This is a genomic window from Enterobacter sp. 50793107 (genome assembly GCF_001463365.1).
GTDB classification, from domain to species: Bacteria; Pseudomonadota; Gammaproteobacteria; order Enterobacterales; family Enterobacteriaceae; genus Enterobacter; species Enterobacter cloacae.
In genome coordinates this window covers 1-57,671 of record NZ_LNII01000080.1, presented here as the reverse complement: position 1 = coordinate 57,671, position 57,671 = coordinate 1, and the positions used below count along the sequence as shown (strand labels likewise).

The window sequence follows — 57,671 nt, the reverse complement described above, 5'->3', positions numbered from 1 at the left end:
AGCAGTCCGACATCGTCGAGTGGGATGATGCGCAGGGTACCCTGAAGGCATTTCGTCGTAGCCAGATAGGTAAACTGACCCTGGGGACGAAGCCGCTGGCAAAGCCATCGGAAGAGGAGCTGCACCAGGCAATGCTGAACGGTATCCGGGAAAAAGGTTTAGGTGTTCTGAACTGGACCCCGGAGGCCGAACAGTACCGTATTCGTCTGCACTGTGCCGCGCGCTGGTTGCCGGAGTATGCTTGGCCGGCGGTGGATGATGACTCGTTACTTGCGTCGCTGGAAACCTGGCTCCTGCCGCAAATGAGCGGTGTACACTCGCTGCGGGCACTAAAAGCGCTTGATGTTAAGGTCGCGTTACAGAATTTACTCGACTGGTCGTTACGTCAACGTCTGGATAGTGAACTGCCAGGGCATTACACTGTGCCGACCGGCAGCCGGATTGCCATTCGTTATCACGAGGATAATCCACCGGCGCTGGCGGTACGGATGCAGGAGATGTTTGGCGAGGCGACCACGCCATCCATTGCCGAAGGGCGCGTGGCCGTGGTGCTTGAGTTGTTGTCACCTGCGCATCGCCCGCTGCAGATTACCCGCGATCTGGGCGCATTCTGGGCGGGGAGCTACCGTGAAGTGCAAAAAGAGATGAAAGGGCGTTATCCCAAACATGTCTGGCCGGACGATCCGGCGAATACGGCACCGACACGGCGGACGAAGAAATATTCGTAAAGGGGAGTGCGGCCTGATGCCCTCACCCCGACCTCTCCCACAGGGAGAGGGAGAAAAGCAATTTTGAGAGATTTCTTCTTTCACAGGTCAGTGGAAGAAATGAGAATCGGGCCTTTGCGCCTGAACGTTGCGGAGAAAAAGCATGGCGGGGAATGACCGCGAGCCAATTGGGCGTAAGGGAAAACCAACGCGTCCGGCCAAAGAAAAGGTGAGCCGTCGTCGCCTCAGAGATGAGGATTATGACGATGACTATGAAGACGATTATGAGGATGAAGAACCGATGCCGCGTAAAGGAAAAGGCAAAGGGCGTAAGCCTCGGGGTAAACGCGGCTGGTTCTGGCTGCTGCTGAAGCTGTTCATTGTTTTTGTTGTACTGATGGCGATCTACGGCGTTTATCTGGATCAGAAGATCCGCAGCCGTATCGACGGAAAAGTCTGGCAATTGCCGGCGGCAGTGTATGGCCGCATGGTGAACCTTGAGCCTGACATGTCGATCAGTAAGAACGAGATGGTGAAACTGCTGGAGGCCACCCAGTATCGTCAGGTGTCGAAAATGACGCGTCCTGGCGAATTTACTGTGCAGGCGAAAAGCATTGAGATGATCCGTCGTCCGTTCGATTTCCCGGACAGCAAAGAGGGGCAGGTGCGTGCGCGTCTGACCTTTGACGGCGATCGTCTGGAAACCATCGAGAACATGGATAACAACCGCCAGTTCGGTTTCTTCCGTCTCGATCCGCGTCTTATCACCATGCTCTCTTCGGCGAATGGTGAACAGCGTCTGTTCGTCGCCCGTAACGGTTTCCCGGACCTGCTGGTGGACACGCTGCTGGCAACCGAAGACCGTCACTTCTATGAGCACGATGGTATCAGCCTCTACTCCATTGGTCGTGCGGTGCTGGCCAACCTGACGGCGGGCCGTACGGTACAGGGGGCAAGTACGCTTACCCAGCAGCTGGTGAAGAACCTGTTCCTCTCCAGCGAGCGCTCTTACTGGCGTAAAGCCAACGAAGCGTACATGGCCGTGCTGATGGATGCGCGTTACAGCAAGGATCGTATCCTTGAGCTGTATATGAACGAGGTCTATCTCGGTCAGAGCGGTGATAACGAAATCCGCGGTTTCCCGCTGGCGAGCCTGTACTACTTTGGCCGTCCGGTGGAAGAGCTGAGCCTGGACCAGCAGGCGCTGCTGGTGGGTATGGTGAAAGGGGCGTCCATCTATAACCCGTGGCGTAACCCGAAACTGGCGCTGGAGCGTCGTAACCTGGTGCTGCGTCTGCTGCAACAACAGCAGGTGATTGACCAGGAGTTGTACGACATGCTGAGCGCCCGTCCGCTTGGCGTGCAGCCGCGCGGCGGTGTGATTTCGCCTCAGCCTGCGTTTATGCAGCTGGTGCGTCAGGAGCTGCAGAGCAAGCTCGGTGATAAAGTGAAAGATCTCTCCGGCGTGAAGATCTTTACCACCTTTGACTCCGTGGCGCAGGATGCGGCAGAAAAAGCGGCCGTTGAGGGCATTCCAGCGCTGAAGAAACAGCGTAAGCTAAGCGACCTGGAAACCGCGATGGTGGTGGTTGACCGTAACACGGGTGAAGTCCGTGCGATGGTGGGCGGGGCTGAGCCGCAGTTTGCAGGTTACAACCGTGCTATGCAGGCGCGTCGTTCGATCGGTTCACTGGCGAAGCCAGCAACCTATCTCACTGCCCTTAGCCAGCCAAATCTGTATCGCCTGAATACCTGGATTGCCGACGCGCCGATCTCACTGCGTCAGCCTAACGGCCAGGTCTGGTCACCGCAGAACGATGATAAACAGTTCAGCGGCCAGGTAATGCTGGTGGATGCGTTGACCCGCTCCATGAACGTGCCGACGGTAAACCTGGGGATGGCACTGGGTCTGCCGGCGATTGTCGACACCTGGCAGAAACTGGGCGTCGCCAAAGATCAGCTGCACCCTGTACCAGCCATGATCCTGGGGGCGTTAAACCTGACGCCAATCGAAGTGGCACAGGCGTTCCAGACCATTGCCAGCGGTGGTAACCGTGCACCGCTGTCAGCCCTGCGCTCGGTGATTGCCGAAGATGGCTCCGTGCTGTATCAGAGCTTCCCGCAGGCGGAACGCGCCGTTCCGGCGCAGGCAGCCTACATGACGCTGTGGACGATGCAGCAGGTTGTGCAGCGTGGTACCGGCCGTCAGCTGGGGGCGAAGTATCCGGGCCTGCATCTGGCGGGCAAAACCGGGACGACCAACAACAACGTCGATACCTGGTTTGCCGGTATCGATGGTCGTGAAGTGGTGATCACCTGGGTGGGCCGCGACAACAACCAGCCAACCAAATTGTATGGTGCGAGCGGGGCGATGTCGATCTACCAGCGTTATCTGGCGAATCAGTCTCCGGTGCCGCTAAACCTGGTTGCGCCGGAGGATATCGTGGATATGGGTGTGGACAGTTCCGGAAACTTTGTCTGTGGCGGCGGTATGCGTACCTTGCCTGTCTGGACAACGAACCCGGATTCCCTGTGCCAGCAGAGCCAGCCAGAGCAGCCGACGGGCAACCCGTTCGACCAGTCTTCTCAGCCTCAGCAGCCGCAGCAACAACAACAGCCGCAGCAGCAGAACGAGAAGAAAGACAGCGACGGTGTCGCGGGCTGGATTAGAGATATGTTCGGCGGTAACTAACCGTTCAAGGTCCCCCCGAAAGGGGGGATTTTTTTACCCGTTCCCCCCATTTTATTAACCCTCGTTTTAATTCTGATTAACCCTTCGTTTTCTCCTGGTTATTTCTTAAACCCTTAATTCTCGTAGGGCCGCTTCCTGCTTGCTATGCAGCCAACGTTTCGCCTATTATGCTGCGGTCATAATAATAATTCTCGTTTACGTTATCATTCACTTTTCTATCAGAGATACACCATGGCGCTTTCCAATACTGCTCAGCCAATTAACACGTCGCTGCGTAAAATCGCAGTTGTCGTAGCCACAGCGGTTGCCGGCATGTCTGCTTATACCCATGCTGCCGAAACCCCGAAAAAAGAAGAAACCATCACTGTCACTGCCGCTCCGGCTGCACAGGAAAGTGCCTGGGGGCCAGCTGCTACCATCGCAGCAAGACAATCCGCGACCGGGACCAAAACGGACACCCCCATTCAAAAGGTACCGCAATCTATTTCAGTGGTAACAGCCGAAGAGATGGCACTGCATCAACCGCGCTCGGTTAAAGAAGCATTAAGTTACACCCCTGGCGTTGCGGTAGGCACCCGTGGTGCATCAAACACCTATGACTACTTGATTATTCGCGGTTTTGCGGCCGATGGTCAGTCTCAAAATAACTACCTCGATGGCATGAAAATGCAGGGGAATTTCTATAACGACGCCGTTATTGATCCTTATATGCTGGAGCGCGCCGAGATCATGCGCGGTCCGGTTTCCGTTCTGTACGGCAAAAGCAGCCCTGGCGGTTTGCTGAACATGGTCAGTAAGCGCCCAACAACCGATCCCCTGAAAGAGATCCAGTTCAAAGTGGGCACGGATAGCCTGTTCCAGACCGGGTTTGACTTTAGCGATGCGATTGATGACGACGGTGTTTATTCTTATCGCTTAACGGGGGTTGCGCGTTCAAATAACGCTCAGCAGGAGCGTGCGAAAGAGCAGCGTTATGCTATCGCGCCATCTTTCTCATGGCGTCCGGATGATAAAACCACATTTACCTTCCTCTCTTATTTCCAGAACGAGCCTGAAACGGGTTACTACGGCTGGTTGCCAAAAGAGGGGACAGTGGAGCCACTGCCAAACGGTGAGCGTTTGCCGACTAACTTCAATGAAGGGGCGAAGAATAATACCTATTCCCGTAACCAGAAAATGGTGGGGTATAGCTTCGACCACGAATTTAACGATACCTTCACCGTGCGTCAGAATCTGCGCTTTGCCGAGAACAAAACTTCGCAAAACAGCGTTTACGGCTATGGCGTCTGCACCGATCCGGCAAATGCTGGCAACAAACAGTGTGCGGCGCTTGCGCCTGCTGATAAAGGCCATTATCTGGCGCGTAAATATGTTGTCGATAATGAAAAATTGCAGAACTTCACCGTTGATACCCAGTTGCAAAGCAAATTCTCTACCGGCGAGGTGGACCACATACTGCTGACTGGCGTTGACTTCATGCGTATGCGGAATGACATCAATTCCTGGTTTGGTTATGACGATTCTGTTCCGCTGCTGGATCTCTATAATCCTGTGAACAGCGATTTTGATTTCGGTTCAAAAGATCCGGCTAATTCAGGTCCTTATCAAATCCTTAATCGCCAGAAACAGACGGGTCTGTATGTTCAGGATCAGGCGCAGTGGGATAAAGTGCTGGTAACCTTGGGCGGTCGTTATGACTGGGCCGATCAGGAGTCCTATAACCGTGTGACCAATACCACCTCCAAACGTGATGATACCCAGTTCACCTGGCGTGGCGGTGTTAACTACCTGTTTGATAACGGTGTAACTCCTTACTTTAGCTACAGCGAATCGTTTGAACCGGCTTCGCAGACTGATGCACAGGGTAAACTGTTCTCGCCATCTAAAGGCAAGCAATACGAAGCGGGCGTGAAATACGTACCGAGCGATCGTCCGATCGTTGTCACCGGTGCGTTGTACCAGCTGACCAAAACTAACAACCTGATGGCGGACCCGGCGGGTTCTTTCTTCTCGGTTGAAGGTGGTGAAATCCGTGCCCGTGGCGTAGAGCTGGAAGCGAAAGCAGCCCTCTCTGCGAGCGTTAACGTTGTTGGCTCCTATACCTACACCGATGCGGAATACACGACAGATACTAACTACAAAGGCAACACACCAGCCCAGGTGCCGAAACACATGGCATCTGTATGGGGTGATTACACAATGTATGATGGTCCGCTGTCTGGTCTGACGCTGGGCACCGGCGTGCGTTATACGGGCTCAAGCTATGGTGATCCGGCTAACTCCTTCAAAGTGGGCAGCTACACCGTCGTTGATGCGCTGGTCAGGTACGATCTGGCACGCGTTGGCATGGCGGGGTCAAACGTGGCGCTGCATGTGAACAATCTGTTCGATCGTGAGTACGTTGCCAGCTGCTTTAACACCTACGGTTGCTTCTGGGGTGCTGAGCGTCAGGTTGTGGCTACCGCGACCTTCCGCTTCTAATCTCTCTTCGGGCACGGTTCGCCGTGCCCTTTTTATTTAAGTTGGCTGATATGCAGGATAATAAAACGCAATCCGATACCACCTTTACGCTCAATCAACTCTCCTTTCGTGTTCCCGGGCGCACCTTGCTGCATCCGCTCTCGTTGACGTTCCCCGCAGGTAAAGTTACCGGCCTGATTGGTCACAATGGTTCCGGTAAATCGACGTTACTTAAAATGCTGGGCCGTCATCAGCCGCCTTCAGAAGGGGATATTTTGCTGGACGAACAGCCTCTGGAGAGCTGGAGCAGTAAAGCCTTTGCGCGCAAAGTCGCCTATCTGCCGCAGCAATTGCCCCAGGCAGAAGGGATGACGGTGCGTGAGCTGGTGGCAATCGGGCGTTATCCGTGGCATGGCGCACTCGGGCGCTTCGGTGTCGCCGACAGAGAGAAAGTGGAAGAAGCGATTGCGTTGGTAGGATTAAAGCCGCTGGCGCACCGTCTGGTCGACAGCCTTTCCGGGGGCGAACGTCAGCGCGCGTGGATTGCGATGCTGGTCGCGCAGGACAGCCGCTGCCTGCTGCTCGACGAACCCACTTCCGCACTGGATATTGCTCACCAGGTTGATGTTCTCGCGCTGGTTCATCGCCTGAGCCAGCAGCGTGGCCTGACGGTTATTGCGGTGCTGCACGATATCAACATGGCGGCGCGCTACTGTGATTATCTTGTCGCCCTTCGCGGCGGGGAGATGATTGCCGAGGGTTCGCCGTCTGAACTGATGCGGAGCGAAACGCTGGAACACATCTACGGTATTCCTATGGGGATCCTGCCTCATCCTGGCGGGGCTGCTCCGGTGAGCTTTGTTTACTGATGCTGAATTCTACCTTGTTGAGCCGCCGTCGCCTGCTGACGGCCATGGCACTTTCACCGCTGCTGTTAAAGATGAACCTCGCGCGGGCTGCTGCCGTCGATCCGCACCGTATTGTGGCGCTGGAGTGGCTGCCTGTTGAACTGATGATGGCGCTGGGCGTCACGCCGTATGGCGTGGCCGATATTCCCAACTACCGGCTGTGGGTGAACGAGCCGGCGCTACCCGATTCGGTCATTGATATTGGTCTGCGAACAGAGCCTAACCTTGAGCTGCTGACGCAGATGAAGCCGTCATTTCTGTTCTGGTCCGCGGGTTATGGCCCGTCAGAAGAGACAATGGCGCGTATTGCCCCTGGGCGGGGGTTCTCCTTCAGTGACGGTAAAAAACCGCTGACGATGGCGAAAAACTCCATCAACGAGATGGCGCATTTCCTCAACCGTGAGGCGGAAGCCAAACAACATTTCGCTGAGTTTGATGCTCTGATTGACGCCCTGAAGCCGCGTTTTGCCCATCGCGGAGACCGTCCGCTGCTGATGGTGACGCTGCTGGATGCGCGCCATATGCTGGTCTTCGGCAAAAACTGTCTGTTCCAGGAAGTGCTCGATAGCTTTGGCATTCCTAATGCCTGGGAAGGGGAGATGACCTTCTGGGGCAGCACCGCCGTCGGTATCGACCGTCTGGCGGCGTTCCGCGATGTGGACGTGCTGTGCTTCGATCACGGCAACGAGCGTGAAATGCAGGCGCTGATGGCGACACCGTTGTGGCAGGCGATGCCGTTCGTGCGTGAGCAACGCTTTACGCGTGCACCGGCGGTCTGGTTCTACGGCGCGACGCTGTCGGCCATGCACTTCGCCCGGGTGCTGGATAACGCGCTGGGGGGAAAAGCATGAGTACGCGTATTGCCCGTTTCCCGGCGCTGTTGCTGGCTCTGATTTTCCTGACCGCGCTGGCTTTGACCTGGTTTAACCTCTCGACCGCCTTACCGCGCGGGCAGTGGGGCGCGGCCCTGGCTGCGCCGGATATCGATAATATTCAGCAAATGCTGTTCCACTACAGCCTGCTGCCGCGTCTGGCGATTTCGCTGCTGGTCGGGGCCGGGTTAGGGCTGGTGGGCGTCCTGTTCCAGCAGGTTTTGCGTAACCCGCTGGCCGAGCCTACAACGCTTGGCGTCGCGACAGGTGCCCAGCTTGGGATCACGGTGACCACGCTGTGGGCACTGCCTGGGGCGTTAACCTCGCAGTTTGCCGCGCTTGCGGGCGCGTGCGTGGTAGGCGCGCTGGTCTTCGGCGTGGCGTGGGGGAAACGCCTCTCGCCAGTGACGCTGATCCTCGCAGGGCTGGTGGTGAGCCTCTACTGTGGGGCAATCAACCAGCTGCTGGTGCTGTTTCATCACGATCAGCTGCAAAGCATGTTCCTGTGGAGTACCGGCACGCTGACCCAGACCGACTGGAGTAGTGTGCAGCGCCTGTGGCCGCAGCTTGTTGGCGGCGCCATGTTGACGCTGCTGCTGTTACGTCCGCTGACGCTGATGGGGCTGGATGACGGCGTAGCCCGTAATCTGGGGCTGGCGCTCTCCCTGGCGCGTCTGGCGGCGCTGACGCTGGCGATTGTCCTCAGCGCATTGCTGGTTAATGCGGTTGGGATTATCGGCTTTATCGGACTGTTTGCCCCGCTGCTGGCAAAAATGCTCGGTGCGCGTCGCCTGCTGGCGCGACTGCTGCTGGCCCCGCTAATTGGAGCGCTGATCCTCTGGCTTTCCGATCAAATCATTCTCTGGCTGGCGCGCGTCTGGATGGAAGTCTCTACCGGGTCGGTAACGGCACTGGTTGGCGCGCCGCTGTTGCTGTGGCTGTTGCCACGTCTGCGCAGTATGAGCGCTCCCGCGATGGACGCGGGGGATAAAGTTTATGCCGAGCGTCAGTCGGTGCTGTGGTTCAGCCTCGCCGGGCTGGCGGTGCTGATTATCGTCTCGTTTGTGGCGCTTGCTTTCGGGCGCGATGCGACGGGCTGGCACTGGGCAACGGGCGATTTGCTCCAGGAACTGCTGCAGTGGCGCTGGCCGCGGATCCTCTCGGCGTTGATTGCCGGGGTGATGCTGGCGGTCGCGGGCTGTATTATCCAGCGCCTGACCGGCAATCCGATGGCCAGCCCGGAAGTGCTGGGGATCAGTTCGGGAGCCGCGTTTGGCGTGGTGCTGATGCTGTTCCTTGTGCCGGGAAATGCCTTTGGCTGGCTGATGCCTGCCGGAAGCATCGGGGCGGCGGTGACGCTGATGATCATTCTGATTGCGTCAGGCCGCGGCGGGTTTTCGCCTCACCGGATGCTGCTGGCCGGGATGGCGCTCAGCACCGCCTTTACCATGCTGCTGATGATGCTGCAGGCGAGCGGCGATCCGCGGATGGCGAAGATCCTGACCTGGATCTCCGGCTCAACGTACAACGCCACCGGTAGTCAGGTGGTGCATTCCGGGATCGTGATGATCGTGCTGCTGGCGATTGTGCCCCTGTGCCGCCGCTGGATGACGATCCTGCCGCTGGGGGGTGAAACCGCACGTGCGGTCGGCATGGCGTTAACGCCAACGCGCGTCGCGCTGTTACTGCTGGCGGCGTGCCTGACGGCCACGGCCACCATGACCATTGGTCCACTGAGTTTTGTTGGGTTGATGGCGCCGCATATCGCCAGAATGATGGGATTCCGTCGGACGATGCCGCATATCGTGATGTCTGCCCTGACGGGCGGGGTGATGCTGGTGGTGGCGGACTGGTGCGGAAGAATGGTGCTGTTCCCGTATCAGATCCCGGCGGGTTTGCTGTCGACCTTTATCGGCGCGCCGTATTTTATTTATCTGTTGAGAAAGCAGAGTCGGTAATAAAAGTAAACGTCAATCCTAAGATTGACGTTTTAGGGTTTGCTCCCTCTCCCGGTGGGAGAGGGCCGGGGTGAGGGCATCACGCCGCACGTGCTTACAACTTCGCAAACACCTTACGCGCCGCGTCGATGGTGTTATTGATATCCTCTTCGCTGTGCGCCACGGACATAAAGCCAGCTTCAAAAGCAGACGGCGCCAGGTAGACGCCTTCTTCCAGCATCAGGTGGAAGAAACGCTTGAAGCGTTCAACATCGCACTTCACCACGTCCTGATAGCTTGTCACGGTTTGGGCTTCCGTGAAGAAGATCCCGAACATCCCGCCCACGTGGTTTACCACCAGCGGAATACCCGCCTCTTCAGCCGCTTCCAGCAGACCGTTTGCCAGCTGCGTCGTGCGCTCAGTCAGGGTTTCGTGAATGCCCGGCTGGGAGACTTCTGTCAGGCAGGCGAAGCCCGCCGCCATAGCAATCGGGTTACCGGAGAGCGTACCCGCCTGGTAAACCGGCCCCGTTGGTGCCAGGGCTTCCATCACATCCTTGCGCCCCCCGAATGCGCCCACTGGCATACCGCCGCCGATGATTTTGCCGAGACAGGTCAGATCCGGCTCTACGCCGTAATAAGACTGGGCACCCGTGAGCGCGACGCGGAAACCGGTCATCACTTCGTCGATAATCAGCAGCGCGCCAAATTCATCGCACAGGGCGCGCAGGCCTGGCAGGAAATCGGGCTGCGGTGGAATGCAGTTCATGTTGCCTGCAACCGGCTCAACGATGATGCAGGCGATCTCCTGTGGATACTGCTCGAATGCCGCACGAACGGTGTTCAGATCGTTATAGGTGCAGGTGAGGGTGTGTTTCGCGAAATCAGCCGGTACGCCCGGGGAGTTTGGCTGGCCAAGGGTCAGTGCGCCGGAACCCGCTTTCACCAGCAGGCAGTCCGCATGGCCGTGGTAGCAGCCTTCAAACTTGATGATTTTGTCGCGACCGGTAAAGCCGCGCGCCAGACGAATAGCGCTCATGGTGGCTTCGGTACCGGAGTTCACCATACGCACCATGTCCATGGTTGGCACCAGCTCGGTCACCAGCTCCGCCATTTTGACTTCCATCTCGGTAGGCGCGCCGAAGCTCAGGCCGCGCTGGGCCGCTTCAATCACCGCATTGCGGATGGCAGGGTGGTTGTGACCCAGCACCATCGGGCCCCAGGAGCCGACGTAATCGATATAGGCCTTGCCGTCGACATCAAACAGGTACGCGCCATCAGCACGTTCAATAAACAGCGGCGTTCCGCCTACGCCGGTAAAGGCGCGAACAGGCGAGTTCACGCCGCCCGGGATAATCTCGCGGGCTGCACTGTAGAGGTTTTCAGACTTGCTCATGGCGTCGTTCCTGGTTCGTATAAAATGATTAAGCACACTATTCTAAGTGATCCTCGGAAGGTAATGAAATTTTTGCCCCCTTTCATTGCTAAACAATTTTTAAGTATTTTTCACGGGACGACCTGACGCACTCTGGTAAAATCCCTGCGGCGATTTGTATGACGAAAAGACATGGTAATGAAAGCAGACTCTCCCTCTTTTGAAGAACAACAGTTCCGACGCGCGCAACACCGGATCAGCATCCGGCGCTTGCTTAACCGCGATAAGACACCGCTGGCGATTTTACTGGCCGCCGCTGTAGTCGGTACGCTCGCCGGGCTGGCGGGCGTCGCGTTTGAAAAGGCAGTCAATGCGGTGCTGAACTGGCGTATTGGTACGGTGGCCGGTTTCGCCGACAAAGGATGGCTGGTCTGGGTCTGGGCGTTCGGGTTGTCCGCGCTATTTGCCATGGTGGGCTACTTTCTGGTGCGTAAATTTGCGCCGGAAGCGGGCGGTTCCGGGATCCCTGAAATTGAAGGCGCGCTGGAAGAGCTGCGCCCGGTGCGCTGGTGGCGCGTCATCCCGGTGAAGTTTATCGGCGGCATGGGAACGCTTGGTGCGGGTATGGTGCTGGGCCGAGAGGGGCCAACCGTGCAGTTAGGCGGGAACGTCGGGCGCATGGTGGGGGATCTGTTCCGGATGCGCAGCGCGGAAGCGCGCCATACGCTGCTGGCGACAGGTGCCGCAGCGGGGCTTTCGGCGGCGTTTAACGCGCCGCTGGCGGGGATCCTGTTTATCATCGAAGAGATGCGCGCCCAGTTCCGTTACAACCTTATCTCGATCAAAGCGGTCTTTACCGGTGTGATCATGTCGAGCATTGTGTTTCGCATTTTCAATGGCGAAAGCCCGGTGATCGAAGTGGGCAAACTGACCAATGCGCCGGTGAACACGCTGTGGCTGTACCTGATCCTCGGCATGATTTTCGGCATAGTCGGCCCGCTGTTTAACACCTTTATTCTGCGTATGCAGGATATGTTCCAGCGCATCCACGGCGGGAATACCACGAAGTGGGTGTTGATGGGCGGTCTGCTGGGCGGCCTGTGCGGCGTGCTGGGGTTCATTGAACCGAACGCGGCGGGGGGCGGGTTCGGGCTGATCCCGATTGCAGCTGCGGGCAACTTCAGCGTGGGTCTGCTTCTGTTTATGTTTATTTCTCGCGTCATCACGACGGTGCTCTGTTTTTCCTCCGGTGCGCCTGGCGGTATCTTTGCTCCGATGCTGGCGCTGGGAACGCTTCTTGGTACTGCCTTTGGCATGGCCGCTGAGGTCGGTTTTCCGGCATACCATCTGGATGCGGGTACCTTTGCCGTTGCCGGGATGGGAGCGCTGCTGGCGGCCTCCCTGCGCGCGCCGCTCACCGGCATCGTGCTGGTGCTGGAGATGACGGATAATTACCAGCTCATTTTGCCAATGATCATTACCTGTCTCGGCGCGACACTATTAGCCCAATTCCTGGGTGGAAAACCGCTATACTCCACCATTCTTGCACGCACCCTGGCGAAGCAGGAGGCAGAACGGGCCGCAATGCAGAATACTTGAATGAATTACCAGGGTATTAGATAATGACAAAAAGAATTGGGTGAATTTTACCCAATTGCAGTAGCAGTATTCATGGGAGCATAAGATGAGTGATGACGTAGCGTTGCCGCTGGAGTTTACCGAAGCAGCAGCCAACAAAGTGAAAACCCTGATTGCCGACGAAGACAATCCGGATCTGAAACTGCGTGTCTATATTACCGGTGGCGGCTGCAGCGGCTTCCAGTATGGTTTTACCTTTGACGACCAGGTTAACGACGGCGATATGACTATCGAGAAACAGGGCGTCGCGCTGGTGGTTGACCCGATGAGCCTGCAATATCTGGTGGGCGGTTCGGTAGATTACACAGAAGGTCTGGAAGGTTCACGCTTTGTGGTGACGAACCCAAATGCCACCAGCACCTGCGGGTGTGGGTCTTCGTTCAGTATTTAAGCGGGGGCGGGCTGATGCCCTCACACCGGCCCTCTCCCACCGGGAGAGGGAGAAAAGATTAAAAACGGTAACCTTGCGGTTACCGTTTTGCGTTTATCTTCCATTCTCATCCAGCGCGAACGTCGGCAATTTAAGGTGCCAGCGTATCGCCGCCAGACGTATCGCCAGCGTCACCACCATTCCCAGCATGGCTGAATTTTCCAGCGGTATCGCAAAGGTATAGTACGCCGTGGCGTGTACAATCCCGCCAATAATGCAGGCCGTAGCATAGATTTCGGTACGCAGGATCATCGGCACTTCTCGTGCCAGAATATCGCGAATAATCCCGCCGCCTACGCCAGTCAGCACGCCCATGCAGATGGCAACCATGGGCCCTGTACCCGCATTAAAGGCTTTATTCACCCCAATGCCGACAAACACAGCCAGCCCGACGGCATCCAGCACCGGGAGGATCCATTTTGGTAAGCGGCGGGGCTGGCGAACCAGCACGATGGTTAACAGGCAGGTGACCATCGCCACCACCAGATCGGTGGGATCTTTCACCCAAAATACCGGGCCATTATCCAGCGCCATATCGCGGATCGTTCCACCGCCTACGGCGGTCACCACGCCAAGCACCAGCACACCAAACGGATCCATGCGCAGCTTTCCGGCGAGCAGGACGCCGGAGATAGCAAAAACGGCTGTGCCAAGAATATCCAGCCAATAAACGAGCATCGTTAAATCCTCGAAGGGGGTCTTATGTTAATGACTCTCGGCCAGTGCGGCACAGAGTTGTTTTGCGGCGAGGATAATACGCGGGCTGGCGCGTTCAAACCAGTCGCTGGTGAGAGGGATCACCGGAATTTTTAGCTGGCTTTGCCAGAATTGTTCAATTTTAGGAATCTCGCTCGCATTTCCGACCACAACGATAGCCTGTGGTCGGCGAGCCAGTACCTGTTCCCGGCTGACCTGAGGCCACGGTATCCGGCTGGCCGCAAAGATATTTTCTCCGCCGCACACTTCCAGGACCTGATTCTGAATGGAGCCTTTTCCGGTGGTGAACAGCGGCTGGCTGCCAAACTGCAAAAAGATGCGCTTTTTAACGGGGGTATCGTATTTTGCTTTGAGTGCCGCATAGTCGCTTAGCAGTTGTTTTGCCGCATCCTCGGCTTTGGCCGGGGTTGGGCTGTAGGGCGCCAGAGCGCGTAACGCCTGCGCGACCTGCTCAATGCTCACGGCATCCACCCACATGACCTTGATCCCAAGCGACGTCAGTTGATTAACCTGCCGCTCTGCATTGCCGCCACGCCAGGCGAGCACGAGATCGGGTTTAAGCGCCACGATGCGCTCAAGGTTCATCCCTTGCCAGGTTGCGACCTGTTCAATATGCGCGGCCTGCGGTGGGTAATTGGAAAAGCTGCTTACACCAACGGGGGTGATGCCGGCGGCAAACGCCAGTTCGGTGTTAGCGGGGGAGAGGGTAATCACACGCGGCGCGGCGCAGAGCCAGGCCGGTGCGAGCAGAAGCAGGGCGACCAGCGCCCTGATGGCATGTTTAGCCACGAGCCAGTTTCTGCACAAGGCTCTCCACCATCACGGTGGACTGTTTTGCCGCGACAACCAGGAATTCGTCGAAGCTGATATGAGACTGCTGATCGGCCACGTCAGAGATGGCGCGGACCACCACGAACGGGACGTTGAAATTATGGCAAACGTGGGCAATCGCGGTCGCTTCCATCTCAACGGCGATAGCCTGCGGGAAGTTGTGACGGATTTTTGCCAGGCCGACGGAGCCATTGATGAAGGCATCACCGCTTACAATCAGGCCGCGTACGGCGTTGAGGTTCAGCTCAGCAATGCACTCTTCTGCTGCCGCAACCAGCTTATCGTCGGCCTTAAAGCCGGCCGGGCAACCTGGAAGCTGACCGTATTCGTAGCCGAATGCGGTAACGTCTGCATCGTGGTAACGCGCTTCATCGGAGACGACGATATCACCCACTTTCAGGGTCGGTGCCAGACCGCCTGCAGAGCCGGTGTTAACGATCACGTCTGGCTTACAGCGCTCAAGCAACAGCGTTGCGCCCAGCGCAGCAGCAACCTTACCGATGCCTGATTTCAGCAGAGCCACGTCAACACCGTTCAGTTGACCGGTATAGATCTCACAACCCCCCAGAGAGAGAGTCTGACGGTTCTCAATTTTGTCACGCAGCAGCGTAACTTCTTCTTCCATTGCACCAATAATGCCGATTTTCATAGATTTACTCGCGATGTGCCTTGTTAAGATGCATAGTCTATCATGCGCTTAAGGGGAAACGCATTCTCACGCGGGGGAGCACATGTCACAGATCGATTTTCGCACCAAAATTAACTGGCACCGACGTTTCCGTTCGCCGCAGGGTGAAAAGAGCGAACATGAGATCCTGCGTATCTTCGAAAGCGATCGCGGGCGGATCATTAACTCGCCTGCCATTCGTCGTCTGCAGCAAAAGACCCAGGTGTTTCCGCTTGAGCGTAACGCTGCCGTGCGCACACGCCTTACCCACTCAATGGAAGTTCAGCAGGTGGGGCGCTACATTGCCAAAGAGATTTTAAGCCGTCTCAAAGAGCAGCGCTTGCTGGAAACCTACGGTCTGGATGAGTTGACCGGGCCCTTTGAAAGTATTGTTGAGATGGCCTGCCTGATGCACGACATCGGCAATCCCCCGTTTGGTCACTTTGGCGAGGCGGCGATCAACGACTGGTTCAGGCAGCGACTCTTCCCGTCGGATGCCGTCAGCCAGCCGCTCAGTGATGACCGCTGCGTGGTGCGGGATTTACGCCTGCGTGAAGGCGAAGACGGGCTAAACGATCTGCGTCGTAAAGTGCGTCAGGATCTCTGTCATTTTGAAGGCAATGCGCAGGGGATCAGGCTGGTGCACTCCCTGATGCGCATGAATCTGACCTGGGCACAGGTGGGATGCATCCTCAAATATACCCGTCCCGCCTGGTGGATGGGCGAAACGCCCGCTTCGCACAGCTATCTGATGAAAAAGCCGGGCTATTACCTCTCCGAAGAGGCCTATATTGAGCGGTTACGTAAAGAACTTTCATTGACTGCAAATGGCCGCTTCCCGTTGACGTGGATTATGGAAGCCGCCGATGACATCTCCTATTGCGTTGCTGACCTGGAAGACGCGGTTGAAAAAAGAATATTTAGCGTCGAGGAGCTTTATCAGCATCTTTATGATGCATGGGGGAAACATGAAAAAGGTTCGCTGTTTGCCCAGGTGGTTGAAAATGCCTGGGAAAAATCGCGTGCAAATACATTAAGCCGGAGCACCGAAGATCAGTTCTTTATGTATTTGCGGGTCAATACATTAAATAAACTGGTGCCTTACGCCGCCTCGCGCTTTATTGATAATTTGCCGATGATTTTTAGCGGCGAGTTCAATCATGCCTTGCTGGAGGATGACAGTAGCTTCAGCCAGTTGCTTGAGTTATATAAACATGTCGCGATGCGTCATGTATTCAGCCACCCCGATGTCGAACAGTTAGAGCTGCAGGGATACCGGGTTATCAGCGGCTTACTGGAAATATATCGCCCTCTGCTGCAATTGTCGGTCGATGAATTCAGCGAGCTGGTGGAACAAGAGCGCGTGCGACGAATACCGATTGAGTCCCGGCTTTATCAGAAACTTTCTACCCGTCATCGTCTGGCTTACGTTGAAGCCATCGGCAAACTGGATCGCCACTCACCGCAGTGGCCGGTGCTCGAATATTATTATCGCTGTCGTCTCATCCAGGACTATATCAGCGGAATGACCGATTTGTATGCCTGGGATGAGTACCGCAAGCTGATGGCGGTGGAATAATCCCGGAGTTTTGTAAAGACGACCAATAAATTTTTACTTTTTCCATAAACTTATCGCCGGAACTAAGCGGTATAAAACGAATCTGAGTTACACAGCAATTTTGCGTTATCTGTAAATCGAGATTGAGAAACATGAAAAAAACCACATTAGCAATGAGTGCACTGGCTCTGAGTTTAGGTTTAGCGCTGTCTCCTCTGACTGCTACTGCAGCCGAGACCGCGTCGTCGGCAGCAACCGCGCAGCAGATGCCAAGCCTGGCACCGATGCTCGAAAAAGTGATGCCATCGGTGGTGAGTATTAACGTTGAGGGCAGCACGACCGTCAATACGCCGCGTATGCCGCGTAACTTCCAGCAGTTCTTCGGCGATAACTCGCCGTTCTGCCAGGACGGTTCGCCATTCCAGAGTTCTCCGTTCTGTCAGGGCGGTGGCGCAGGGGATGACGGCCAGGGCGGCGGCCAGCAGCAGAAATTCATGGCGCTTGGCTCGGGGGTTATTATTGATGCCGCGAAAGGGTATGTCGTTACCAACAACCACGTGGTGGATAACGCCAACAGCATTAAGGTTCAGCTGAGCGACGGGCGTAAATTTGACGCCAAAGTGGTGGGCAAGGACCCACGCTCTGATATCGCACTGATCCAGATTCAGGATCCTAAAAACCTGACGGCGATTAAAATTGCCGACTCCGACGCGCTGCGTGTCGGTGACTACACCGTGGCCATCGGTAACCCGTTCGGTCTGGGCGAAACCGTGACCTCGGGGATTGTTTCAGCGCTGGGCCGTAGCGGCCTGAACGCGGAGAACTATGAAAACTTCATCCAGACGGATGCGGCGATCAACCGCGGTAACTCCGGCGGTGCGCTGGTGAACCTGAACGGCGAGCTGATCGGTATCAACACCGCTATTCTGGCACCGGACGGCGGCAACATCGGTATCGGTTTTGCTATCCCAAGTAATATGGTGAAAAACCTGACCGCGCAGATGGTGCAGTACGGCCAGGTGAAACGCGGTGAGCTGGGTATCATGGGTACCGAGCTGAACTCTGAGCTGGCGAAAGCGATGAAAGTTGACGCCCAGCGCGGCGCGTTCGTGAGCCAGGTTATGCCGAACTCCTCCGCAGCAAAAGCGGGGATTAAAGCCGGGGATGTGATCACCTCCCTGAACGGTAAACCGATCAGCAGCTTTGCCGCCCTGCGTGCCGAAGTGGGTTCAATGCCAATTGGCAGCAAAGTCACCCTCGGCCTGCTGCGTGACGGTAAGGCGGTTAACGTGAGTCTGGAGCTGCAGCAGAGCAGTCAGAATCAGGTTGATTCCAGCACCATCTTCAGCGGTATTGAAGGGGCGGAGATGAGCAACAAAGGTGCAGATAAAGGCGTGGTGGTGAATAACGTGAAAGCGAATTCCCCGGCAGCCCGTATCGGCCTGAAAAAAGGTGATGTGATCATGGGTGCTAACCAGCAGCCAGTGAAAAACATCGCTGAACTGCGTAAAATTCTCGACAGCAAACCATCCGTGCTGGCGCTGAATATTCAGCGTGGTGATACTTCTATCTATCTTCTGATGCAGTAATCCTCGTAAGCCCCTGCGTGATGTAAGCAGGGGCTTTTTTGTTTCTGTGACCCTTCCCACAAGTCCATACTTCACTGCCTGATTTTGTGCATTCGCACAATGCGACCGTAACCGAACTCCCCTATGCTTGAGCTCTGCTCACAGGAGGGTTACATGGCTGGCTGGCATCTTGATACCAAAATGGCGCAGGATATCGTGGCGCGCACCATGCGCATCATCGATACCAATATCAACGTAATGGATGCCCGCGGGCGCATTATTGGCAGCGGCGATCGCGAGCGTATTGGGGAATTGCACGAAGGTGCACTGCTGGTGCTTTCCCAGGGGCGGGTCGTGGATATCGATGATGCCGTGGCGAAACACCTGCACGGCGTCCGTCAGGGCATCAATTTACCGCTGCGCCTTGAAGGGGAAATTGTTGGCGTAATAGGCCTGACCGGTGAACCCGAATCACTGCGTAAATATGGCGAGCTGGTCTGCATGACGGCGGAGATGATGCTGGAGCAGTCGCGCCTGATGCACCTGCTGGCCCAGGACAGCCGTCTGCGCGAAGAGCTGGTGATGAACCTGATTCAGGCAGAGGAGCATACGCCTGCGCTGAGCGAGTGGGCGCAGCGTCTGGGTATTGACCTGAACCAACCGCGCGTCGTGGCGGTGATTGAGGTGGATAGCGGCCAGCTGGGGGTCGATAGCGCGATGGCTGAATTGCAGCAGCTACAAAACGCGCTGGCAACGCCGGAGCGCGACAACCTGGTGGCGATTGTATCCCTGACGGAAATGGTGGTGCTCAAGCCGGCGCTTAACGCGTTCGGTCGCTGGGATGCGGAAGATCACCGTCGTCGTGTGGAGCAGTTAATTTCCCGTATGAAAGAGAATGGTCAGCTGCGTTTTCGCGTCGCCCTGGGGAATTACTTTACCGGGCCTGGCAGTATCGCCCGCTCATGGCGTACGGCGCGTACCACGATGATGGTGGGTAAACAGCGAATGCCGGAAAGCCGCAGCTATTTTTATCAGGATCTGATGCTGCCGGTACTGCTCGACAGCCTGCGCGGTGGCTGGCAGGCCAATGAGCTGGCGCGTCCGCTCGCACGTCTGAAAGCGATGGACAACAATGGCCTGCTGCGCCGGACGCTACAGGCGTGGTTCCGGCATAACGTGCAGCCGCTGGCGACGTCGAAAGCGCTGTTCATTCACCGCAACACGCTGGAGTATCGGCTCAACCGGATTTCGGAGCTGACAGGGCTGGATCTGGGAAGTTTTGACGACAGGCTGCTGCTGTATGTGGCGTTGCAGCTGGATGAACAGCGATGATGCTGTTTGCCGGGTGGCGGCTTCGCCTTACCCGGCCTACATGATGGTTTTCTCCCTCTCCCTGTGGGAGAGGGCCGGGGTGAGGGCATCAGGCCGCACCCAACTTATTTGTTACGCGTTAATTTCTCAAGATCCGCTTCAATCTCGCTGATCTTATTAGTCACAACGCTTTCAAGGTGACGCAGATCGTCAAGGATCTTACGCTTGAGATCGACTTCGGTACGGTCGCGCTGGCAGATCTGATCGAGTTCATCGATCACATAGCGCAGGTTGGGGCTGATTTCCTGAACCTCTTTGTATCCCTGTCCTACACCGTCTGCGACGACGGTCTTACGCTGGCGTGGATATTTAAACTTCACGCTCTTGGCGAAAAACTCTCCTTTGTCCTTGTGAAAATAGATTTTTAAAATGTCGTTGTTGGCTTCCTGGCGAAGGCTGTAACGATCAATTTCATCAGGATTGGTAATGCCCAGACTTTTCAGATTATCGTACATAGCGGTACCCTTGATCTCAACATAACCTTTGAATAATTAACGAAAAAATCTATTTTCGCCACCCTCAGATATGAAAAAAGCGGGGTTGCCCCCGCTTTTTGTTATATCCGATTAATCGATGGTGCGCAGCAATTCGTTGATGCCCACTTTACCGCGGGTTTTCGCGTCCACTTTCTTCACGATAACCGCACAGTACAGGCTGTACTTACCATCTTTAGACGGCAGGTTGCCGGAAACAACCACGGAGCCTGCCGGAACACGGCCGTAATGGATTTCGCCGGTTTCACGGTCGTAAATACGGGTGCTCTGACCGATGTAAACGCCCATAGAGATCACTGAGCCTTCTTCAACGATCACGCCTTCTACCACTTCAGAGCGCGCGCCGATGAAGCAGTTGTCTTCGATGATGGTTGGGTTAGCCTGCAGGGGTTCCAGTACGCCACCGATGCCGACGCCGCCGGAAAGGTGAACGTTTTTACCGATCTGCGCGCAGGAGCCCACGGTAGCCCAGGTATCCACCATGGTACCTTCGTCTACATAGGCACCGATGTTTACGTAGGATGGCATCAGTACGGTGTTACGGGCGATGAACGCGCCCTGACGCACCGCAGCAGGTGGCACTACGCGGAAGCCTTCTTTCTGGAAACGCGCTTCGTCGTAATCAGCGAATTTCATTGGCACTTTATCGAAGTAGCGGCTTTCAGCTCCGTCGATAACCTGGTTATCGTTGATACGGAAAGAGAGCAGCACGGCTTTCTTCAGCCATTGATGAGTGACCCACTGACCGTCGATTTTTTCTGCTACACGCAGCGCGCCGGAATCCAGCAGAGAAATCACCTGGTTAACCGCTTCGCGGGTAACGGTATCCACATTTGCCGGGGTAATCTCGGCGCGACGCTCAAAAGCGGACTCAATAACGTTCTGTAACTGCTGCATTGTTTACTCTTTCCATTTCACTAAAAAACACGTCACCCTTTATCGTTTGGATTGAGGGCTGCTGTCAACCGTTGTTGCACTTCAAGTTGCAGGTCATTATTAAGGGCACGCCGGTCCGCTGTTGCGATTATAAATAAATCTTCTACTCGCTCGCCAATGGTTGTAATTCGGGCCCCGTGGAGCGAAATTCCCAGATCGGCAAAGACCTGACCGACGCGGGCGAGCAGACCTGGCTGATCCAGGGCAATGAGCTCCAGGAACGATTTACGATCGGTGTGGGTCGGCAGGAAATTGACCTCGGTATCGACGGTAAAGTGGCGCAGTTTAGCGGGCTGACGACGCGGCTGCGGCGGCTGCCAGCTGCGCTGAGTGATGGCCTGCTCCAGACCAAAACGTATCCCCTCATGACGATCCGACGACAGCGGGCTGCCGTCCGGCTCCAGCACAATAAAGGTGTCCATCGCCATGCCGTCGCGGGTGGTGAAAATCTGCGCGTCGTGCACGCTCAGGTTTCGTCTGTCCAGTTCAGCGCATACCGCAGCAAACAGATAAGGGCGGTCCGGGCTCCAGATAAAGATCTCGGTACCACCGCGCGTCGCCTGCGGGCTGAGCAGGATCATCGGCTGCGACAAATCATGCTGCAGCAGATGCCGCGCATGCCAGGCGAGCTGGTTTGGACTGTGACGGACAAAGTAGTTGGCACGACAGCGGGCCCAAATCTGATGCAACGCCTCTTCATCAATGTTGTCCATCCGCAGCAGGGCCAGAGCCTGCAACTGATGGTGGCGCACGCGCTCGCGCATGTCGGGCGTGTTTTGCATTCCGCGGCGCAGCTGTTTTTCGGTCGCAAAGTACAGTTCACGTAGCAGGCTCTGCTTCCAGCTGTTCCACAGCGTTTCGTTGGTGGCGCAGATATCGGCCACCGTCAGGCAGACCAGATAGCGCAGACGGTTTTCTGTTTGTACCTCTTCTGCAAACTGCTTGATCACTTCAGGATCCTGAATGTCACGACGCTGTGCGGTGACTGACATCAGCAGATGATGGCGCACCAGCCAGGCCACCAGCTGTGTTTCACGTGAGTTCAGACCGTGCAGTTCGGCAAATTTCAACACATCCTGCGCGCCGAGCACCGAGTGGTCACCGCCGCGACCTTTGGCGATATCGTGGAACAGGGCGGCAATCAGGATCAGCTCCGGATGGGTCAGCCGTGGCCACAGCTCAACGCACAGCGGGTGGCGGGAGCGCGTCTCTTCTTTCGCAAAACTCTCCAGCTTGAGCATGACACGGATCGTGTGTTCATCCACCGTATAGGCATGGAACAGATCGAACTGCATCTGCCCGACAATGTGCGACCATTGCGGCATATAGGCCCACAGTACGCTGTGACGGTGCATTGGCAGCAGTCCGCGACTGACGGCGCCCGGATGGCGGAGCATGCTCAGGAACAGCGAACGCGCTTCCGGGATATAGCACAGCGGCTGCGTCAGATGGCGGCGCGCATGGCGCAAATGGCGCAGGGTGGTGGAGTAGATCCCGGTGATCGTGCTGTTGCGGACCATGGTATAGAACATCCGCAGGATCGCTTCCGGCTCGCGCATAAACAGCGTTTCGTCACGCAGATCGATAAGCGTACCGCGTAGCTGAAACTCATCATCAATGGGGCGCGGTTTTTCGTCGGCCGTCAGCGCCAGAATAGCTTCGTCGAACAGCTGCAATAACATCTGGTTGAGTTCGGTAACGCGTCGGGTCACGCGGAAGAAATCCTTCATCATGTGCTCAACCGGTTCGTTACCTTCGCCGCTGTAGTGAAGGCGCTGGGCCACGCTGAGCTGGCGGTCGAACAACAGACGGTTATCGTAGCGATTAAGTTCAAGATGGAGGGCAAAACGAATGCGCCACAGTAGATGCAGACACTCGTTGAGCTCGTTTCGCTCGGCTTCGGTTAAAAAGCCAAAACCCACCATTTCATCCAGCGAGGTGGCGCCAAAGTGGCGACGGGCTACCCACTGTAATGTGTGGATATCGCGCAGGCCGCCGGGGCTGCTTTTGATATCCGGTTCAAGGTTATAGCTTGTGCCGTGATAGCGCTGGTGGCGTTGATTTTGTTCCTCGACCTTAGCGGCGAAGAACTTTTCTGATGGCCAGAAGCCGTCGCTGAATATGTGTTTTTGCAGTTCCAGGAACAGCGCGACGTCGCCGATCAGCAGGCGGGTTTCAATCAGGTTGGTGGCAACGGTCAGATCCGATAGTCCCTCCAGCAGGCACTCTTCCAGGGTGCGTACGCTGTGGCCGACTTCCAGTTTCACATCCCAGAGCAGCGTCAGCAATTCGCCAATCTTCTGCGCCTGTTCGTCCGGCAGTTTTTTGCGGCTTAAGATCAGCAGGTCAATATCGGAAAGCGGATGCAGCTCACCGCGGCCATAGCCCCCGACGGCAACCAGCGCCACGTCGCTGACCTGCCCGAACCCGTACTCAATCCACAGGCGTTGCAGAAGCTGGTCAATAAATTCGGTGCGCGCTTCAATGAGCTGTTCGGCGGAAATGCCCGCATCAAACGCGCTTCCCAGCCAGCGCTGGAAGACATCCATATGGGCTTTGATGCCGGCACAGCTCAGCTCGTGCTGCGGCCAGACGCCCGGGTTATCGGGCTGGTCGGGAAGGGTGGGAAGTGCTGTGTTAGCATACTGTTCGGGTAATAGATTACTCATCGTGCGCCACCCATAAGAAAAAGCTATCGCCATTAAAAAAGCCGGCATTTGCCGGCTTTTTTATCATTCATCGTGCGTCAGTATTGCCGGGATGGTGTCATCCTTGCGCAACGTCATAATTTCGCAGCCGTTGTCTGTTACCACAATAGTATGCTCGTACTGTGCAGACAAGCTTCTGTCTTTGGTTTTCACCGTCCAGCCATCTTTCATGGTACGGATACGGTAGTCACCCGCGTTGACCATCGGCTCGATGGTGAAGGTCATCCCTTTTTGCAGCACCACGCCGCCGTCATCCGCATCGTAGTGCAGAACCTGCGGCTCTTCGTGGAAGACGCGGCCAATGCCGTGACCACAATATTCGCGAACCACGGAGAAACCTTCCGCTTCGACAAACTTCTGGATAGCGGCACCAATGGTGCGCAGGCGAATGCCCGGTTTCACCATCTTCAGCGCCAGGTAGAGGCTCTCCTGCGTCACTTTACACAGGCGCTCACCCAGGATGGTTGGCTTGCCCACGATAAACATCTTCGAGGTGTCACCGTGGTAATCATCTTTAATGACGGTGACGTCGATGTTGACGATGTCGCCATCTTTCAGCAGTTTTTCGTCATCCGGAATACCGTGGCACACCACTTCATTTATAGAAATGCAGACGGATTTCGGGAAACCGTGGTAGCCGAGGCAGGCGGAGACCGCGTGCTGCTCGTTAACGATATAGTCGTTACAGATGCGGTCCAGTTCGCCGGTGCTGACGCCCGGTTTCACGAACGGCTCGATCATTTCCAGCACTTCCGCGGCCAGACGACCGGCGACGCGCATCTTTTCAATTTCTTCAGGGGTCTTAATAGAGATAGCCATGTAATCTGTCCATCGGTGTCGATTTTTTCGACAATACTAGTCTAAGTACCGTCAATGGTATCAGTCAGGCGCACCCCGTGCCAAACTGAGAATCATTAACAGCACACTACGCCAACAATTATTGGTTTCTGGTCGCGATTTGTGGTATAAAGCGCGCCGGACTTCCGATCCATCTCAGATACACAGGCTGGACGGGAGCGATATATCTCACTTTGTGTAACAACACACACGTATCGGCACATATTCCGGGGTGCCCTTCGGGGTCGGTAATATGGGATACGTGGAGGCATAACCCCAACTTTCAATATAGAGGTTTTAAACATGGCAACTGTTTCCATGCGCGACATGCTCAAGGCTGGTGTTCACTTCGGTCACCAGACCCGTTACTGGAACCCGAAAATGAAGCCTTTCATCTTCGGCGCGCGTAACAAAGTTCACATCATCAACCTTGAGAAAACTGTACCAATGTTCAACGAAGCCCTGGCTGAGCTGAACAAGATCGCTTCCCGTAAAGGTAAGATTCTGTTCGTTGGTACTAAGCGCGCTGCAAGCGAAGCTGTGAAAGATGCTGCTAACAGCTGCGACCAGTTCTTCGTGAACCATCGCTGGTTGGGCGGCATGCTGACCAACTGGAAAACTGTTCGTCAGTCCATCAAGCGCCTGAAAGATCTGGAAACCCAGTCTCAGGACGGTACTTTCGACAAGCTGACTAAGAAAGAAGCGCTGATGCGCACTCGTGAGCTGGACAAGCTGGAAAACAGCCTGGGCGGTATCAAAGATATGGGCGGCCTGCCAGACGCGCTGTTCGTAATCGATGCAGACCACGAGCACATCGCAATCAAAGAAGCTAACAACCTGGGTATCCCGGTATTCGCTATCGTTGATACCAACTCCGATCCGGACGGTGTTGACTTCGTTATCCCGGGTAACGACGACGCAATCCGTGCTGTTAGCCTGTACCTGAGCGCTGTAGCTGCTACCGTTCGTGAAGGCCGTTCCCAGGATCTGGCTTCTCAGGCGGAAGAAAGCTTCGTAGAAGCTGAATAATAAGGTTTCACCCCTTATTAGTACCGTGTATGAATAGGGGCCCATTATCGGCCCCTTTTTTCAATTTATACTGTTTGGCCGCAGGCCGGGCAGTTCACATCTCCCGAGGATTTAAGAATGGCTGAAATTACCGCATCCCTGGTAAAAGAGCTGCGCGAGCGTACTGGCGCAGGCATGATGGATTGCAAAAAAGCGCTGACTGAAGCGAACGGCGACATCGAGCTGGCAATCGAAAACATGCGTAAATCCGGTGCGATCAAAGCAGCTAAAAAAGCAGGCAACGTTGCTGCTGACGGCGTGATCATCACTAAAATCGACGGCAACTACGGCATCATTCTGGAAGTTAACTGCCAGACTGACTTCGTTGCTAAAGATGGTGGTTTCCAGGCATTTGCTAACAAAGTTCTGGACGCAGCTGTTGCTGGCAAAATCACTGACGTTGAAGTTCTGAAAGCACAGTTCGAAGAAGAACGTGTTGCGCTGGTTGCTAAAATCGGTGAGAACATCAACATCCGTCGCGTAGCTTCCCTGGAAGGCGACGTTCTGGGTTCTTACCAGCACGGTGCGCGTATCGGTGTTCTGGTTGCGGCTAAAGGCGCTGACGAAGAGCTGGTTAAACAGCTGGCAATGCACATCGCTGCAAGCAAACCAGAATTCGTTAAACCAGAAGACGTGTCTGCTGAAGTGGTAGAGAAAGAGTACCAGGTTCAGCTGGACATCGCGATGCAGTCTGGTAAGCCAAAAGAAATCGCAGAGAAAATGGTTGAAGGCCGCATGAAGAAATTCACCGGCGAAGTTTCTCTGACTGGCCAGCCTTTCGTTATGGATCCAAGCAAATCCGTTGCTCAGCTGCTGAAAGAGCACAACGCTGACGTAACTGGCTTCATCCGCTTCGAAGTGGGCGAAGGCATCGAGAAAGTTGAGACTGACTTCGCAGCAGAAGTTGCTGCAATGTCCAAGCAGTCTTAATGATGAAAAAGGAGCCGCCTGAGGGCGGCTTCTTTTTGTCACCCGTCAGACGAAAATCAGACAGGATCCCGTATCGCTGTGCTGGTATGCGACATACTATGTCGCCAGAATTAACCCCCATCTTAATCGTTGACAGTCTCAGGAAAGAAACATGGCTACCAATGCAAAACCCGTGTACAAACGCATTCTGCTTAAGCTGAGTGGCGAAGCGCTGCAGGGATCGGAAGGCTTCGGTATTGACGCAAGCATTCTCGACCGCATGGCACAGGAGATCAAAGAACTTGTCGAACTGGGTATTCAGGTCGGCGTGGTCATTGGCGGTGGCAACCTTTTCCGTGGTGCTGGTCTGGCGAAAGCGGGGATGAACCGCGTTGTGGGCGACCATATGGGTATGTTGGCAACCGTGATGAACGGTCTGGCAATGCGTGATGCGTTGCATCGTGCCTATGTGAATGCCCGCCTGATGTCCGCTATTCCTTTGAATGGCGTTTGCGATAACTACAGCTGGGCAGAAGCGATCAGCCTGCTGCGCAACAACCGCGTGGTGATCCTCTCCGCCGGTACGGGTAACCCGTTCTTTACAACCGATTCCGCTGCCTGCCTGCGCGGTATCGAAATCGAAGCCGATGTGGTGCTGAAAGCAACCAAAGTGGATGGCGTGTTTACCGCCGACCCGGCAAAAGATCCCTCTGCCACCATGTACGATCAGCTGTCCTACAGCGAAGTGCTGGAAAAAGAGCTGAAAGTGATGGATCTTGCCGCCTTCACCCTGGCTCGCGACCACAAACTGCCAATCCGTGTCTTCAACATGAATAAGCCTGGCGCACTGCGCCGCGTGGTCATGGGCGAAAAAGAAGGCACATTGATCACGGAATAATTTCCGTCGGCGATAAATACAGGTAAGATTCCGCTTTATTTTGAAGTGGTATCTTACCCGGACGCGCCATTGGCGTTGTCATGAATTAAACGCGACTATACTTAGCACACCTGTAGCACTGTGCTGGCGGATAGTCTGCCTGAGACAAGTTTTCAAGGATTCGTAACGTGATTAACGACATCAGAAAAGATGCTGAAGTACGCATGGAAAAATGCGTAGAAGCGTTCAAAACCCAAATCAGCAAAATCCGTACTGGCCGTGCTTCTCCAAGCCTGCTGGATGGCATCATCGTAGAGTACTACGGTACGCCTACCCCTCTGCGCCAGCTGGCGAGCGTGACCGTAGAAGATACCCGTACGCTGAAAATCAATGTGTTCGATCGCTCTATGGGCCCGGCGGTTGAGAAAGCGATCATGGCATCTGACCTCGGTCTGAACCCAAGCTCTGCGGGTGCTGATATCCGTGTTCCACTGCCTCCGCTGACCGAAGAGCGTCGTAAAGACCTGATCAAAGTGGTGCGTGGCGAAGCTGAGCAGGGTCGTGTTTCCGTGCGTAACGTCCGTCGCGACGCTAACGATAAAGTGAAAGCGCTGCTGAAAGAAAAAGAGATCAGTGAAGATGACGATCGTCGTTCACAGGACGACATTCAGAAAATGACTGACGCTGCCATCAAGAAAATTGATGCGGCGCTGGCAGATAAAGAAGCGGAACTGATGCAGTTCTGATTTCTGTCTTACACTGATAAACGCCGTTCAGAGGGACTTCGGGTCTTGCTGGCGGCGTTTTGCTTTTATCTGGTCTAACTTTTTTCGGGCATCTCATGAAGCATTTAACTCTCCTTGGCTCAACCGGATCTATCGGTTGCAGCACTCTCGACGTTGTACGCCACAACCCTGCGCTTTACACCGTGACAGCACTGGTGGCCGGGAAGAATGTGCAGCGAATGGTCGAGCAGTGTCTGGAGTTTACGCCCCGCTATGCGGTAATGGATGACGAAGAGAGCGCCCGCCAGCTGAAAGCCGCTCTGCAAGAGAAGGGCAGTCGTACTGAGGTTCTGAGCGGGCAGCAGGCTGCCTGCGAGATGGCCGCGCTGGATGAGGTCGATCAGGTGATGGCCGCCATTGTTGGCGCGGCCGGATTGCTGCCGACGCTGGCCGCCATCGATGCCGGTAAAGATGTTCTGCTGGCGAATAAAGAGTCGCTGGTAACCTGCGGACGCCTGTTTATGGAGGCGGTTAAGCAGCGCGGAGCACGACTTTTGCCGGTCGACAGCGAGCACAACGCCATTTTTCAGAGTTTACCGCAACCTTTTCAGCAGAACCTGGGGTACGCTGACCTGGAGCAGAATGGGGTTGTATCGATTTTGCTTACCGGGTCTGGTGGCCCGTTCCGTGAAACGCCACTGTCTGAACTGAGCGCAATGACGCCGGATCAGGCGTGCCGTCATCCGAACTGGTCAATGGGGCGTAAGATCTCCGTTGACTCTGCCACTATGATGAACAAAGGTCTGGAATACATTGAAGCTCGCTGGCTGTTTAACGCGTCGGCGAAACAGATGGAAGTGCTGATCCACCCGCAATCGGTGATTCACTCGATGGTGCGCTATCAGGACGGCAGCGTGCTGGCACAGCTGGGAGAGCCGGATATGCGTACGCCAATTGCACATGCAATGGCATGGCCTGAACGCGTGAAATCTGGCGTGAAGCCACTCGATTTTTGCAAGCTGAGTTCTCTGACGTTCAGTGAACCTGACTACGATCGTTATCCGTGTCTTAAGCTTGCAATGAATGCCTTTGACCAGGGGCAGGCGGCGACGACGGCACTCAATGCAGCCAATGAAATTACCGTTGAAGCATTTCTGAATCAGCAGATCCGTTTCACCGATATCGCTATGCTGAATTTGTCGGTACTGGAGTTGATGGATCTGCGCGAACCACAAAGCGTGGAAGAGGTGCTGGCGGTGGATGAGCAGGCTCGTATTATTGCGCGCAAACAGGTGACACGTCTCGCAAGCTGGTGATAAAGCAAGCACCAGTCGTCGTGCTATTTGTTAGCGTTGGGCTTCGGTGATATAGTCTGCGCCACCTGATCGCAGGTATTTGACTTTAAGTGGTCAGGTAAGCCGTGGTTTGACACGGCTTTTTTACGTATAGGCTTCAGTATTCCTGAGTACCGTTAAATCCTTTTCAGGGACTAAAAACGCGTTATGTTGTCTGCGAATCAACCAATAAGCGAAAACTTGCCAGCTCATGGCTGCCGTCATGTAGCAATCATCATGGATGGCAATGGCCGCTGGGCGAAAAGACAAGGGAAGATACGAGCCTTTGGGCATAAAGCTGGGGCGAAATCTGTTCGCCGCGCCGTCTCTTTTGCCGCCAATAACGGCATTGATGCGTTAACGCTCTATGCTTTTAGCAGTGAAAACTGGAATCGACCTGCGCAGGAAGTGACTGCGTTGATGGAACTGTTTGTGTGGGCGCTCGACAGCGAAGTAAAAAGCCTGCACCGCCACAACGTGCGCCTGCGTGTCATTGGCGAAACCAGTCGTTTTAACTCACGTTTGCAGGAACGGATTCGTAAAGCAGAAGCGCTGACTGAAAATAACACGGGTCTGACGCTGAATATCGCGGCGAATTACGGTGGACGCTGGGATATTATCCAGGGGGTTCGGCACCTGGCCGAACAGGTTCAGGAAGGGTTGTTGAGACCCGACCAAATTGATGAAGACGCGCTGAGCAAGCAAATCTGCATGAATGAACTGGCACCTGTGGATTTGGTAATTAGGACAGGGGGAGAACATCGCATAAGTAACTTTTTGCTGTGGCAAATTGCCTATGCCGAACTTTACTTTACGGATGTGCTTTGGCCCGATTTTGATGAACAAGACTTTGAAGGTGCGCTGCATGCCTTTGCCAATCGAGAGCGTCGTTTCGGCGGCACCGAGCCTGGTGGCGACAAAGCCTGATGGGGGTAGCTTTTGCTGAAGTATCGCCTGATTTCCGCTTTTGTATTAATACCCATTGTCATTGCGGCGCTGTTTTTACTGCCCCCGGTGGGATTTGCTATTGTCACGCTGGTGGTGTGTATGCTGGCCGCGTGGGAATGGGGACAGTTTAGCGGCTTTACGTCGCGCAGTCAGCGGGTATGGCTGGCGGTACTCTGTGGCTTGATCCTGGCCCTGATGCTGTTTACCTTGCCGGAATATCACCATGATATTCACCAACCACTGGTTGCCGGGTCCCTGTGGGTATCGTTGGCCTGGTGGATCGCCGCCCTTGTTTTGGTGCTTTTTTATCCAGGCTCCGCGGCGTTGTGGCGCAATTCAAAAGTGCTGCGCCTTATATTTGGTCTTCTTACCATTGTGCCTTTTTTCTGGGGCATGGTGGCTCTGCGCGCCTGGCACTACGACGAAAACCACTACAGCGGTGCGATTTGGCTGCTTTATGTGATGATTCTGGTCTGGGGGGCTGACTCTGGGGCCTATATGTTTGGTAAACTGTTCGGCAAACATAAACTGGCTCCGAAGGTGTCGCCTGGTAAAACCTGGCAAGGATTCATCGGCGGCCTGTTTACGGCAGCGATTATCTCCTGGGGCTATGGCGTCTGGGCGAATCTGGACATTGCACCGTCAATACTGCTGGTGTGTTCGATTTTTGCCGCGCTGGCCTCGGTACTCGGTGATTTAACCGAAAGTATGTTCAAGCGAGAAGCAGGGATTAAGGACAGCGGACACCTGATTCCAGGGCATGGCGGGATACTGGATCGCATTGACAGCCTGACAGCGGCTGTTCCCGTGTTTGCTTGTCTGCTTTTACTGGTATTCGGGACGATTTAACGGAAGGTTTTATGCTGAGCATTCTCTGGAATCTGGCGGCGTTCATTGTTGCACTGGGTGTACTGATTACCGTGCATGAATTTGGCCATTTCTGGGTTGCTCGCCGTTGCGGTGTGCGCGTAGAGCGGTTCTCCATCGGTTTTGGCAAATCACTCTGGACGCGTACCGACCGTCACGGCACGGAATTTGTCATCGCCCTTATCCCGCTCGGTGGCTACGTCAAAATGCTCGACGAACGTGTTGAGCCTGTGGCCCCTGAGCTTCGACACAGCGCGTTTAACAACAAAACCGTTGGACAACGTGCCGCCATCATTGCTGCCGGACCGGTAGCCAATTTCATCTTTGCTATCTTCGCTTACTGGCTGGTGTTTATCATCGGCGTTCCGGGCGTGCGTCCGGTTGTCGGTGAAATCGCCCCCAATTCCATCGCGGCGAGTGCGCAAATTACGCCGGGGATGGAACTTAAAGCGATTGATGGTATCGAAACCCCTGATTGGGATGCCGTGCGACTGCAACTGGTAGCCAAAATCGGTGATGAGCAGACCACGGTCAGCGTGTCGCCGTTTGGTTCTGACCAGCGACAGAATAAAGTGCTGGATTTGCGTCACTGGAGTTTCGAGCCAGACAAAGAAGATCCCGTCTCTGCGCTGGGGATTCGCCCACGTGGTGCGCAGATCGAACCGATATTAGCCGAAGTTCAGGCAAATTCGGCGGCGAGCAAAGCGGGTTTGCAAGCTGGCGATAGGATCGTTAAAGTCGATGGTCAGCCATTAACACAGTGGATGACCTTTGTTACTCTGGTGCGCGATAATCCGGGTACGTCGCTCGCGCTGGAAGTTGAAAGGCAGGGTAGTCCACTCTCGCTGACGCTGATCCCGGATAGCAAATCGGTCGGCAAAAAGGCAGAAGGGTTTGCAGGCGTTGTGCCTAAAGTGATCCCGCTGCCTGATGAGTACAAGACAATACGCCAGTATGGGCCGTTTAGCGCCATCCTTGAAGCCACGGATAAAACATGGCAACTGATGAAGCTGACGGTAAACATGTTGGGGAAATTGATAACCGGTGATGTGAAACTGAACAACCTCAGTGGGCCAATTTCGATAGCTCAGGGGGCTGGGATGTCAGCGGAGTTCGGGGTGATTTACTATCTCATGTTTCTCGCGCTCATTAGCGTGAACCTTGGGATCATCAACCTGTTCCCGCTTCCCGTTTTAGACGGGGGTCATCTGCTGTTTTTAGCGATTGAAAAGCTAAAAGGCGGGCCGGTATCCGAGCGAGTTCAAGACTTTAGTTATCGCATTGGCTCGATTTTGCTGGTGCTGTTAATGGGGCTTGCACTTTTCAATGATTTCTCTCGGTTGTAAGAGAGTTAGTTAGGAAGAACGCATAATAACGATGGCGATGAAAAAGTTGCTCATAGCGTCGCTGCTGTTTAGCAGCGCCACCGTATACGGTGCTGACGGGTTCGTAGTGAAAGACATTCATTTCGAAGGCCTTCAGCGTGTCGCCGTTGGTGCGGCCCTCCTCAGTATGCCTGTGCGCCCCGGCGATACGGTTAATGATGATGACATCAGTAACACCATCCGTGCTCTGTTTGCCACCGGCAACTTTGAGGATGTCCGCGTCCTGCGCGATGGTGATACGCTGCTGGTTCAGGTAAAAGAACGTCCAACGATCGCCAGTATCACTTTCTCCGGTAACAAGTCGGTGAAAGATGACATGCTCAAGCAAAACCTTGAAGCATCCGGTGTTCGTGTGGGGGAATCTCTGGACCGCACCACCCTTTCAGACATTGAAAAAGGTCTGGAAGACTTCTATTACAGCGTCGGTAAGTACAGCGCCAGCGTGAAAGCGGTGGTGACTCCGCTGCCGCGTAACCGTGTTGACCTGAAGCTGGTCTTCCAGGAAGGCGTCTCGGCGAAGATCCAACAGATCAACATCGTCGGGAACCACGCGTTCACTACCGACGAACTGATCTCCACCTTCCAGCTGCGTGACGAAGTGCCGTGGTGGAACGTGGTGGGCGATCGCAAATACCAGAAACAGAAACTGGCGGGCGACCTCGAAACCCTGCGCAGCTACTATCTGGATCGCGGTTATGCCCGTTTCAACATCGACTCCACTCAGGTGAGTCTGACCCCAGACAAGAAAGGGATCTACATTACGATTAACATTACAGAAGGCGATCAGTACAAGCTTTCGGGTGTTGAAGTAAGTGGCAACCTGGCGGGGCATTCTGCCGAGATCGAATCGCTGACCAAAATTCAGCCAGGCGATCTGTACAGCGGTTCTAAAGTAACCAAAATGGAAGACGGGATTAAAAAGCTGCTCGGCCGCTATGGTTATGCCTATCCGCGTGTGCAAACTCAGCCGGAAATCAACGACGCGGATAAAACCGTTAAGCTTCACGTTAACGTTGATGCGGGCAACCGTTTCTACGTGCGTAAGATCCGCTTCGAAGGTAACGACACCTCCAAAGATTCCGTTCTGCGTCGCGAAATGCGCCAGATGGAAGGGGCATGGTTGGGTAGCGACCTCGTTGACCAGGGTAAAGAGCGTCTGAACCGTCTGGGCTATTTTGAAACGGTTGATACCGATACCCAGCGTGTGCCGGGCAGCCCGGACCAGGTTGATGTCGTGTACAAAGTGAAAGAGCGTAATACCGGTAGCTTTAACTTCGGTGTGGGCTACGGTACTGAAAGCGGCGTGAGCTTCCAGGTTGGCGTTCAGCAGGATAACTGGCTGGGTACGGGTTACTCGGTGGGTATCAACGGTACCAAAAACGACTACCAGACCTACTCTGAGTTCTCTGTCACTAACCCATACTTCACCGTTGACGGTGTGAGCCTGGGTGGTCGTATCTTCTATAACGACTTTAAAGCAGACGACGCGGATCTGTCCTCGTACACCAACAAGAGCTACGGTGTAGACGGTACGCTTGGATTCCCGGTTAACGAATACAACACCCTGCGTGCGGGCTTAGGTTACGTGCATAACGACCTGTCCAATATGCAACCGCAGGTGGCAATGTGGCGTTATCTCGACTCTATCGGCCAGTCGGCGAGCACCTCCAGCGATAACAACGGTTTTGCGGCGGATGACTTCACCTTCAACTACGGCTGGACGTATAACCGCCTTGACCGTGGTTACTTCCCAACGGAGGGCTCTCGTGTCAACCTGAATGGTAAAGTGACTATTCCTGGTTCTGATAACGAGTTCTACAAGTTAACGCTCGATACTGCCTCGTACTTCCCGATCGATGACGATCATAAGTGGGTGGTTCTGGGTCGTACCCGTTGGGGCTATGGCGATGGTTTAGGCGGCAAAGAGATGCCGTTCTATGAGAACTTCTACGCCGGTGGTTCCAGTACCGTTCGTGGCTTCCAGTCCAACAACATTGGTCCGAAAGCGGTTTATTACGGCGGTAATGACGAAGATAACTGCGCAAGCCGGGATCCAAAACAGGTTTGTAGCTCTGATGATGCGGTAGGCGGTAACGCCATGGCCGTGGCGAGCCTTGAGTTCATCACGCCAACGCCATTTATCAGTGATAAATACGCCAACTCAGTCCGTACGTCCTTCTTCTGGGATGCCGGTACCGTGTGGGATACCAACTGGGAGAACACTGCCCAGATGCGTGCGGCAGGTGTTCCAGACTACAGCGATCCGGGCAATATTCGCATGTCTGCAGGTATCGCATTACAATGGATGTCACCGCTGGGGCCGTTGGTCTTCTCTTACGCCCAGCCGTTTAAGAAATATGATGGAGATAAGTCGGAGCAATTCCAGTTTAACATTGGTAAAACCTGGTAATTCTCCGCTGCAAAGGAATGCGTTGGCAGTGTAGCGCTGACAACCGGCGATCGGTAAAACGATCGCCTTGCCACGCAAAGAACGGTACCTTCTGGTGCCAATGGGATGGTAAGGAGTTAATTGTGAAAAAGTGGTTATTAGCTGCAGGTCTCGGTTTAGCGATGGCAACTTCTGCTCAGGCAGCAGACAAAATTGCAATCGTCAACATGGGTAATTTGTTCCAGCAGGTTGCACAGAAAACGGGCGTTTCTGCGACTCTGGAAAACGAATTCAAAGGCCGTGCAAGCGAACTGCAGGGTATGGAAAACGATCTTCAGTCCAAAATGCAGCGTCTGCAGCGTGATGGTTCTACCATGAAATCAAGCGAGCGCAGCAAACTGGAAAAAGACGTAATGGCTCAGCGCCAGACGTTCTCCCAGAAAGCGCAGGCTTTCGAGCAGGATCGTCAGCGTCGTTCTAACGAAGAGCGTGGCAAGCTGGTGACTCGCATTCAGACTGCTGTTAAAGCAGTTGCTGCCGATCAGAACATCGATCTGGTTGTTGATGCGAACGCCGTTGCTTTCAACAGCAGCGATGTTAAAGACATCACCGCTGATGTTCTGAAACAGGTTAAATAAGTAATGCCTTCAATTCGACTGGCTGATTTAGCTCAGCAGTTGGATGCAGAATTACACGGTGATGGCGATATCGTCATCACCGCTGTTGCGTCCATGCAATCTGCTAAAGCTGGCAATATTACCTTCATGGTAAGCCCTAAGTACCGTGAACATCTGGCTCAATGCCAGGCGTCGGCTGTTGTTCTGACGCAGGACGATCTTCCGTTTGCCACTGGTGCGGCACTGGTAGTGAAAAATCCCTACCTGACGTATGCTCGCATGGCACAAATTCTTGATACCACGCCGCAGCCGGCGCAAAACATTGCTGCCAGTGCAGCAATCGATCCGACGGCTCAGCTGGGTAACAACGTAGCAGTCGGCGCAAATGCCGTGATCGAGTCTGGTGTCGTACTGGGCGATAACGTCGTCATCGGCCCGGGCTGCTTCGTTGGGAAAAACACAAAAATCGGCGCCGGGACACGTTTGTGGGCCAATGTGTCCGTCTACCACGAAGTTGAAATCGGCGAAAATTGCCTCGTTCAGTCCAGCACAGTGATTGGTTCTGACGGTTTTGGCTACGCTAACGATCGTGGTAATTGGGTTAAGATCCCGCAACTTGGTCGCGTTATCATTGGCGATCGCGTTGAGATCGGAGCCTGTACCACCATTGACCGTGGTGCGCTTGACGACACCATTATCGGCAACGGTGTTATTATCGATAATCAGTGCCAGATTGCGCATAACGTTGTGATTGGCGACAATACCGCGGTTGCAGGTGGCGTCATCATGGCAGGCAGTCTGAAAATTGGCCGTTACTGCATGATTGGCGGTGCCAGCGTGATCAATGGTCATATGGAAATATGCGACAAGGTCACCGTGACGGGAATGGGCATGGTAATGCGTCCTATCACTGAGCCAGGCGTCTATTCCTCAGGCATCCCGCTGCAACCTAACAAGGTATGGCGTAAAACAGCAGCTCTGGTGATGAATATTGATGATATGAGCAAGCGACTCAAGTCCCTTGAGCGTAAGATCGATCAACAAGACTAAGCGTTCATCTTTTTAACGCTTAATTTCCCGGCCTGTCGGCTTTCTTTTAAACCGGCAGGCCGTGTTATTATTGCTAATCAGTACATTTTGACAGGAAGAGTATTTTGACTACCGACACTCATACTCTGCATATTGAAGAGATTTTAGAACTTCTGCCGCACCGCTACCCGTTTTTGCTGGTAGACCGTGTGCTGGATTTTGAAGAAGGTCGTTTTCTGCGCGCAGTGAAAAATGTCTCCGTTAACGAGCCATTCTTCCAGGGGCACTTCCCTGGTAAACCCATCTTCCCGGGTGTGTTGATCCTGGAAGCGATGGCACAAGCTACCGGTATTCTTGCGTTTAAAAGCGTAGGCAAACTGGAGCCGGGTGAACTGTACTACTTCGCGGGTATCGATGAAGCGCGCTTTAAGCGCCCTGTCGTGCCTGGTGATCAGATGATCATGGAAGTCACTTTTGAAAAAACGCGTCGTGGCCTGACTCGCTTTAAAGGCGTAGCACTGGTTGACGGCAAAGTTGTTTGCGAAGCGACGATGATGTGTGCTCGTAGCCGGGAGTCCTGATACGTGATTGATAAATCTGCCTTTATTCATCCTACCGCTATTGTGGAAACCGGCGCCATTATTGGTGCTAATGTCCACATTGGCCCGTTCTGTATTGTTGGTCCCCATGTCGAAATTGGTGAGGGTACAGTACTGAAATCTCACGTTGTCGTGAATGGTCATACGACCATTGGCAGCAACAATGAGATCTATCAGTTCGCCTCCATCGGCGAAGTTAACCAGGATTTAAAATATGCTGGTGAGTCGACCCGTCTGGAAATTGGCGATCGTAACCGTATCCGCGAAAGCGTCACCATTCATCGTGGAACAGTACAGGGTGGTGGGTTGACGAAGGTGGGCAGCGATAACCTGTTTATGGTTAATGCGCACATCGCGCACGACTGTACCGTAGGTGACCGCTGTATTCTTGCCAACAACGCAACGCTGGCAGGACACGTATCGGTTGATGATTTCGCAATTATTGGCGGTATGACCGCAGTCCATCAGTTCTGCATCATTGGTGCACATGTGATGGTCGGCGGATGCTCCGGTGTGGCGCAGGACGTCCCACCGTATGTAATTGCGCAGGGCAACCATGCCACGCCATTCGGCGTGAACATCGAAGGCCTCAAGCGTCGTGGCTTTAGTCGCGAAGCGATTACGGCTATCCGCAACGCGTATAAGTTACTGTACCGTAGCGGCAAAACGCTGGAAGAGGCGAAGCCGGAAATTGCCGAACTGGCGGAAAAGCACCCTGAAGTGAACGCGTTCATGGAATTCTTTGACCGTTCCACAAGGGGTCTGATTCGTTAATGGTCGACAGTCGTCCGCTTACGATAGCCCTGGTCGCCGGAGAAACCTCCGGCGATATTCTTGGTGCCGGTCTTATCCGCGCGCTTAAGGCTCGCGTACCTGATGCTCGCTTTGTTGGCGTTGCAGGCCCGCTAATGCAGGCTGAAGGCTGCGAAGCCTGGTACGAAATGGAAGAGCTGGCCGTGATGGGCATTGTTGAGGTGCTGGGGCGACTGCGTCGTCTGCTGCATATCCGCGCCGATCTTACCCGCCGCTTCACCGAGCTCAAACCCGATGTCTTTGTCGGTATCGATGCGCCTGACTTCAACATTACCCTCGAAGGGAATCTGAAAAAGCAGGGCATTAAAACCATTCACTACGTCAGTCCGTCCGTCTGGGCGTGGCGACAGAAACGCGTTTTCAAAATCGGACGGTCAACCAATCTGGTGCTGGCTTTCCTGCCTTTCGAAAAAGCGTTTTACGACAAATTTAACGTTCCGTGCCGTTTTATCGGGCATACCATGGCGGATGCGATGCCGCTGGATCCGGATAAAAACGCAGCGCGTGACGTGCTGGGGATCCCTCACGATGCGCACTGTCTGGCTCTTCTGCCGGGTAGCCGTGGCGCAGAAGTAGAGATGCTTAGCGCGGACTTCCTGAAAACCGCGCAAATTCTGCGCGATACCTACCCCGATCTCGAAGTGGTTGTGCCGCTGGTGAACGCCAAACGCCGGGAGCAGTTTGAGCGTATTAAAGCCGAGGTTGCACCGGATCTTCACATCCATCTGCTGGATGGAAAAGGCCGTGAGGCGATGGTCGCGAGCGATGCCGCGCTGCTGGCCTCCGGTACGGCAGCCCTGGAGTGCATGCTGGCGAAATGTCCGATGGTGGTAGGCTATCGCATGAAACCGTTCACCTTCTGGCTGGCCAAACGCCTGGTGAAGACGGAGTACGTTTCGCTGCCAAACCTGCTCGCCGGGCGTGAACTGGTGAAAGAGCTTCTGCAGGACGAATGTCAGCCTCAGGCGCTGGCCGATGCGCTGCTACCGCTGCTTGCCAACGGCAAGACCAGCCACCAGATGCATGATACGTTCCGCGAACTGCATCAGCAGATCCGCTGTAATGCCGATGAGCAAGCGGCTGATGCGGTGCTGGAGTTAGCAAGATGATGGAATTTATTTATCCTCACACCCACCTTGTTGCGGGTGTGGACGAAGTGGGCCGTGGCCCGTTAGTGGGCGCTGTTGTGACCGCGGCGGTGATCCTCGATCCGGCCCGTCCGATTATCGGGTTGAATGACTCCAAAAAGCTTTCAGAAAAGCGCCGACTGGCGTTATTTGATGAGATTCAGGAAAAAGCATTAGCCTGGAGCCTTGGGCGTGCTGAGCCGCATGAAATTGACGAGCTGAACATCCTGCATGCCACAATGCTGGCGATGCAGCGTGCGGTGGCGGGGCTGAAAATTGCCCCGGAGTATGTTCTTATTGACGGCAACCGTTGCCCTGCATTACCTGTGCCTTCCATGGCGGTAGTAAAAGGGGATAGCCGGGTCGCGGAAATCAGTGCGGCTTCTATTATTGCCAAAGTGACTCGCGATGCTGAAATGGCCGCGCTGGATCTCACTTACCCTCAGTATGGCTTCGCTCAGCATAAAGGGTATCCTACAGCCTTCCACCTGGAAAAGCTGGCTGAACATGGCGCAACCGAGCACCACCGGCGCAGTTTTGGCCCGGTGAAACGCGCGCTGGGACTGGTGTCCTGAATCAATACGCAAGCAATTAAGTAACGCGGAATCTGAAGATGGCTGAACCACGTTTCGTACACCTGCGGGTGCATAGCGACTACTCCATGATCGATGGGCTGGCGAAAACCGGGCCGCTGGTAAAAAAGGCGGCCTCACTGGGTATGCCTGCGCTGGCGATCACCGATTTTACCAACCTGTGTGGTCTGGTGAAGTTCTACGGAACGGCGCATGGCGCGGGGATGAAACCCATCGTCGGAGCTGATTTTCATGTGCAGAGCGAACTGCTCGGCGACGAAATGACGCAAATTTCCGTGTTAGCGATGAACAACACGGGTTATCAGAATCTCACCCTGCTTATCTCCAAAGCCTACCAGCGAGGCTACGGCGCCCTGGGGCCATGGATTGACCGGGACTGGCTGGCGGAGCTGAACGAAGGGTTATTGCTGATCTCCGGCGGCCGCATGGGTGATGTGGGCAAATGCCTGCTGCGCGGCAATAGTGCGCTGGTGGATCAGTGCGTATCATTCTATGAAGAGTACTTCCCGGATCGTTATTATCTGGAGCTGATCCGCACCGGTCGCCCGGATGAAGAGAGTTATCTCCATGCCGCTGTGGCGCTTGCGGAAGCGCGCGGGCTGCCCGTGGTGGCAACCAACGATGTACGCTTCCTTGAGGCCGGGGATTTCGACGCTCACGAGATTCGCGTGGCGATCCATGATGGCTTCACCCTCGACGATCCCAAGCGCCCGCGTAATTATTCTGCTCAGCAGTACATGCGCAGCGAAGAGGAGATGTGTGAACTCTTCTCTGACATCCCGGAAGCGCTGGAAAACAGCGTTGAAATCGCCAAGCGCTGTAACGTTACCGTGCGTTTGGGTGAGTATTTCCTGCCGCAGTTCCCGACCGGGGAAATGACCACGGAAGACTTCCTGGTCATGAAATCCAAAGAAGGTCTGGAAGAACGTCTTGAATTCCTTTTCCCGGATGAAGAAGAGCGTAAAAAACGCCGTCCGGAGTATGACGAGCGCCTGGATATCGAACTTCAGGTTATCAACCAGATGGGCTTCCCGGGCTACTTCCTGATCGTAATGGAGTTTATCCAGTGGTCGAAGGATAACGGCGTGCCGGTTGGTCCAGGACGTGGTTCCGGTGCCGGGTCACTGGTGGCCTATGCGCTTAAGATCACTGACCTCGATCCGCTGGAATTTGACCTGCTATTCGAACGTTTCCTTAACCCGGAACGTGTCTCCATGCCCGACTTCGACGTCGACTTCTGTATGGAAAAACGTGACCAGGTTATTGAGCACGTGGCGGATATGTATGGCCGTGACGCGGTTTCGCAGATCATTACCTTCGGTACGATGGCGGCGAAAGCGGTTATCCGCGACGTGGGCCGCGTGCTGGGGCATCCGTACGGCTTCGTCGATCGCATCTCTAAGCTGGTGCCGCCCGATCCGGGGATGACGCTGGCAAAAGCGTTTGAAGCCGAGCCGCAGCTGCCGGAAATCTACGAAGCTGACGAAGAAGTCAAAGCGCTGATCGACATGGCGCGTAAGCTGGAAGGCGTCACGCGTAACGCCGGTAAACACGCGGGTGGTGTGGTTATCGCCCCGACCAAAATTACCGACTTTGCGCCGCTCTATTGTGACGAAGCGGGGCAGCACCCGGTTACCCAGTTTGATAAGAACGACGTTGAATACGCCGGGCTGGTGAAGTTCGACTTCCTCGGTCTGCGTACGCTTACCATCATCAACTGGGCGCTGGAGATGATCAACGCCCGCCGCGAGAAGAACGGCGAGCCGCCGCTGGATATCGCGGCTATCCCGCTGGATGACAAGAAAAGTTTCGACATGCTGCAGCGCTCGGAGACCACCGCGGTCTTCCAGCTTGAATCCCGCGGCATGAAAGATCTGATTAAACGTCTGCAGCCTGACTGCTTCGAAGATATGATCGCACTGGTGGCGCTGTTCCGTCCGGGACCGCTGCAGTCGGGGATGGTAGATAACTTTATCGACCGTAAGCATGGTCGGGAAGAGATTTCCTACCCGGACGTTCAGTGGCAGCACGAAAGCCTGAAGCCGGTACTGGAGCCAACCTACGGCATCATCCTGTATCAGGAACAGGTCATGCAGATTGCTCAGGTGCTCTCCGGCTATACCCTCGGCGGCGCGGATATGCTGCGTCGTGCAATGGGTAAGAAAAAGCCGGAGGAGATGGCCAAGCAGCGCTCTATTTTTGAAGATGGCGCGAAGAAAAACGGCATTGACGGCGAACTGGCAATGAAAATCTTCGACCTGGTGGAGAAATTCGCCGGGTACGGATTTAACAAATCGCACTCTGCCGCCTATGCTTTGGTGTCGTATCAAACCCTGTGGCTGAAGGCGCACTATCCCGCTGAATTTATGGCGGCGGTAATGACCGCCGATATGGATAACACCGAGAAGGTGGTTGGCCTGGTGGATGAGTGCTGGCGCATGGGACTGAAGATCCTGCCGCCGGATATTAACTCGGGTCTTTACCATTTCCACGTTAACGACGACGGGGAGATCGTGTACGGGATCGGCGCAATCAAAGGCGTAGGTGAAGGGCCGATCGAGGCGATCATCGAAGCGCGTAATAACGGCGGTTATTTCCGCGAGCTGTTTGATCTGTGCGCCCGTACCGATACCAAAAAACTGAACCGCCGCGTGCTGGAAAAACTGATCATGTCCGGTGCGTTCGACAGGCTGGGGCCGCACCGCGCCGCGCTGATGAACTCGCTTGGCGACGCGCTGAAAGCCGCGGATCAGCACGCAAAAGCGGAAGCCATTGGCCAGGCGGACATGTTCGGCGTGCTGGCGGAAGAGCCAGAGCAGATCGAGCAGTCTTACGCCAGCTGTCTGCCGTGGCCAGAACAGGTGGTGCTGGATGGTGAGCGTGAAACGTTAGGCTTGTACCTGACGGGGCACCCGATCAATCAGTACATCAAAGAAATTGAGCGCTATGTCGGAGGCTACAGGCTGAAAGACATGCATCCGACAGAACGTGGTAAAATCACCACGGCTGCGGGGCTCGTGATTGCTGCAAGGGTTATGGTCACCAAGCGCGGCAATCGTATCGGCATCTGTACCCTGGATGACCGTTCCGGGCGTCTGGAGGTGATGTTATTCACCGACGCGCTGGATAAATACCAGCAATTGCTGGAAAAAGACCGCATACTTATCGTCAGCGGACAGGTCAGCTTTGATGACTTCAGCGGGGGGCTTAAAATGACCGCCCGCGAAGTGATGGACATTGACGAAGCCCGGGAAAAATATGCTCGCGGGCTTGCTATCTCGCTGACGGACAGGCAAATTGATGACCAGCTTTTAAACCGACTCCGTCAGTCTCTGGAACCCCACCGCTCGGGGACAATTCCAGTACATCTCTACTATCAGAGGGCGGATGCACGTGCGCGGTTGCGCTTTGGTGCAACGTGGCGTGTCTCTCCGAGCGATCGTTTACTGAACGATCTCCGTGGCCTCATTGGTTCGGAGCAGGTGGAACTGGAGTTTGACTAATACAGGAATACTATGAGTCTGAATTTCCTTGATTTCGAACAGCCGATTGCTGAGCTGGAAGCGAAAATCGATTCTCTGACAGCGGTAAGCCGTCAGGATGAAAAACTGGATATTAACATCGACGAAGAAGTGCATCGTCTGCGCGAAAAAAGCGTAGAACTGACGCGCAAAATCTTTGCCGATCTCGGCGCATGGCAGATCGCCCAGTTGGCGCGTCACCCACAGCGTCCGTACACCCTGGATTATGTCCGCCTGGCGTTTGACGAATTTGACGAACTGGCAGGCGACCGCGCTTACGCTGACGATAAAGCTATCGTCGGTGGTATCGCTCGTCTGGATGGACGTCCGGTGATGATCATTGGCCATCAGAAAGGCCGTGAAACCAAAGAGAAGATCCGTCGTAACTTTGGTATGCCGGCACCAGAAGGCTACCGTAAAGCTCTGCGTCTGATGGAGATGGCTGAGCGTTTCAATATGCCCATCATCACCTTTATCGACACCCCGGGTGCTTACCCAGGCGTGGGCGCGGAAGAGCGCGGTCAGTCTGAAGCCATCGCACGTAACCTGCGTGAGATGTCTCGCCTGAAGGTGCCTGTCATCTGTACCGTCATCGGTGAAGGTGGTTCCGGTGGTGCGCTGGCGATTGGCGTGGGCGATAAAGTGAATATGCTGCAGTACAGCACCTATTCCGTTATCTCTCCGGAAGGGTGTGCCTCTATCCTGTGGAAGAGCGCCGATAAAGCGCCTCTGGCTGCAGAAGCGATGGGCATCATTGCCCCACGCCTGAAAGAGCTGAAGCTGATCGATACCGTCATCCCTGAACCTCTGGGTGGTGCGCATCGTAAGCCGGAAGTGATGGCCGCTTCCCTGAAAGCGCAGCTGCTGGCCGATCTGGCGGACCTGGATGTGCTGAGCAAAGAAGACCTGCTCAATCGTCGTTACCAGCGTCTGATGACCTACGGTTACGCGTAAGCTTCACAATTATCTGAAAAGCCGCACACTGTTGCGGCTTTTTTTATACCTGCGGTTTACCCTGGCTATGCTTAGCTAATGTTTTTTAAGGAGGAAGCCCGTGAATATTATTGCCATTATGGGGCCACACGGCGTCTTTTATAAAGATGAGCCTATCAAGGAGCTGGAGCAGGCCCTGCAGTCACGTGGCTATCAGCTGATCTGGCCGCACAACAGCGCTGACCTGCTGAAGTTCATTGAGCACAACCCGCGGATCTGTGGCGTGATCTTCGACTGGGATGAGTACGACCTGGAGCTGTGCAGCGATATCAACAAGCTGAATGAATATCTCCCGCTGTATGCGTTTATCAATACCCACTCGACCATGGACGTCAGTGCACAGGATATGCGGATGGCGCTGTGGTTTTTCGAATACTCACTCGGCGTGGCCGAAGATATTGCGGCCCGCATTCAGCAATATACCGGCGAGTATCTGGATAACATCACGCCGCCGTTTACCCGGGCGCTGTTTACCTATGTGAAGGAAGGGAAGTACACCTTTTGCACGCCTGGTCATATGGCGGGGACGGCTTATCAAAAAAGCCCGGTTGGCTGTCTGTTTTATGATTTCTTCGGCGGTAACACCCTGAAAGCGGATGTGTCGATTTCGGTTACCGAGCTTGGCTCATTGCTGGATCACACCGGTCCACACCTTGAAGCGGAAGAGTACATTGCCCGCACCTTTGGGGCCGAGCAGAGCTATATGGTGACCAACGGTACGTCGACGTCAAACAAAATCGTCGGCATGTATGCCGCCCCGGCCGGAAGTACGTTACTCATCGACCGTAACTGCCATAAGTCGCTGGCGCATCTGCTGATGATGAGCGATGTCGTACCGCTCTGGCTGTCACCCACGCGTAACGCGCTGGGGATCCTGGGGGGAATTCCGCGCCGTGAATTCACCCATTCAGCCATAGAAAATAAGGTGGCGGCGATCCCCGGCGCAAGCTGGCCGATCCATGCGGTGATCACCAACTCCACCTATGACGGATTGCTGTATAACACCAACTGGATCAAACAGACGCTGGATGTCCCCTCGATCCACTTTGATTCCGCGTGGGTGCCTTATACCAATTTCCACCCCATCTACGCGGGTAAAAGTGGAATGAGTGGCGAACGCGTGCCGGGCAAAGTGTTTTTCGAAACGCAATCGACGCACAAAATGCTGGCTGCGTTTTCCCAGGCCTCGCTTATCCATATCAAAGGTGAGTACGACGAAGAGACGTTTAACGAAGCGTTTATGATGCACACCACCACCTCACCAAGTTATCCGCTGGTGGCCTCCATTGAAACGGCTGCGGCGATGCTGCGCGGCAATCCGGGCAAACGTCTTATCAATCGCTCTGTAGAGCGCGCGCTGCATTTCCGCAAAGAGGTTCAGCGGTTAAAAGATGAGGCTGATGGCTGGTTCTTTGATATCTGGCAGCCGGAAGAGATTGACGAGGCGGAGTGCTGGCCAGTCGCGCCGGGTGAGGAGTGGCATGGCTTCCGTGATGCCGATGCCGACCACATGTTCCTCGACCCGGTAAAAGTGACCATCCTGACGCCGGGCATGGATGAACAGGGCAACATGAGCGATGAAGGCATTCCGGCCGCGCTGGTGGCGAAATTCCTTGATGAGCGCGGCGTGGTGGTGGAGAAAACCGGACCGTATAACCTGTTGTTCCTGTTCAGTATTGGGATTGATAAAACCCGCGCGATGGGTCTGCTACGTGGGCTGATGGAGTTTAAGCGTGCGTACGATCTGAACCTGCGCGTGAAGAACATGCTGCCGGATCTCTATGCGGAGGATCCTGATTTTTATCGCAATATGCGTATACAGGATCTGGCCCAGGGGATCCACAAACTGATCCGCCAGCACGATCTGCCGCGCCTGATGCTGCAGGCGTTTGACGTCTTGCCTGAGATGAAACTGACGCCGCACAAAGCCTGGCAGCGACAGGTGAAAGGGGAGGTAGAAACCGTTGAGCTGGAAAATCTGGTGGGACGCGTCTCGGCCAATATGATCCTGCCTTATCCACCGGGCGTACCGCTGCTGATGCCGGGAGAGATGATCACCGAAGAGAGCCGTGCGGTGCTCGATTTTCTGCTGATGCTCTGTTCTGTGGGGCGTCACTACCCGGGCTTCGAGACGGATATCCACGGTGCGAAACGTGATGAAAATGGGGTTTACTGGGTGCGAGTCCTAAAATAAAGGTGGCTGCTTGCCAGGGGCGGGTTTTCGGTTGTAACGTTCAGGCATCATAAAAGGAGAAGCTATGCTGGGTTTAAAACAGGTTCATCATATTGCGATCATTGCCACCGATTACGCCAAAAGTAAGGCCTTTTATTGCGACATTCTGGGCTTTACGCTGTTAAGTGAGGCCTATCGTGTGGAGCGCGACTCCTGGAAAGGCGATCTGGCGTTAAACGGGCAGTATGTGATTGAACTGTTCTCTTTTCCTTTCCCGCCTGCGCGTCCGTCCCGTCCGGAAGCCTGCGGCCTGCGCCATCTGGCTTTTAGCGTGGATGATCTTGACCGTGCGGTAAAACATCTTGAAGAGCATGGCGTGAAGTGCGAAGCGATTCGTGTCGATCCGTTTACCGACAAGCGTTTTACTTTTTTCAACGATCCGGACGGTCTTCCGCTGGAGCTTTACCAGCAGTAAGCGCCATCCTGTGTGATAATGCCCGCTCTGTTCGGGCATTTTTTATGTGTAATTCTCTATGACCCTACCCGCTATTGCGCAAGCCGTTTCACCGTATCGCCAGCTGCTGGTGGGATTTAGCGGTGGCCTGGATTCCACGGTGTTGCTCCATCGCCTCAAACTCTGGCGCGATCAACAGCCTGACGTTCAGCTCCGGGCGATGCATATACATCATGGGCTGAGTCCTCATGCCGACGCCTGGGTTGCGCACTGTGAAGCGGTGTGCTCGGCCTGGGCGATCCCGCTTGAGATTAAACGGGTGGTGCTCAGAGATGAAGGGCTCGGTATTGAAGCGCACGCGCGTAAAGCGCGCTATGCCGCATTTACCGCGGCATTACAGCCCGGCGAAGCGCTGGTCACGGCACAGCACCTTGACGACCAGTGCGAAACCTTCTTGCTGGCGTTAAAACGGGGAAGTGGCCCGGCGGGGCTCTCCGCCATGCCTGAACGCTCTGATTTTGCCGGGACGCAATTATTGCGTCCGCTGCTTGGCGAGTCGCGCGCATCGCTGGAAGCCTGGGCGCAGCAATATCAGCTGAGCTGGATTGAAGATGAGAGCAATCAGGACGATGGCTACGATCGTAATTTCCTGCGTCTGCGTGTTTTGCCGTTACTGACCGCACGCTGGCCGCACTTTGCAGACGCAACAGCACGAAGCGCCCTGCTGTGTGCCGAACAGGAGAGCCTGCTGGATGAACTGCTGAGTGAAGAACTGGCTGAACTGATTTCGGTAAACGGGGCGTTGGCGATCGCACCGCTGGAGGCGATGAGTCCGGTTCGTCGGGCCGCGCTGCTGCGCCGTTGGCTGGCCTCTCACCGTGCAACGATGCCATCGCGTGCCATGCTGGGACGTATTTGGGACGAAGTCGCCCAGGCGCGGGAGGATGCAACGCCGTGCGTGCACCTGAACGGTTTTGACGTCAGGCGCTATAAAGGCCAGCTGTGGTGGGTGAAATCGACCCCCTCGCTTGCAGATGTGGTGCTCGGCTGGCCATCGCCTGCGAAACCGCTGCTGTTGCCCTGGGATATGGGAAGCTTGTCTCTGGAGACGCCAGGCCATGTGCGTTTACCGAAAGCCGAAGAACCGGTCACCGTGCGCTTTAAGGCCAGCGGTATGCTGCACATTGTCGGACGTAACGGTGGAAGGAAGCTCAAAAAAATCTGGCAGGAGTGCAATGTGCCGCCCTGGTTGCGCGATACCACGCCGTTACTTTTTTACGGTGAAACACTGATTGCGGCGGCAGGGGTATTCATTACAGAAGAGGGCTGGGCAGAATCGGGCGTGAGTCTGGAGTGGAAAACGTAACGGGCAGCCAGGCTGCCCGTTAGTGTCATCAGGATTCGCTCACCACGACGGTGCCGATTTGCGGGTGGCTGAAGCTGGCAATTTTGTCCAGGCGTAGCTCACGCGTCGCACCGGCGTCTTCCACTATCAGATATTCCACATTCTTACGTGAAACCAGGTCGCTGGCTTTCGCCTTCAACACTTCGCCATCTTTTAACTCCAGCGTCAGTATTAAATGATGCTGGCAGGCGAGTTCGAGGTTGTCATAGTCATCACAATTGATGGGTTGATAAGTATCATTCATCGACATAATCGCTCACCAGTAAATTCGCCGCAGCATACGCTGCTTTTTCCCTGACCGATTCTGAAAGGCTCTCATCAGAGGCCACTTCATTAAGCACTTTCAATACACAGCCCAACGCATCCGGGACATATCCCAGATCTCCGCTGGCGATTTCCGCATACCGTTTGCGAATTAGCTCACAATAATTATTCACATCCCCTCCCGCCAGCGCACTGACTTACTGTGAGATATCATTAAGCCTACGAAGATAAACTCGGTTTAGCAAGGTGACTATACCATACTCATTTAAGCAATATCAGAGCCTTGATGGCGCCGTATTCATCACGGCGTAACAGCCTTTTGCTGCTGTTTTCGCTACAATGTGCGCCTGATTCGAAAGGAGTTCTCCCATGGCGCTGAAAGCGACAATTTATAAAGCGGTGGTCAATGTGGCTGACCTTGACCGCAACCAGTTTCTGGATGCGTCATTGACGCTGGCGCGTCACCCCTCTGAAACCCAGGAGCGCATGATGCTGCGCCTGCTGGCGTGGATTAAATATGCCGACGAGCGTCTGCAGTTTACCCGTGGCTTAAGCGCAGAAGACGAGCCGGAAGCCTGGCTGCGTAACGATCATCTGGGTATCGATTTATGGATTGAACTTGGTCTGCCGGATGAGCGCCGCCTCAAAAAGGCGTGTACCCAGTCTGCGGAAGTGGCGCTATTCGCGTACAACCAACGCGCTGCGGAAATCTGGTGGCAGCAAAACAAGAGCAAGAGCGGTCAGTTTAAAAACCTTACGGTCTGGTATCTGGATGATGAACAACTGGCGCAGCTGAGCGAATTTGCCAGCCGGACGATGACTCTGCAGGCGACGATCCAGGACGGTGCAATCTGGCTTTCTGACTCTCAGAATAATCTGGAAATTCATCTGGCGGCGTGGCAGCCTGCTTCATGATCGTGTTGTCCCGAAACGTCAGCATCCCGGACAATGAGCTGGAGATCACCGCCATCCGTGCGCAGGGGGCGGGGGGACAGCACGTTAACAAGGCTTCAACCGCTATCCATTTGCGCTTTGACATTCGGGCCTCAAGCCTGCCAGAGTATTATAAGGAAAGTCTGCTCGCTGCCAGCCATCATCTGATCACCAGTGACGGTGTCATTGTGATCAAGGCGCAGGAGTACCGTAGCCAGGAGTTAAACCGGGAAGCGGCTATGGCCAGACTGGTGGCGGTGATAAAAGAATTAACTACGGTGCAAAAAAGCCGTCGGGCAACGCGGCCAACCCGCGCATCGAAAGAGCGTCGGTTGTCGTCAAAGGCTCAGAAATCCACAGTGAAAGCACTACGCGGTAAAGTTCGTCGCCCTTTGGATTGACGAAAAGGAACACTATTTCATAAGGAATTCATTGTGAAAAAAGCATTATGGTCAGCGTTGGCAGTGAGTACGCTCTTTGCGCTTTTCGGATGTAACAACCGTTCGGAAACGCAGGTCCTGCAGCCCACGCAGAATGAAGAGCTAAAGCCAATGCAGCAGAGCTGGCGCGGCGTACTGCCTTGTGCCGACTGTGAAGGCATTGAGACGTCGCTGTTCCTGCAAAAAGACGGTACGTGGGTCATGAATCAGCGGTATCAGGGCGCGAAAGAACCCTCCTCTTTTGCGACTTACGGGACATGGGCACGCACGGCCGAGAAGCTGGTGTTGACCGATACGAGTGGTGAGAAAACGTATTTCCGCGCCAAAGGCGAGGGGATGGAGATGCTCGACCGTGAAGGCAACCCGATTGAATCCCAGTTCAACTACACGCTGGCTCCGGTGAAAGCGGCGCTGCCGGCCACGCCGATGCCGATGCGGGGCATGTATTTCTATATGGCTGATGCGGCCATCTTTACAGATTGCGCAACGGGTAAGAAAGTGAGCGTGGCGAACAATGCCCAGCTGGAACGGGATTATGCGGTCGCACGCGGAAATGACAGTAAGCCGGTATTATTGACGGTCGACGGTCACTTTACGCTGGAGCCAAACCCGGATAGCGGCGAGTTGGTGAAAACCCTTGTGGCAGATAAAGACGCGAAGTTCGCGGCAGGCAAAGACTGTAACAGTAAATAACGCTGGCTTTGCGCCATGAAAAAACCCCGCCTGAGCGGGGTTTTTTATTTAACCTTTGATGGCTTTTACCAGGTAATCAAGGATATCACCGGTCTTGATCATCTGTTTTTCGCCGCTACGACGGTATTTATATTCAATCTCGTCGCTGTCGAGGTTACGGTCACCGATAACGATGGTATGAGGAATACCAATCAGTTCCATATCAGCAAACATCACGCCAGGACGTTCTTTACGGTCGTCCATCAGCACTTCGATACCCTGCGCGCGCAGCTCTGCGTACAGTTTCTCAGCCAGCTCCTGCACACGGTAAGACTTGTGCATGTTCATTGGCAGGATCGCCACCTGGAACGGCGCGATGTTATCCGGCCAGACAATGCCACGCTCGTCGTAGTTCTGCTCAATCGCCGCAGCCACCACGCGCGTGACCCCGATACCGTAGCAACCCATGGTCAGGATCTGGTTACGGCCATCTTCACCCTGAACGGCAGCGTTCAGCGCACGGGAATATTTATCGCCCAGCTGGAAGATATGGCCCACTTCGATGCCGCGTTTAATCATCAGGGTGCCCTGGCCATCCGGGCTTGGATCGCCTGCAACGACGTTGCGGATATCCGCCACTTCTGGCGTTGCCACATCGCGATCCCAGTTGATGCCAAAGTAGTGTTTACCATCAATGTTAGCGCCTGCAGCGAAGTCGCTCATCGCCGCAACCGTGCGGTCAATCACAACAGGCACAGGCATATTCACCGGACCCAGAGAGCCTGGGCCTGCGTTTACGACGGCGCGGATTTCTGCTTCCGTTGCGAAGGTCAGTGGGCTGGCAACCTGTGGCAGCTTCTCAGCTTTCACTTCGTTCAGCTCGTGATCACCACGTACCAGCAGGGCAACCAGCGGATATGCACTGCCTTCAGTAGATTTCACCAGCAGCGTTTTAACGGTTTTTTCGATCGGCAGCGCAAACTGCTCAACCAGCTCGGCAATGGTTTTGGCATTTGGCGTGTCAACCAGCGCCATTTCCTGGGTTGCCGCGCCGCGTGGTTCTTTTGGTGCCAGTGCTTCAGCAAATTCAATGTTTGCCGCGTAGTCAGAGGAGTCAGAGAAGATTACATCGTCTTCACCACTCTGCGCCAGAACCTGGAACTCATGGGACGCGCTACCACCGATAGAGCCGGTATCGGCTTGCACAGCACGGAAATCCAGACCCATGCGGGAGAAGATTTTGCTGTAAGCCTCGTACATTTTGTCGTAGGTCTCTTGCAGAGATTCCTGAGAAGTATGGAAAGAGTAAGCATCTTTCATCAGGAATTCGCGAGAACGCATAACGCCGAAACGCGGGCGAACTTCGTCACGGAACTTGGTCTGGATCTGGAAGAAGTTCAGCGGCAGCTGTTTGTAAGAGCTCAGCTCATTGCGAATCAGATCGGTGATCACTTCTTCATGCGTCGGGCCGAGGACGAACGGACGCTCGCCACGGTCAACGAAGCGCAGCAGTTCAGGGCCATATTGCTCCCAACGGCCGCTCTCCTGCCACAGGTCAGCGGGCTGAACCACGGGCATGGACACCTCGATAGCACCGGCGTTATTCATCTCTTCACGCACGATGTTTTCGACTTTTTTCAGGACGCGCACGCCGGTCGGCAGCCAGGTGTACAACCCGGAGGCCAGCTTGCGGATCATCCCGGCGCGCAGCATCAGCTGATGGCTGATGACTTCGGCGTCGGCAGGTGTCTCCTTCAGTGTGGAGAGCAGATATTGGCTAGTACGCATGTTGTTACGGTTCCATTTCGACGATTGGAACAGGCTGAAACGCCAGCCTGACACAAAAAAAGTGGTTTAGTTTACCAGTGTGGTAAAGATGCCAAAAGAGAGGAGAAGAAAATTACCTGGGTTCCAGGGCAAACACTTCAAAACCGGTCTCTGTCACGCGCCAGCGGACATTAAAATCCAGCAGCCAGACGGCGTAGGTTTTCCCGGCTTCCTCTTCTTTACGGTAGGCTGGACGCGGATCCTGCGCCAGAACGTCTACGATAAAGTCCCGCAAACGGGGATAGCGCTTTTCCAGTTGGCCAATTTGCGTAAGCAGTTCTGGCGTAAAGTGAACAGGCATATCCGCCTGCGGTGCTTGCTGGGCGTAGCTGGCCCGGGCATCTGGCAACGCTTCGGCAAAAGGCAGATAGGGTTTAATGTCGATAACCGGGGTGCCATCAACCAGGTCAAGGCTGCCTAACTCCAGTATCACCTGATCTTTCTGACAGCGTATTCCTTTCAGTTCAACCAGCGACATGCCGATCGGGTTTGGACGAAAGGTTGAGCGGGTCGCGAATACCCCCATCCGGGCATTTCCGCCCAGACGAGGAGGGCGCACCGTAGGACGCCAGCCACCGTCCATCGTCTGGTGAAACACAAAAACAACCCATAAATGGCTGAACGCCTCAAGCCCGCGCACCGCATCGGCCTGATTATAGGGCGCAATCAAGTGAAGTTCACCGCTGCCGCTGGTGACCAGACCCGGCTGGCGTGGCACGGCAAACTTCTCTTTGTAAGGAGAGCGGATAACGCCTATCTGTTCGAAATGAAAGGCACTCATTTCGCCGAAATGGTCAGCGCCGAACCAATACACACCGCCTGACGATAGCAGCCTGGTGTCCCGCTGGTGACTTCACAGCTGTGCAACAGTACCGCGTTAGCTTTCATTTTGGCCGCGTTGATCTGCATACGTTTACGGGCTGTCGGAATGTTGGGTGGGGAGTCCTGATTGGTAGCCTGACAGGATTCACCGCTCACCTCACCGAGCTCACGGAAAGGCTTGCCCACGAGGTCGTCGGCTTTGGTAATGATACGTACCGGCGCAGGGCGAGGCGCTTTAGGTTTAACGGGCTCTGCTTTTGGCGGGGTTGCAGTGCTTTGAACGGGTTCAACTGGAGATCTGCTTAGCATAGAACAGCCGCTCAGCATCAGTGCTAAAAGACAGATCGGTAAAGCACGCATAATAATTCCTCAGTGGATAATCAAAACGTCAGATATTGAATCAGTTGACTGCACAAATGACAAGACGGGCAGAAGCCCGTCTTGATGATATTACACTGAGGTCAGATTACCAGCCTTTAACCGCGCCGCCGTTAAACACTTTGTTGGCTTCCTGGTAAACTTCTTCAGACTGATAAGCCTGAACGAATTTCTTCACGTTTTCCGCGTCTTTGTTGTCTTCACGGGTCACGATCAGGTTAACGTACGGGGAATCTTTGTCTTCCACAAAGATGCCGTCTTTTGCCGGGGTCAGGCCAATCTGGCTGGCGTAGGTAGTGTTGATAACAGCCAGGGCGATCTGCGCATCGTCCAGAGAGCGTGGCAGCTGTGGCGCTTCCAGCTCAACAATTTTCAGATTTTTCGGGTTCTCGGTCACGTCGAGAACGGTCGGCAGCAGGCCAACGCCGTCTTTCAGTTTAATCAGGCCCACTTTCTGCAGCAGCAGCAGGGAACGGCCCAGGTTAGTTGGATCGTTTGGCACAGCAACCTGAGAGCCTGGCTGCAGTTCGTCCAGCGATTTAATCTTCTTGGAGTAGCCCGCGATTGGGTAAACGAAGGTGTTACCCACAGCAACCAGTTTGTAACCGCGATCCTTGATCTGCTGATCCAGATACGGTTTGTGCTGGAAGGCGTTGGCGTCAATATCGCCTTTGCTCAGCGCTTCGTTCGGCAGAACGTAATCGTTGAAGGTCACCAGCTCAACATCAAGGCCATACTTCTCTTTTGCCACTTTCTGAGCGGTTTCAGCAACCTGCTGTTCTGCACCCACGATAACGCCCACTTTAATGTGGTTGGGATCTTTTTCGTCCTGACCACAACCCACCAGTGCCAGAGAGCCGATCAGCGCGCCTGCTGCAGCAAAGGTCTTTAATTTAAACGCCATGTTTTTATCCTTAACTCGTCGAGTTTGTGTTGTGTGTAACGTTATTTGTGCGTAACAGCCCGGACGATGCGATCGCCAGAGAACTGGATGAGATAAACCAGTACAACCAGCAATACCAGAACGGTATTCATTACGGTAGCGTTATAACCAATATAGCCGTACTGGTAACCAATCTGGCCTAAACCGCCAGCGCCAACGGCACCGCCCATCGCGGAATAACCGACCAGGGTGATAAGCGTAATGGTTGCCGCATTCACCAGGCCTGGCAGTGCTTCCGGCAGCAGAACCTTGCGCACGATCTGCATCGGCGTGGCGCCCATTGCGCGGGAAGCTTCGATCAACCCGGTTGGAATTTCAAGCAGGGCGTTTTCCACCATACGCGCGATAAACGGCGCGGCGCCAACCGTCAGGGGAACAATGGCCGCCTGCAGACCAATAGAGGTGCCGACAATCACGCGGGTGAATGGAATCATCCATACCAGCAGAATAATAAACGGGATAGAACGGAAGATATTCACCAGCGCAGAGAGCGTACGGTACAACTTCGCGTTCTCAATGATTTGACCCGGACGCGTCACGTACAGCAGTACGCCGACCGGCAGGCCAATCACAAAACCAAAGAAACCGGATACAAAGGTCATTGCCAGCGTTTCCCAAACGCCGCGAACCAGCAGCCACATCATCGGCTCAGACATAACCCAGTACCTCTATTTTTACGTGATGTTCTTGCAGCCAGGCAATTGCCGCCTGGGTTTCTTCTTGTGTGCCGTGCATTTCCGTCAGCATGATGCCGAACTTCACGCCACCGGCGTAATCCATCTGCGCGCTGATGATGTTGTTGTTCACATTGAAGCGGCGCGCGGTTTCGGAAAGCAGCGGGGCATCAACGGACTGACCGGTGAACTCCATTCGCAGCATCGGGACGCTGTCCGTCGTGGGTTCGGTTTTCAAACGCTCCAGATAATCTTCCGGAATATCCAGATGCAGTGTGGACTGAATAAATTGCTGCGCCAGCGGGGTCTTAGGATGTGAAAACACTTCACTTACCGTGTCCTGCTCAATCAGTTCACCGTTGCTGATCACGGCAACACAGTCACAGATGCGTTTTACGACATCCATCTCGTGCGTAATAAGGAGGATCGTCAGGCCGAGACGACGGTTAATGTCTTTCAGCAGTTCCAGAATAGAACGGGTGGTGGCCGGGTCTAATGCGCTGGTGGCTTCATCGCACAACAGCACTTTGGGATTGCTTGCCAGCGCACGGGCAATGGCTACACGCTGTTTTTGTCCGCCAGAAAGATTGGCCGGGTAGCTATCATGTTTATCACCCAGACCCACGAGATCCAGCAGCTCGGTTACGCGACGCTTAACCTCATCTTTAGGCGTGTTGTCGAGCTCCAGCGGTAAGGCGACGTTGCCGAACACCGTGCGTGACGCCAGCAGGTTAAAGTGCTGGAAGATCATGCCAATCTGGCGACGCGCTTTGGTCAGTTCTTTTTCTGAGAGCGCGGTCAGTTCTTGTCCGCCAACTTCTACGCTGCCCTGGGTTGGGCGCTCAAGCAGGTTAACACAACGGATCAGTGTACTTTTACCTGCACCCGATGCGCCAATGACGCCATAAATCTGACCAGCAGGAACATGCAGGCTGACATTGTTCAGCGCCTGAATGGTTCGGTTCCCCTGCTGGAACACTTTGGTGATATTGGAAAGTTTAATCATTAGATTATTTTTATCGTATGTAAGTTAGCCGTGGCATTTTCGTCTGCCAGATACGGGTGATGCCCGTAAACAAAACGGATGTTAAGGCATCCAGACGTCTAAATCAATCCAACTCTGTGCGATGAGCACTTTATTGCGCTGCGATTCATGAGATACTAGCTGAACACGCCTTTTTCAGGAGCAAACCGGTGGCAAAATCAGTACCCGCAATTTTTCTCGATCGTGATGGCACTATTAATGTGGATCACGGTTATGTTCACGAGATTGACGAGTTCGAATTTATCGAGGGCGTTATCGATGCCATGCGCCAGCTAAAAGAGATGGGCTATGCGCTGGTGGTTGTCACCAACCAGTCTGGTATCGCGCGTGGCAAATTTACCGAAGCGCAATTCGAAACGCTGACGGAATGGATGGACTGGTCTCTTGCCGACCGCGGTGTTGATCTTGATGGCATCTATTATTGTCCTCATCACCCGCAGGGAACGGTAGAAGAGTATCGCCAGACCTGTGATTGCCGTAAGCCGCACCCGGGGATGTTTATCTCGGCGCAGGAATTTCTGCATATTGATATGGCCGCTTCTTATATGGTGGGCGATAAAATGGAAGATATGCAGGCGGCAACCGCGGCGGGTGTGGGTACCAAAGTATTAGTTCGCACCGGCAAATCCGTGACGCCAGAAGCAGAGACTGCAGCGGATTGGGTGATTAATAGCCTGGCCGAGCTGCCTGAAGCGATCAAAAAGCACCAAAAATAGGCTTTTTGGTGAAAAGATGAGCGGTTGAAATAAAAATGCATATTTCCGCTTGTCATTCCCCGGAGGCCCCCTATAATGCGCCTCCATCGACACGGCGGATGTGAATCACTTCACAAACAACCCGGTCGGTTGAAGAGAAAAAATCCTGAAATTCAGGGTTGACTCTGAAAGAGGAAAGCGTAATATACGCCACCTCGCGACAGAGCGCTGAAGCGCGTCGCAACTGCTCTTTAACAATTTATCAGACAATCTGTGTGGGCACTCAAAGTGACATGGATTCTTAACGTCGCAAGACGAAAAATGAATACCAAGTCTCAACGAGTGAACACGTAATTCATTACGAAGTTTAATTCATTGAGCATCAAACTTTTAAATTGAAGAGTTTGATCATGGCTCAGATTGAACGCTGGCGGCAGGCCTAACAC

At 54.6% G+C, this 57,671-nt stretch carries 51 protein-coding genes (1 of these 51 running past the window's edge); 35 read left to right on the top strand and 16 right to left on the bottom strand.

The window, feature by feature from the left end:
* The 6 genes from hrpB to fhuB form a co-directional block, all read left to right on the top strand.
* Positions 1-728 carry the final stretch of an ATP-dependent helicase HrpB gene (gene hrpB, locus APU11_RS12445; RefSeq protein ID WP_058650407.1) on the top strand. Its footprint begins 1,702 nt before the window's first position, so 728 of the gene's 2,430 nt are visible here — the last part of the coding sequence; its start codon lies off the left edge, out of view; the stop codon is at positions 726-728.
* Between the two features lie 142 nt (positions 729-870).
* A complete protein-coding gene (gene mrcB / locus APU11_RS12440) occupies positions 871-3,399 on the top strand; it encodes a bifunctional glycosyl transferase/transpeptidase (RefSeq protein WP_038981237.1) in 2,529 nt (842 codons plus the stop codon).
* A gap of 231 nt (positions 3,400-3,630) precedes the next feature.
* Positions 3,631-5,880 carry a ferrichrome porin FhuA gene (gene fhuA, locus APU11_RS12435; protein WP_013095637.1) on the top strand — a complete coding sequence of 750 codons (2,250 nt, stop codon included), beginning with the start codon at positions 3,631-3,633 and terminating at the stop codon, positions 5,878-5,880.
* Between the two features lie 50 nt (positions 5,881-5,930).
* Positions 5,931-6,728 carry a Fe3+-hydroxamate ABC transporter ATP-binding protein FhuC gene (gene fhuC / locus APU11_RS12430; protein ID WP_023620747.1) on the top strand — a complete coding sequence of 266 codons (798 nt, stop codon included), beginning with the start codon at positions 5,931-5,933 and terminating at the stop codon, positions 6,726-6,728.
* Complete coding sequence (gene fhuD / locus APU11_RS12425) at positions 6,728-7,618, top strand: Fe(3+)-hydroxamate ABC transporter substrate-binding protein FhuD (RefSeq protein ID WP_013095639.1); 891 nt, start codon at positions 6,728-6,730, stop codon at positions 7,616-7,618. Before fhuC ends, fhuD begins: the two co-directional genes overlap by 1 nt.
* Positions 7,615-9,597, top strand: coding sequence for a Fe(3+)-hydroxamate ABC transporter permease FhuB (gene fhuB, locus APU11_RS12420; protein WP_058650406.1), 1,983 nt, complete (start codon positions 7,615-7,617; stop codon positions 9,595-9,597). The genes fhuD and fhuB overlap by 4 nt, the downstream gene beginning before the upstream one ends.
* 94 nt (positions 9,598-9,691) lie before the next feature.
* Here the strand turns inward: fhuB and hemL are convergent, their stop codons facing one another.
* Positions 9,692-10,972, bottom strand: coding sequence for a glutamate-1-semialdehyde 2,1-aminomutase (gene hemL, locus APU11_RS12415; RefSeq protein ID WP_058650405.1), 1,281 nt, complete (start codon positions 10,970-10,972; stop codon positions 9,692-9,694).
* Positions 10,973-11,149: 177 nt separating this feature from the next.
* Here hemL and clcA point away from each other — a divergent pair, with 177 nt between their 5' ends.
* Both clcA and erpA read left to right on the top strand, forming a co-directional pair.
* Positions 11,150-12,550, top strand: a complete 1,401-nt coding sequence (gene clcA / locus APU11_RS12410) for a H(+)/Cl(-) exchange transporter ClcA (RefSeq protein WP_038418710.1) — start codon at positions 11,150-11,152, stop codon at positions 12,548-12,550.
* Positions 12,551-12,635: 85 nt separating this feature from the next.
* Positions 12,636-12,980: an iron-sulfur cluster insertion protein ErpA gene (gene erpA / locus APU11_RS12405; protein ID WP_013095643.1), complete on the top strand. Its 345-nt coding sequence runs from the start codon at positions 12,636-12,638 to the stop codon at positions 12,978-12,980.
* 93 nt (positions 12,981-13,073) lie between these two features.
* Here erpA and APU11_RS12400 read toward each other — a convergent pair whose 3' ends face one another.
* Genes APU11_RS12400 through mtnN form a run of 3 tightly spaced genes read right to left on the bottom strand, consistent with a single transcriptional unit; the run spans position 13,074 to position 15,216 of the window.
* Complete coding sequence (locus APU11_RS12400; protein WP_013095644.1) at positions 13,074-13,697, bottom strand: TRIC cation channel family protein; 624 nt, start codon at positions 13,695-13,697, stop codon at positions 13,074-13,076.
* Between the two features lie 27 nt (positions 13,698-13,724).
* The gene (gene btuF / locus APU11_RS12395) at positions 13,725-14,525 is read right to left on the bottom strand and encodes a vitamin B12 ABC transporter substrate-binding protein BtuF (protein WP_023620756.1); all 801 of its coding nucleotides are present in this window, start codon (positions 14,523-14,525) and stop codon (positions 13,725-13,727) included.
* Positions 14,518-15,216, bottom strand: coding sequence for a 5'-methylthioadenosine/S-adenosylhomocysteine nucleosidase (gene mtnN / locus APU11_RS12390; RefSeq protein WP_013095646.1), 699 nt, complete (start codon positions 15,214-15,216; stop codon positions 14,518-14,520). Before mtnN ends, btuF begins: the two co-directional genes overlap by 8 nt.
* Positions 15,217-15,298: 82 nt before the next feature.
* Here mtnN and dgt point away from each other — a divergent pair, with 82 nt between their 5' ends.
* The 3 genes from dgt to cdaR all read left to right on the top strand — a co-directional run bounded on the left by dgt (position 15,299) and on the right by cdaR (position 19,692).
* Positions 15,299-16,813, top strand: coding sequence for a dGTPase (gene dgt, locus APU11_RS12385; protein WP_013095647.1), 1,515 nt, complete (start codon positions 15,299-15,301; stop codon positions 16,811-16,813).
* Positions 16,814-16,944: 131 nt separating this feature from the next.
* Positions 16,945-18,381, top strand: a complete 1,437-nt coding sequence (degP, locus tag APU11_RS12380; protein WP_013095648.1) for a serine endoprotease DegP — start codon at positions 16,945-16,947, stop codon at positions 18,379-18,381.
* Between the two features lie 153 nt (positions 18,382-18,534).
* The gene (gene cdaR, locus APU11_RS12375; protein ID WP_013095649.1) at positions 18,535-19,692 is read left to right on the top strand and encodes a DNA-binding transcriptional regulator CdaR; all 1,158 of its coding nucleotides are present in this window, start codon (positions 18,535-18,537) and stop codon (positions 19,690-19,692) included.
* Positions 19,693-19,796: 104 nt separating this feature from the next.
* Here cdaR and APU11_RS12370 read toward each other — a convergent pair whose 3' ends face one another.
* The 4 genes from APU11_RS12370 to map all read right to left on the bottom strand — a co-directional run bounded on the left by APU11_RS12370 (position 19,797) and on the right by map (position 24,688).
* A complete protein-coding gene (locus APU11_RS12370) occupies positions 19,797-20,186 on the bottom strand; it encodes a DUF3461 family protein (RefSeq protein ID WP_008501916.1) in 390 nt (129 codons plus the stop codon).
* Positions 20,187-20,297: 111 nt separating this feature from the next.
* A complete protein-coding gene (gene dapD, locus APU11_RS12365) occupies positions 20,298-21,122 on the bottom strand; it encodes a 2,3,4,5-tetrahydropyridine-2,6-dicarboxylate N-succinyltransferase (RefSeq protein WP_013095650.1) in 825 nt (274 codons plus the stop codon).
* Positions 21,123-21,154: 32 nt separating this feature from the next.
* Positions 21,155-23,830, bottom strand: coding sequence for a bifunctional uridylyltransferase/uridylyl-removing protein GlnD (glnD, locus tag APU11_RS12360; protein ID WP_013095651.1), 2,676 nt, complete (start codon positions 23,828-23,830; stop codon positions 21,155-21,157).
* 63 nt (positions 23,831-23,893) lie between these two features.
* Positions 23,894-24,688: a type I methionyl aminopeptidase gene (gene map, locus APU11_RS12355; RefSeq protein WP_013095652.1), complete on the bottom strand. Its 795-nt coding sequence runs from the start codon at positions 24,686-24,688 to the stop codon at positions 23,894-23,896.
* Positions 24,689-25,009: 321 nt separating this feature from the next.
* Between map and rpsB the strand changes: the two genes are divergently transcribed.
* The 20 genes from rpsB (at position 25,010) to tilS (ending at position 48,493) form a co-directional block, all read left to right on the top strand.
* Positions 25,010-25,735 carry a 30S ribosomal protein S2 gene (gene rpsB, locus APU11_RS12350; RefSeq protein ID WP_013095653.1) on the top strand — a complete coding sequence of 242 codons (726 nt, stop codon included), beginning with the start codon at positions 25,010-25,012 and terminating at the stop codon, positions 25,733-25,735.
* A gap of 117 nt (positions 25,736-25,852) precedes the next feature.
* The gene (gene tsf / locus APU11_RS12345; protein ID WP_008501911.1) at positions 25,853-26,704 is read left to right on the top strand and encodes a translation elongation factor Ts; all 852 of its coding nucleotides are present in this window, start codon (positions 25,853-25,855) and stop codon (positions 26,702-26,704) included.
* Positions 26,705-26,855: 151 nt separating this feature from the next.
* Entirely contained in the window at positions 26,856-27,581 is a 726-nt protein-coding gene (gene pyrH / locus APU11_RS12340; protein ID WP_003856194.1) for a UMP kinase, read from the top strand.
* Positions 27,582-27,748: 167 nt separating this feature from the next.
* Positions 27,749-28,306, top strand: coding sequence for a ribosome recycling factor (gene frr, locus APU11_RS12335; protein WP_008501909.1), 558 nt, complete (start codon positions 27,749-27,751; stop codon positions 28,304-28,306).
* A 95-nt stretch (positions 28,307-28,401) separates the two neighbouring features.
* A complete protein-coding gene (gene ispC / locus APU11_RS12330) occupies positions 28,402-29,601 on the top strand; it encodes a 1-deoxy-D-xylulose-5-phosphate reductoisomerase (protein ID WP_038981256.1) in 1,200 nt (399 codons plus the stop codon).
* Positions 29,602-29,787: 186 nt separating this feature from the next.
* A complete protein-coding gene (gene ispU, locus APU11_RS12325) occupies positions 29,788-30,546 on the top strand; it encodes a (2E,6E)-farnesyl-diphosphate-specific ditrans,polycis-undecaprenyl-diphosphate synthase (protein WP_028028110.1) in 759 nt (252 codons plus the stop codon).
* A 12-nt stretch (positions 30,547-30,558) separates the two neighbouring features.
* Positions 30,559-31,416 carry a phosphatidate cytidylyltransferase gene (gene cdsA / locus APU11_RS12320; protein ID WP_013095657.1) on the top strand — a complete coding sequence of 286 codons (858 nt, stop codon included), beginning with the start codon at positions 30,559-30,561 and terminating at the stop codon, positions 31,414-31,416.
* 11 nt (positions 31,417-31,427) lie between these two features.
* The gene (gene rseP / locus APU11_RS12315) at positions 31,428-32,780 is read left to right on the top strand and encodes a sigma E protease regulator RseP (RefSeq protein ID WP_014830712.1); all 1,353 of its coding nucleotides are present in this window, start codon (positions 31,428-31,430) and stop codon (positions 32,778-32,780) included.
* 31 nt (positions 32,781-32,811) lie between these two features.
* Complete coding sequence (gene bamA, locus APU11_RS12310; RefSeq protein ID WP_013095659.1) at positions 32,812-35,229, top strand: outer membrane protein assembly factor BamA; 2,418 nt, start codon at positions 32,812-32,814, stop codon at positions 35,227-35,229.
* A 122-nt stretch (positions 35,230-35,351) separates the two neighbouring features.
* Positions 35,352-35,846, top strand: a complete 495-nt coding sequence (skp, locus tag APU11_RS12305; protein ID WP_013095660.1) for a molecular chaperone Skp — start codon at positions 35,352-35,354, stop codon at positions 35,844-35,846.
* 3 nt (positions 35,847-35,849) lie between these two features.
* Entirely contained in the window at positions 35,850-36,875 is a 1,026-nt protein-coding gene (lpxD, locus tag APU11_RS12300) for a UDP-3-O-(3-hydroxymyristoyl)glucosamine N-acyltransferase (protein ID WP_013095661.1), read from the top strand.
* A 104-nt stretch (positions 36,876-36,979) separates the two neighbouring features.
* On the top strand, positions 36,980-37,435 hold the full coding sequence (fabZ, locus tag APU11_RS12295; RefSeq protein WP_010426706.1) for a 3-hydroxyacyl-ACP dehydratase FabZ: 456 nt from the start codon (positions 36,980-36,982) through the stop codon (positions 37,433-37,435).
* 3 nt (positions 37,436-37,438) lie between these two features.
* A complete protein-coding gene (gene lpxA, locus APU11_RS12290) occupies positions 37,439-38,227 on the top strand; it encodes an acyl-ACP--UDP-N-acetylglucosamine O-acyltransferase (protein ID WP_013095662.1) in 789 nt (262 codons plus the stop codon).
* Positions 38,227-39,375, top strand: a complete 1,149-nt coding sequence (gene lpxB / locus APU11_RS12285; protein ID WP_013095663.1) for a lipid-A-disaccharide synthase — start codon at positions 38,227-38,229, stop codon at positions 39,373-39,375. The genes lpxA and lpxB overlap by 1 nt, the downstream gene beginning before the upstream one ends.
* Complete coding sequence (gene rnhB, locus APU11_RS12280) at positions 39,372-39,968, top strand: ribonuclease HII (protein WP_013095664.1); 597 nt, start codon at positions 39,372-39,374, stop codon at positions 39,966-39,968. The genes lpxB and rnhB overlap by 4 nt, the downstream gene beginning before the upstream one ends.
* 38 nt (positions 39,969-40,006) lie before the next feature.
* Positions 40,007-43,489 (top strand): DNA polymerase III subunit alpha, encoded by a 3,483-nt coding sequence (gene dnaE / locus APU11_RS12275; RefSeq protein ID WP_013095665.1) that lies wholly within the window; start codon positions 40,007-40,009, stop codon positions 43,487-43,489.
* Positions 43,490-43,501: 12 nt separating this feature from the next.
* A complete protein-coding gene (gene accA, locus APU11_RS12270) occupies positions 43,502-44,461 on the top strand; it encodes an acetyl-CoA carboxylase carboxyl transferase subunit alpha (protein ID WP_013095666.1) in 960 nt (319 codons plus the stop codon).
* A gap of 100 nt (positions 44,462-44,561) precedes the next feature.
* Positions 44,562-46,694 carry a lysine decarboxylase LdcC gene (locus APU11_RS12265; RefSeq protein WP_058650404.1) on the top strand — a complete coding sequence of 711 codons (2,133 nt, stop codon included), beginning with the start codon at positions 44,562-44,564 and terminating at the stop codon, positions 46,692-46,694.
* Positions 46,695-46,758: 64 nt separating this feature from the next.
* Positions 46,759-47,148, top strand: coding sequence for a VOC family protein (locus APU11_RS12260; protein WP_013095668.1), 390 nt, complete (start codon positions 46,759-46,761; stop codon positions 47,146-47,148).
* A gap of 58 nt (positions 47,149-47,206) precedes the next feature.
* Positions 47,207-48,493, top strand: coding sequence for a tRNA lysidine(34) synthetase TilS (gene tilS, locus APU11_RS12255; RefSeq protein WP_048971830.1), 1,287 nt, complete (start codon positions 47,207-47,209; stop codon positions 48,491-48,493).
* 28 nt (positions 48,494-48,521) lie between these two features.
* Here the strand turns inward: tilS and rof are convergent, their stop codons facing one another.
* Positions 48,522-48,782, bottom strand: coding sequence for a Rho-binding antiterminator (rof, locus tag APU11_RS12250; protein ID WP_014830722.1), 261 nt, complete (start codon positions 48,780-48,782; stop codon positions 48,522-48,524).
* Positions 48,769-48,969 (bottom strand): YaeP family protein, encoded by a 201-nt coding sequence (locus APU11_RS12245; RefSeq protein WP_008501889.1) that lies wholly within the window; start codon positions 48,967-48,969, stop codon positions 48,769-48,771. The genes rof and APU11_RS12245 overlap by 14 nt, the downstream gene beginning before the upstream one ends.
* A gap of 196 nt (positions 48,970-49,165) precedes the next feature.
* Here APU11_RS12245 and APU11_RS12240 point away from each other — a divergent pair, with 196 nt between their 5' ends.
* From APU11_RS12240 to nlpE, 3 genes are read left to right on the top strand one after another with little or no spacing between them, the layout of a single operon-like run.
* On the top strand, positions 49,166-49,711 hold the full coding sequence (locus APU11_RS12240; RefSeq protein ID WP_013095672.1) for a YaeQ family protein: 546 nt from the start codon (positions 49,166-49,168) through the stop codon (positions 49,709-49,711).
* Positions 49,708-50,130: an alternative ribosome rescue aminoacyl-tRNA hydrolase ArfB gene (gene arfB / locus APU11_RS12235; RefSeq protein ID WP_013095673.1), complete on the top strand. Its 423-nt coding sequence runs from the start codon at positions 49,708-49,710 to the stop codon at positions 50,128-50,130. Before APU11_RS12240 ends, arfB begins: the two co-directional genes overlap by 4 nt.
* Before the next feature lie 33 nt (positions 50,131-50,163).
* Entirely contained in the window at positions 50,164-50,862 is a 699-nt protein-coding gene (gene nlpE / locus APU11_RS12230; RefSeq protein ID WP_013095674.1) for an envelope stress response activation lipoprotein NlpE, read from the top strand.
* A gap of 48 nt (positions 50,863-50,910) precedes the next feature.
* Here nlpE and proS read toward each other — a convergent pair whose 3' ends face one another.
* The 6 genes from proS to metN form a co-directional block, all read right to left on the bottom strand.
* Positions 50,911-52,629, bottom strand: a complete 1,719-nt coding sequence (gene proS / locus APU11_RS12225) for a proline--tRNA ligase (protein ID WP_058650403.1) — start codon at positions 52,627-52,629, stop codon at positions 50,911-50,913.
* A 112-nt stretch (positions 52,630-52,741) separates the two neighbouring features.
* Positions 52,742-53,449, bottom strand: a complete 708-nt coding sequence (gene tsaA, locus APU11_RS12220) for a tRNA (N6-threonylcarbamoyladenosine(37)-N6)-methyltransferase TrmO (protein ID WP_020688560.1) — start codon at positions 53,447-53,449, stop codon at positions 52,742-52,744.
* A complete protein-coding gene (gene rcsF, locus APU11_RS12215; protein ID WP_023621752.1) occupies positions 53,446-53,850 on the bottom strand; it encodes an Rcs stress response system protein RcsF in 405 nt (134 codons plus the stop codon). Before rcsF ends, tsaA begins: the two co-directional genes overlap by 4 nt.
* 106 nt (positions 53,851-53,956) lie before the next feature.
* On the bottom strand, positions 53,957-54,772 hold the full coding sequence (gene metQ / locus APU11_RS12210; protein WP_013095678.1) for a methionine ABC transporter substrate-binding lipoprotein MetQ: 816 nt from the start codon (positions 54,770-54,772) through the stop codon (positions 53,957-53,959).
* 41 nt (positions 54,773-54,813) lie between these two features.
* Positions 54,814-55,467 (bottom strand): methionine ABC transporter permease MetI, encoded by a 654-nt coding sequence (locus tag APU11_RS12205; protein WP_003856130.1) that lies wholly within the window; start codon positions 55,465-55,467, stop codon positions 54,814-54,816.
* Positions 55,460-56,491 carry a methionine ABC transporter ATP-binding protein MetN gene (gene metN / locus APU11_RS12200; RefSeq protein ID WP_023621751.1) on the bottom strand — a complete coding sequence of 344 codons (1,032 nt, stop codon included), beginning with the start codon at positions 56,489-56,491 and terminating at the stop codon, positions 55,460-55,462. Before metN ends, APU11_RS12205 begins: the two co-directional genes overlap by 8 nt.
* 188 nt (positions 56,492-56,679) lie before the next feature.
* Here metN and gmhB point away from each other — a divergent pair, with 188 nt between their 5' ends.
* Entirely contained in the window at positions 56,680-57,246 is a 567-nt protein-coding gene (gene gmhB, locus APU11_RS12195) for a D-glycero-beta-D-manno-heptose 1,7-bisphosphate 7-phosphatase (protein ID WP_058650402.1), read from the top strand.
* The last annotated feature ends 425 nt before the right edge of the window (positions 57,247-57,671 follow it).

Bases quoted from the DNA above. Each gene is read 5' to 3' on its own strand.
- mrcB (WP_038981237.1), top strand. From the start codon at position 871: ATGGCGGGGAATGACCGCGAGCCAATTGGGCGTAAGGGAAAACCAACG.
- fhuA (WP_013095637.1), top strand. From the start codon at position 3,631: ATGGCGCTTTCCAATACTGCTCAGCCAATTAACACGTCGCTGCGTAAA.
- fhuC (WP_023620747.1), top strand. From the start codon at position 5,931: ATGCAGGATAATAAAACGCAATCCGATACCACCTTTACGCTCAATCAA.
- fhuD (WP_013095639.1), top strand. From the start codon at position 6,728: ATGCTGAATTCTACCTTGTTGAGCCGCCGTCGCCTGCTGACGGCCATG.
- fhuB (WP_058650406.1), top strand. From the start codon at position 7,615: ATGAGTACGCGTATTGCCCGTTTCCCGGCGCTGTTGCTGGCTCTGATT.
- hemL (WP_058650405.1), bottom strand. From the start codon at position 10,972: ATGAGCAAGTCTGAAAACCTCTACAGTGCAGCCCGCGAGATTATCCCG.
- clcA (WP_038418710.1), top strand. From the start codon at position 11,150: ATGAAAGCAGACTCTCCCTCTTTTGAAGAACAACAGTTCCGACGCGCG.
- erpA (WP_013095643.1), top strand. From the start codon at position 12,636: ATGAGTGATGACGTAGCGTTGCCGCTGGAGTTTACCGAAGCAGCAGCC.
- APU11_RS12400 (WP_013095644.1), bottom strand. From the start codon at position 13,697: ATGCTCGTTTATTGGCTGGATATTCTTGGCACAGCCGTTTTTGCTATC.
- mtnN (WP_013095646.1), bottom strand. From the start codon at position 15,216: ATGAAAATCGGCATTATTGGTGCAATGGAAGAAGAAGTTACGCTGCTG.
- dgt (WP_013095647.1), top strand. From the start codon at position 15,299: ATGTCACAGATCGATTTTCGCACCAAAATTAACTGGCACCGACGTTTC.
- degP (WP_013095648.1), top strand. From the start codon at position 16,945: ATGAAAAAAACCACATTAGCAATGAGTGCACTGGCTCTGAGTTTAGGT.
- cdaR (WP_013095649.1), top strand. From the start codon at position 18,535: ATGGCTGGCTGGCATCTTGATACCAAAATGGCGCAGGATATCGTGGCG.
- APU11_RS12370 (WP_008501916.1), bottom strand. From the start codon at position 20,186: ATGTACGATAATCTGAAAAGTCTGGGCATTACCAATCCTGATGAAATT.
- dapD (WP_013095650.1), bottom strand. From the start codon at position 21,122: ATGCAGCAGTTACAGAACGTTATTGAGTCCGCTTTTGAGCGTCGCGCC.
- glnD (WP_013095651.1), bottom strand. From the start codon at position 23,830: ATGAGTAATCTATTACCCGAACAGTATGCTAACACAGCACTTCCCACC.
- map (WP_013095652.1), bottom strand. From the start codon at position 24,688: ATGGCTATCTCTATTAAGACCCCTGAAGAAATTGAAAAGATGCGCGTC.
- rpsB (WP_013095653.1), top strand. From the start codon at position 25,010: ATGGCAACTGTTTCCATGCGCGACATGCTCAAGGCTGGTGTTCACTTC.
- tsf (WP_008501911.1), top strand. From the start codon at position 25,853: ATGGCTGAAATTACCGCATCCCTGGTAAAAGAGCTGCGCGAGCGTACT.
- pyrH (WP_003856194.1), top strand. From the start codon at position 26,856: ATGGCTACCAATGCAAAACCCGTGTACAAACGCATTCTGCTTAAGCTG.
- ispC (WP_038981256.1), top strand. From the start codon at position 28,402: ATGAAGCATTTAACTCTCCTTGGCTCAACCGGATCTATCGGTTGCAGC.
- ispU (WP_028028110.1), top strand. From the start codon at position 29,788: ATGTTGTCTGCGAATCAACCAATAAGCGAAAACTTGCCAGCTCATGGC.
- rseP (WP_014830712.1), top strand. From the start codon at position 31,428: ATGCTGAGCATTCTCTGGAATCTGGCGGCGTTCATTGTTGCACTGGGT.
- bamA (WP_013095659.1), top strand. From the start codon at position 32,812: ATGGCGATGAAAAAGTTGCTCATAGCGTCGCTGCTGTTTAGCAGCGCC.
- lpxD (WP_013095661.1), top strand. From the start codon at position 35,850: ATGCCTTCAATTCGACTGGCTGATTTAGCTCAGCAGTTGGATGCAGAA.
- lpxB (WP_013095663.1), top strand. From the start codon at position 38,227: ATGGTCGACAGTCGTCCGCTTACGATAGCCCTGGTCGCCGGAGAAACC.
- rnhB (WP_013095664.1), top strand. From the start codon at position 39,372: ATGATGGAATTTATTTATCCTCACACCCACCTTGTTGCGGGTGTGGAC.
- dnaE (WP_013095665.1), top strand. From the start codon at position 40,007: ATGGCTGAACCACGTTTCGTACACCTGCGGGTGCATAGCGACTACTCC.
- accA (WP_013095666.1), top strand. From the start codon at position 43,502: ATGAGTCTGAATTTCCTTGATTTCGAACAGCCGATTGCTGAGCTGGAA.
- APU11_RS12260 (WP_013095668.1), top strand. From the start codon at position 46,759: ATGCTGGGTTTAAAACAGGTTCATCATATTGCGATCATTGCCACCGAT.
- tilS (WP_048971830.1), top strand. From the start codon at position 47,207: ATGACCCTACCCGCTATTGCGCAAGCCGTTTCACCGTATCGCCAGCTG.
- rof (WP_014830722.1), bottom strand. From the start codon at position 48,782: ATGTCGATGAATGATACTTATCAACCCATCAATTGTGATGACTATGAC.
- APU11_RS12240 (WP_013095672.1), top strand. From the start codon at position 49,166: ATGGCGCTGAAAGCGACAATTTATAAAGCGGTGGTCAATGTGGCTGAC.
- arfB (WP_013095673.1), top strand. From the start codon at position 49,708: ATGATCGTGTTGTCCCGAAACGTCAGCATCCCGGACAATGAGCTGGAG.
- proS (WP_058650403.1), bottom strand. From the start codon at position 52,629: ATGCGTACTAGCCAATATCTGCTCTCCACACTGAAGGAGACACCTGCC.
- tsaA (WP_020688560.1), bottom strand. From the start codon at position 53,449: ATGAGTGCCTTTCATTTCGAACAGATAGGCGTTATCCGCTCTCCTTAC.
- rcsF (WP_023621752.1), bottom strand. From the start codon at position 53,850: ATGCGTGCTTTACCGATCTGTCTTTTAGCACTGATGCTGAGCGGCTGT.
- metQ (WP_013095678.1), bottom strand. From the start codon at position 54,772: ATGGCGTTTAAATTAAAGACCTTTGCTGCAGCAGGCGCGCTGATCGGC.
- APU11_RS12205 (WP_003856130.1), bottom strand. From the start codon at position 55,467: ATGTCTGAGCCGATGATGTGGCTGCTGGTTCGCGGCGTTTGGGAAACG.
- metN (WP_023621751.1), bottom strand. From the start codon at position 56,491: ATGATTAAACTTTCCAATATCACCAAAGTGTTCCAGCAGGGGAACCGA.